Origin of the sequence: Ferrovibrio sp., from assembly GCF_035304305.1 — a bacterium.
In the GTDB taxonomy this organism is placed as follows: Bacteria; Pseudomonadota; Alphaproteobacteria; order Ferrovibrionales; family Ferrovibrionaceae; genus Ferrovibrio.
Map to the genome: position 1 here is coordinate 1 of NZ_DATGQG010000024.1, position 44,327 is coordinate 44,327.

Genomic DNA, 44,327 nt, shown 5'->3' on the forward strand with positions numbered 1-44,327 from the left:
TTGGTGGAGCCGAGGGGAATCGAACCCCTGACCTCCTCATTGCGAACGAGGCGCTCTCCCATCTGAGCTACGGCCCCAAGCCGGCGCGCCGGCCTGATCGTCAGGGAGCTTCGCAAGGGCTCCGGCCGGGCGGGCAAGCAAGTAGCAAAGCGGCGGGGCTTTGTCCACTGCCGGCAGGGCCTCATCCGGCGCTTTCCGGGCCGGTCCGGCCGGGCTAAACCGCCCGCCCGGTTGCCTTTCCGGGCCGCAGCCAGTATCAAGGCCGGCGGGCTAGGCACGGTGCCTTTTGCGCCGCGGGGCCGCGATTTTCCGGAGGGCGGATGCAATCGCTGATCATCCTGATCGACACGGCCATCAGCATCTATATCTGGATCCTGATCGCGTCCGCGATCCTGAGCTGGCTGGTCGCCTTCAACATCATCAATACCCGCAACCGCTTCGTCTACGCGGTCGGGGACTTCCTCTACCGGATCACCGAGCCGGCCCTGCGGCCGATCCGCCGTATTCTGCCCAATCTGGGCGGCATCGACCTCTCGCCGGTGGTGCTGATCCTGCTGCTGGTCTTCATCCGCAACCTGCTCTGGGAATACGGCGTCTGAGCTTCTGGAAGGCAGTTCCCGGCGGCCTGCGGCTCAGCATCCGGCTCACGCCCAAGGCCGGACGCGACGCCATCCTCGGCGTGAAGCCGACGGCGGATGGCGGGGCCGAGCTCTGCATCGGCGTCACCGCCGTGCCCGAGAAGGGCAAGGCCAACGACGCCCTGCTGCGCCTGCTGGCCAGGCAATTGCGGCTGCCGGCGCGGGATCTGAGCCTGGTTTCGGGCGAGACCGACCGGCACAAGCAGGTGCTGGTCGCCGGCGAGCCGGCCGCCCTGGAAACCCTGATCGCCGCCCGGCTGCCCGCCGGGACGGCCAGCAAGACGTGAGGATGACGAGATGACAGCCACCCTGATCGACGGCAAGGCGATTGCGGCCGGCCTGCGGGCCGAGGTCGCCGCCCGGGTGAAATCCTTTCATGCGAAGGCCGGCCGGCTGCCGGGCCTGACCGTGGTGCTGGTGGGCGACGATCCGGCCTCCGAGGTCTATGTCCGCAACAAGGGCATCCAGACCCGCGAGGCGGGCATGATCTCCGACGAGATCCGCCTGCCGGGCAGCATAAGCCAGGCCGAGCTGCTCGCTGTGGTGCGGAAGCTGAACGAGGACGATGCGGTGGACGGCATCCTGGTGCAGATGCCGTTGCCGAAGCAGATCGACGCCAACGCGGTGATCGCCGCCATCGACCCGGCCAAGGATGTCGACGGCCTGCATCCGGTGAATGCCGGAAAACTGGCGCAGGGCATGAAGGCGCTGACGCCCTGCACGCCGCTCGGCTGCATGATCCTGCTGGAGAAAAGCGGCGTGAAGGTCGCGGGCAGCAACGCCCTGGTGATCGGCCGCTCGATCCTCGTCGGCCGCCCGGTCGCGGCGCTGCTGCTGGCCGCCAATGCCACGGTGACGATCGCGCATTCGCAGAGCCGTGATCTCGCCGCGCTCTGCAGGCAGGCCGATATCGTGGTCGCCGCGGTCGGCCGTCCGGAACTGGTGCGCGGCGAATGGATCAGGCCGGGTGCCTGCGTGCTCGATGTCGGCATCAACCGCATGCCCGGCGAGGGCGGCAAGTCGAAGCTGATCGGCGACGTGCATTTCGCGTCCGCCCGCGAGGTTGCCGGGCAGATCACGCCGGTTCCCGGCGGCGTCGGCCCGATGACCATCGCCTGCCTGCTGCAGAACACGCTGACGGCGGCCTGCTGGCGCAGCGGCATCGATCCGGAGACGGTTTAACCCGCGAGGTAATTGACCTCGCGGCATGCCGCCACGTCACGCTTTTCAAACGGATTTTCGCGCCTAATCTGGCGGCATGGCCAAACGACTGCCGCCCCTGCTGGCCCTCGAGGCCTTCGACTCGGCTGCCCGTCACATGAGCTTCAAGGCGGCTGCCGCCGAACTGCATCTGACACCCTCCGCGATCAGCCATCGCGTCCGCCAGCTCGAGCAGCATCTCGGCCTGCCGCTGTTCCGCCGCCTCAACCGCGAGATCCGTCTCACCGAAGCCGGGCAGGATTACGCCAACACGGTGCGCAAAGCCTTCGACCAGGTCGCGCAGGCATCGACGCGGCTGGTGCTGCCGCGCCGGACGGAAGAGCTGCGGCTCTCCGCCGTGCCGCATTTCGCCGCCTCATGGATCATCCCGCAACTGGAGAGCTTCCTCGACACGCAGCCCGGCCTGCGGCTCTTCGTGGAATCGTCGCCGCGCAACGCCGATTTCGCCCGCGACGTTGTGGATGCCGCGGTCCGCTACGGCAGCGGCCGCTGGCCCGGGCTGGCGGCGACGAAGCTCACCGATCTCAGCGTGGCGCCGGTTTGCGCCGCGAAGTTCCGTCCGGAGATGCGCCGGCCCGAGGATCTCGGGCGGCATACGCTGATCCATCTCACCAGCTTTCCCGATGCCTGGCCGCGCTGGCTGGCCGCGGCGAGGATCGGCATGCTGAAGCCGAAGCGCGAAATCTGGGTCGACAATATCACCCAGGCGCTGGATGCGGCCGAGCGGGGCCTGGGCGTCGCGCTCGGCGTGGCGCCGCTGATCGCGCCCAAGCTGCATGAGGGCCGCCTGATCATGCCCTTCCGGCCGCTGGTCCCGGTCGAGCACGGCTACTGGTTCGTCTGCCGCCGGGCCGATGCCGCGCGGCCGCGCATCGTCAGCCTGCGCGACTGGCTGCTCGGCCTGATGCGGCAGGCGCGCGACGGCATGAAGCCTTTCGAAGCGCCGCCGCGGCGGAAAGCCGGATGAGCCTGTTTCACCTGAACGCCCTCCCTTTGCGTTTGCGCGGGATGATCGCCCGCGGCAGTCTCGCGCCATGACCGATACGCTGTTTCATGCTTCCCCGCTGACTCTCACCGCCGGAGACGGCCAGGCGCTCGGCGCCACGCTGTTCGAGCCTGCCGGACCGTCCAACGGCCTCGCCGTGCAGATCGACGGCGCCACCGGCGTGCCGTCGCGCTACTACGCGGCATTCGCGGGCCATCTGGCCGCGCGCGGCTTCACGGTGCTGACCTACGATTTCCGCGGCATCGCGTCGTCGCCGCGTTCGCCCGGCGCGCCCGAGCCGCGCATGCTCGACTGGGGCATGAAGGACATGCCGACGGCGACCGACTGGCTGCGCAAGCACCGGCCCGGCCTGAAGCGGACCCATGTATGCCATTCCTTCGGCGGCCAGGTGCTCGGCCTGTCGCCCCATGCCGGCGAGATCGCCGCCGTGGTGACGGTCGGCTCGCAGCAGGGCTACTGGCGCAACTGGCCCTATCCGTACCGCCTGTATCTGCCGGTCTGGTGGTATGCGATCGTCCCGGCGCTGGCCGCGTTTACCGGCCGCCTGCCGGGAGCGGTGCTGGGCGGCGCCGAGGATCTGCCGCGCCGCGTGGCGATCGACTGGGCACGCTTCTGCCGCTCGCCGCATTATCTGATCGACGATGCCGGGCGGCCGCTGCGGCCCCATAACGACCGCATCCGCGCCAGGATGCGGATGATCAGCTTCAGCGACGACAACACCTTCGGTCCGCGCCGCGGCGTCGACGTGCTGGCGACCTATTACCCCAACGCCCGGATCGAGCGGCTGCATGTCGCGCCGGCCGACTGGGGTCTGAAGCAGATCGGCCATTTCGGCTTCTTCAAGCGCAGCATGCCAGCCGAGCGCTGGGACGCGCTGGCGGACTGGCTGCTGGATGCGGCAGGACAGGCGGAAGCGGAGCGCGCGGCGTGACACGCATCCAGCCGGATTTGTGACCGCCGACAAATTTCTGTCGATCGGGCGCTGTTCTCACCGGTTTGTTATGGCGCGCAGGGCGGCATGACCTTTATCTGGATGCGCTCTGCATCCGGGATGAGATCATGCTGCGCTGGATCAGTTCGCGGCGAGGGTTCAACGCCCGCTTTCGCCGCGCCATTGCCGAGGAAGAACAGGCCGGCCTGACATTCGCCTTCCGGGCGAGGATCGCCGCCGTCGCGGCGGTGATCGTCTGGCTGCTGCTTCTGATCGAGCCGCCGCGGCAGCTCTATTACGTATCCGTCGCCGCCGTCTTCCTGCTGTTCGGCTTCGTGCCCTATTTCATGCGGCGGCACAGATATGCCCTTGCCATCCGGCTGGCTTTCGCGCTGCTCGACGTCATCCTCGTCACCGCAGTGGTGGTGCTGCCGCCGCCCGGCGGTCTCGATGTCGGCTGGCCGGTCCAGACCCGTGTGCGCGGACCGGAATTTCTCTATCTCGTGCTGCTGATCGCCGGCGCGGCGCTGACCTACTCGCCCCTGCAGGTGCTGTGGACCGGGTTCTGCGTAACGGCGGTGTGGTCCGCGGCCGTGGTGGCCCTTTACATGCGCCCGGATACCGTGACCTTCGGCGACGCGCTGCCGGGCCAGCCCGGCATGCCGTTCGACCACGCGCTGCAGATCCTGCTGCATCCCCAGCATGTCAGCATCTTCTACCTGCTGAACCAGGTGGTGCTGACTCTGATCATCACGGCCGTGCTGGCGGCGGCGGTCTGGCGTTCGCGCGCCATGCTGCTGCGGCAGACGCGGGCGGAGATCGCGCGCGCGGATCTCTCGCGCTATGTCTCGCCCGACGTGGCGGATGCCATCATGCGGGCCGACCGGCCCTTCGGCGCGCCGAATACCCGTCAGGTCGGCATCCTGTTCGCCGACATCGTCGGCTTCACCGGCCTGTCGGAGCAGATGACGCCGGACCGCATCGTGCGGCTGCTGAAAAGCTTCCAGGAACGCTGCTGCGCCATCGTCTTCCGCCATGGCGGCTCGATCGACAAGTATATGGGCGACGGCTTCCTCGCCACCTTCGGTGCGATCACGGAACTGCCCGACGCCGCCGCCCGTGCCCTGCGCTGCGCCGCCGAGCTGCAGCGGGAAATGGACCGCTGGAACGCCAAGCGCGCGGAGCGCGGCGCCGCGCAGGTGACGCTTTCCGTCGGCGTGCATTGCGGCCCGGTGGTGGTCGGCAATGTCGGCAGCGAGTCGCGACTCGAATTCACCGTGGTCGGCGATACGGTCAACATCGCCAGCCGGCTGGAGACGGTCACCCGTCAGCTGCGCTGCCGCATCGCCACGTCGCGGCAATGCCTGCAGGCGGCGGCCGCGCACAGCAACGACCTTCCGGCATTCGATCCCATCGGTCCCGTCCAGCTCGATGGCCGGACGCAGAGCGTCGAGATCTGCATCTGGCCGCCGAGGGAGGCGGCACAGGCGGCGTCCTGATGCTTCCGCCCGTTTTCAGTCGTCCAGGGGCATCACGGTGGAGCCGTCCCAGCCGCCGCCCAGCGCCTCGTAGAGATCGATGATCGCGGTGAAGCGGCTCAGCAGCGCCTGCACCAGCGTGTCGTTGGCGGCAAAGACCGAGCGCTGCGCATCCAGCAGGTTGATGAAATCCACCGTGCCGGCGCGGAAGCGCGACTCCACGATACGGTAGGCTTCGCGGGCCTGCTCGAAGGCTTCCTGCGCATAGGCATATTGCTGCGCGGTGATGGCCGTGGCGCTCAGCGCATCCTCGGTGTCGCGGAAGGCGGTGAGGATGGCGCCGCGGTAGCTCTCGATCAGCTCCTCGTTGCGGGCGCGCGAAAGGTCTTCCTGGCCTTCCAGCCGGCCGCCCTCGAAGATCGGCGCAGTGAGCGAGGAAGCGATCGAATAGACCATCGTGGCCGGGTCGAGCAGCATGCCTGTCGTGCTGCTCTGTGTGCCGGCACGGGCAGTCAGCGCAAGGCTGGGGAAGCGGGCGGCCCGGGCGGCGCCGATATCGAAATTCGCCGCGATCAGGTTGGCTTCGGCGCGGCGCAGATCGGGACGGCGCAGCAGCAGGTCCGAGGGCAGGCCGGCCACCACCGGCGGCAGCCTGAGCGCATTCAGGCTGTCAGCCTCGACGCGGAAACCCTGCGGCGGACGGCCGAGCAGAACCGCCAGTGCATCCAGCGCCACGCGCTCCTGCTGCTGCAGGCCGGCCAGGGTGGCGCGCTGGGAAGCAACCGCCGAGCGCTGCTGCGCCACTTCGAAATCGGTCGAGGCGCCGGCGGCGCGCTGGCGTTCCAGCACCTCCAGCACATCCTCGGCGATGCGCAGGGTTTCGTTGGCCAGGCGGATGCGGTCGCGCAGGGCCAGCAGGGTGAAGTAGTTCGCCGCGATATCGGCCTGCAGGGTGATGGCGACGGCCTCGCGGTCGAAGCGGCTGCCCTCCAGGCGCGCCAGCGCCGCGTCGGCAGAGGCCGCGTTGGCGCCGAACAGGTCGACCTGGTAGCCCATGGTGAGATTGCCGGAATAGCTGCTGCGGATCACCTGATCCGAACGGCCGGACAGGCTGGTCGACGATGTGCCGCTGCCGGTGGTCAGCGAGCCGCGGCCCTGACGGGTGCGGCCGGCGCCCGCATCCAGGCCGAGCGTGGGATAGAGCGCGGCGCCGGCGATGCGCGCCTGCGCCTCGGCCTGGCGGATGCGGGCCAGCGCGGCGCGCAGGTCGGTGTTGCTGCTCTGGCCGGCCTCGATCAGGCGGTCGAGCTCCGACGAATTGAAGCCACGCCACCAGGCGGCATCGGGCCAGAGCGGCGCGGCATCCTGGCGGCTGTCCCAGGCCGCCGGGGTGTCCACGGCGGGACGGACGAAGTCGGGCACCATCGAGCAGGCGGTCAGCGCGGCGGCCATCGCGGCGGCCGCCAGGATGCGGGACATCATGATCGTGTCATTCCGATTGCAGCGCGACCACCGGGTCGAGATTGGCAGCCTTGCGGGCCGGCAGATAGCCGAAGAGAAGCCCGGTGGCAAAGGCACAGAAGAAGGCGAGCAGCACCGGCTCGGGGCTGTAGACGACCGGGCGACCGAAGGCGGCGAAGATCCATGTCGCGCCCAGCCCCAGGCCGACGCCGATCAGGCCGCCCAGGGTGCAGATCGCCAGCGCCTCGGCATTGAACTGGGTCAGGATGTTGAGCCGGCGCGCGCCGGTCGCCATGCGCACGCCGATCTCGCGGGTGCGCTCGGTGACGCTGACCAGCATGATGTTCATCACGCCGATGCCGCCGACCAGCAGCGAGATCGCCGCGATCGAGCCGAGCAGCAGGGTCAGCGTGTTCTGGGTTTCCGTCGCCGTCTCGATGATGGACGCCATGTTGCGGATCTGGAAATCCTCCGCTCGGTGGCGCGCGATCAGCAGCTGGCGCACCGCCTCCTGGGTCTCGTCGATCTTCGAGACATCCTCCACCTGAACGGTGACGCTGCGCACATAGCGCTGGCCGAACAGCCGTAGCGCGCCGGTGGTCAGCGGCGTGTAGATCACGTCATCCTGGTCGGCGCCCCAGGGTGTGGCGCCCTTCGGCGTCATCACGCCGATCACCTGGAAGGGAATGTTGTTGAGCAGCACGAACTGCCCGATCGGGTTGCCGCCCTCGAAGAGATTCTTCACCACCGTCTGGCCCAGAACCGCGACCGGGGCATAGGCCTTCACGTCCTCGGCGGTGAAGAAGACGCCTTCGGCCACCGGCCAGTTGCGTGCCTGCGGGAACGGCGCCGTGGTGGCGTTGACCTGCGTGACATAATCGCGCGCGCCGACGCGCACGGTGACATTGCCCGGATATTCCGGCACGGCGGCCGCCACGTTGGGCAGTCCGGCGATCGCCTCGGCATCGGCCGCCACCAGCGTCGCCGTGATGCCGTCGGCGCGGCGGATATTGGGCGCGCCGGGCCGTACCAGCAGCAGGTTGGTTCCCATGGCGCCGATGCGGTCCAGCACCGATTGCCGCGCGCCGTCGCCGATCGCCAGCATGGCGACGACCGAGGCGACGCCAATGATGATGCCGAGCAGCGTCAGCAGCGTGCGCAGCAGGTTGCTGCGCAGGGAGTTCAGGGCCATGCGGGCGGATTCGGCGGCGTCGAATGCCGTGAAGCCGGCCTTGCGGCTTCTCACCGGGCGCTTGGGTGCCGCCTGCGTCTCCGCCGCGCCGTTCGGCGTATCCGACAGGATGGTGCCGTCGCGGATCTCGATGATCCGGTGCGCCTGGCGGGCCACGTCTGGATCATGGGTGATCAGCAGGATGGTATGGCCCTGGGCGTTCAGCTCGTGCAGCAGGCGCATGACCTCCTCGCCGCTGCGGCTGTCCAGCGCGCCGGTCGGCTCGTCGGCGAGGATCACCGCGCCGCCGTTCATCAGCGCGCGGGCGATCGAGACGCGCTGCTGCTGGCCGCCGGACAGCTGGCTGGGCCGGTGGTCGAGGCGGTCGGCCAGCCCCAGCGTGGTCAGCAGGGCCTCGGCGCGTTTCCGCCGTTCGGCCCGGGGCAGCCCGGCATAGATCGCCGGCATCTCGACATTGCCGGTCGCGGATTCATGGGGCAGCAGGTTGTACTGCTGGAAGATGAAGCCGAAGACCTCGCGGCGCAGCAGCGCGCGGGCATCGGCATCGAGGCTGGAGACCTCGGTACCGTCCAGCCGGTAGCTGCCCGATGTCGGCCGGTCCAGCAGGCCGATCAGGTTCATCAGCGTCGACTTGCCCGAACCCGAGGCGCCCATGAGCGCGACGAATTCGCCGGCATGGATGTCGAGCGAGATGCCGTGCAGCACCTCCACGGCCAGCTCGCCGCGATGGAAGGTCTTGCGGATGTCCCGCAGCGAAATGATCGGCGGCTGTGCCCGGCTTTCGCCGGCCGCCACAGCTTCGGGCCGCGCTATCACATTCACGGTGCGCTCCTACAGCCGCGGCATGCGCGGCGCGGCGCCGGCGCTGGCGGCGCGGTTGCCCTGCGGCGGCAGGTCGAGCAGGACTTCCTCGCCTTCCTTCAGGCCGGAGGCGACGGCGGCAGTGACGCGATTGCTGGCCGCGACCTCGACCACCCGGCGGACCGGCTGGCCATTCTCCATCACGCGGAGGGCATAGCGGTTGCGACCCTCGGGGAGCGGGCGCAGCGCCGACATAGGCACGACGGGCAGGTTGTCGGCCCTGGCGATGATGAAGAAGACCTGCGCGCTCATCTGCGGCAGCAGGTCGCCGCTTTCATTGGCCACGTCGAACAGGGCGGGATAGAGCACCACGTTGTTGACCACTTCCGGCGTCGGCAGGATCTGCCGCAGCTGCCCCGACCATTTGCGGTCGGGCCGGCCCAGCGTGGTGAAATAGGCCTCCATGCCGAGCTTCAGCTTCGGCACGTCGGCTTCCGAAACCTGGGTGCGCACCGTCATGGTGGCCAGATTGGCGATGCGCAGGATGATCGGCGCCTGCTGGTTGGCATTCAGCGTCTGGCCCTGGCGCGCGGTGATGTCGACCACCGTGCCGGTCATCGGCGCATAGATCTTGGTGTAGCTCAGGTTCGCCTGGTCGGATTTCAGCGTCGCCTCGCCCTGCTGGATCTGCGCGTCCAGCACGGCGATCTGCGCCTGCAGCGAGCGGCGGGCGGCTTCCGCCGAGTCATAGGCATCCTGGCTGGTGGCGCGGTCGGCCAGCAGGCGGCGCTGCCGCTCGAACTGCTTCTCGGCCAGGCCGAGCTGGACCAGCTTGTCGCTGCGCTGCGCCCGCAGCGCCAGCAGGTTGGCCTGGTCGGCTGCCACCCGGGCCTCGTAGACGGTGGGGTCGATCTGGGCCAGCAGCTGGCCCTGTTCCACCTTCTCGCCGAAGTCGACGAAGATCTGCCGCAGCTGCCCCGACACCTGGGTGCCGACATCGACATAGTTGAGCGGCTGCAGGGTGCCGACCGCCGTCACCGTGTCCTCGACGCTGCCGAGCGACACGATCTGGGTGCGGAGGGCCGGCTGCGTATCGGCGCGGACCGACCACAGCCACCAGGCGCCGCCGGCCAGGGCCAGAACCGCCGCGACGGACAGGGAAATCAGAATCGGGGAACGTTTCATAGACTGCCTCTGACCATACTAAACGGCGCTGCCCGCCAAGTCCTGCGGCGGAAATCACGATATCCGCATGACTTAGCGGACGTGGCATGTGTGCCACAGACTGCGGAAAATATCGCTAATCGTTCTGAGAATTAGTTGCAATTGGCCCTCAACGCCGTATAGTCCGCGCTCGGAGCTTACTGGCTTCGCTCTGGCGATTGTCGCGGCAGCCCTGCCCCACCTCCCGACAGGCTTCGCCCGGGCCCCTGTCATCGCTGCTGCAACAGAGGTCAATTATGGACAACTCCGCTTCGACGCAACCGCTCGTCGGTCGCCTCTCTCTCCATCGCCCTGTCCTGAAACGTGTTTCCCCCGGTCTGCTGGCCTCGGCCGTGGCGCTGGGCGCCGGGACCCTGCCGGCGGCGGCCCAGCAGGCGGGAGAGCCTGCTGCGACGCTGCCCCCGATCTCGGTGGAAGGGCGCCAGCCGGTCGACCCGGCGACGGATTACAAGATCGACCAGTCGGCCTCGCCGAAATTCACCGCGCCGCTGCTCAACACGCCGAAATCCGTCACGATCATCCCGCAGGCCCTGATCCAGGAGCAGGGCGCCACCTCGCTGAAGGACGTGCTGCGCACCACGCCGGGCATCAGCCTCGGCTCGGGCGAGGGCGGCACCGCCATCGGCGACCGGCCCTTCATCCGTGGTTACGAGGCGCGTACCGACCTCATGATCGACGGCATGCGCGATCTCGGCACGACCTCGCATGAGCCCTTCAATCTCGAGCAGGTCGAGATCACCAAGGGGCCGGGTTCGGCCTATACCGGCCGCGGCTCCACCGGCGGCAGCATCAACATGGTCAGCAAAACGCCTAAGGCGGAAGACTTCACCGCCGCCAGCGTCACCCTCGGCACGGACATGACCAAGCGCCTTACCGCCGATGTCAACCATGTCCAGGGCAATGCAGCCCTGCGTCTGAACGTGCTCGGCCATGACGGCGAGGTTGCCGGCCGCGACGAGGTGGAAGTGCAGCGCTGGGGTTTCGCGCCCTCGCTGACGCTCGGTCTCGATCAGCCGACCCGCGTCACCTTCAGCTTCTACCACCTGCAGACCGAGGAAACGCCGGATCTGGGCGTTCCGTTCTCCCTGATCACCGGCAAGCCGGCCAAGGTGGATCGTGACAACTTCTATGGTCTGGTCAATCGCGACTTCCGCGAAACCCAGGTCGACATGGGCACGGTGACCATCGAGCATGATCTGACCGACAGCCTCACCCTGCGGAATGCGACCCGCTACAGTTGGAGCGAACAGGACTACATCCTGACACGCCCGAGCTTTGCCAACGTTGCCGCCGAACTGGTTGGCACCGTCACGCGCGGCAGCCGCAGCCGCAATTCGGACACCACGACGCTGATCAACCAGACGGATCTGACCGGCGAGTTCGATACCGGTTCGATTTCGCACCGCTTCGTCGCCGGGCTGGAGTTCAGCCGGGAGGATATCCGCAGCCGCGGCTATGCCTTCCCGAGCGGTGCGGCGGGCAACGACACGCCGGCCGATGCGAACAATCCCAATCCGCATGACCCCTCGATCCACGGCATACCGGGGCCGTCCGGCAGCTATACCGCCGTCCGGACCGACAACAAGGCGCTCTATGTCTTCGACACGGCGAAGCTGAGCGAGCAGTGGGAGGTCAATCTCGGCCTGCGCTTCGACAATTATGAAGCTTCGCAGACGGGGGGTGTCAGGAACACGACCGATGCCGTCACCTATCAGACCGGCCTCGTCTACAAGCCGCTGCCGAACGGCAGCATCTATGTCGCTCATGGCACCTCGGTGAATCCCGCGGGCGAGGGTGCGGGCCAGTCGGGCGGTAACAGCGATCATGTCGGTCTGGACAACCTGGATCCGGAAGAGGCCCGCAGCTACGAGCTCGGCACGAAGTGGGATCTGCTAAATCAGCGGCTTTCCGCCACGGCCGCCATCTTCCGGACCGAAAAAACCAATGTCCGTGCCACCGATCCCATTACCAACGATACCGCGCTGATCGGCGAAAGCCGTGTCGACGGTATCGAGTTCGGCCTTTCCGGCAAGATTACCCCTGCGTGGAAGGTTTTCGGCGGTTACACTTATTTGCGCAGCAAGCTGGTGGATGACGGTGCGGGCATGAACGATGGCAAGGAGTTCCCCAACATCGCGCCGCACAGCTTTAGCCTCTGGACGACCTACGACCTGACGCCGGACTGGACCATCGGCGGCGGCGCCTTCTACATGGGGCGGCGCTACGTGAATGCCGACAATACGCGCAAGCTCGATCCCTACTGGCGGCTGGACGCCATGGTGGCGTACCAGATCACCGAGAACGTCAACATGCAGCTCAATGTCCTCAACCTGACGGACGAGACGATCTATGACGCTTCGCATGTAGGCGCTTTCGCCAACGTGGCGCCCGGACGCTCAGCGCTTCTGACGACGAACTTCAAATTCTGAGGAAGTGCAGAGATATCTCGCCGGAGGCCAGCGCCCCGCCCGTGCAGAACGGGCGGGGCCATTTCCGTCCCGGCCGGCGCAAAGCATGGAGATGACGTCATGATGCTGCATATCCCCCAGGTCCTGACCAAGCAGCAGGTCGCGCAGTGCCGGCAGATCATGGACCGCGCCGAGTGGGTCGACGGCAACGTGACCTCCGGCCACCAGTCGGCGCTGGCGAAGAACAACCTGCAGCTGCCTGAGGACTCCGACGCGGCGCGCCGGCTCGGCGACCTGGTGCTCACGGCCCTGGAGCGCTCGCCGCTCTTCATCTCGGCGGCCCTGCCGCTGAAGGTCTTCCCGCCGCTGTTCAACCGCTACGGCGAAGGCCAGACCTTCGGCACCCATGTCGACAATGCGATCCGCGCCATGCGGGGCAGCGATTTCCGCATCCGCACCGACCTGTCCTGCACCCTGTTCCTCGCCGAGCCGGAGGAATATGACGGCGGCGAGCTGATCGTCGAGGATACCTACGGCGAGCACAGCGCCAAGCTGCCGGCCGGCGATCTCATCCTCTACCCCTCCACCAGCCTGCATCGCGTCACCCCGGTGACGCGTGGCGCGCGCGTTGCGTCCTTCTTCTGGCTGCAGAGCATGGTGCGCGACGACGGCGAACGCACGCTGCTCTTCCAGCTCGACACCACCATCCAGCAGCTTGCCGCGGAGCGCAGCCACAAGGATCCGCAGGTGGTGCAGCTGACCGGCATCTATCACAACCTGCTGCGGCGCTGGGCCGACAGCTGACGGGGGAGACATGGCAAAGAGGCGTACCGCACGCTACTGGCTGCAGCAGATCCATCTCTGGACCGGCCTGGTCCTGTGTCTGCCGCTGGTGCTGATGGGGATTACCGGCAGCATCCTGGTCTATGCCCATGACATCGAGCATCTGTTCGGCCAGGGCGAGCCGAGGGTCACCACGGTCGGCGAGTGGCGCTCGCCCGACGAGCTGGTTGCCGCCGCCGTTGCCGCCAGCAGCGAACCCGGCCGCGTGCCGATCGCGGTGCGCTGGCCGGCCGAGATTGGCGATCCGGCCGCCGTCCGCCTATCGCGCCCCGGCATGGCCAGTGAACGGCCCGCTGCCCGCACTGGCGGTTCCCAGCAGGGCGCCGGCACCGTCCCGGCCGTCAGCCCCTTCGCCGGCAGCCTGCAGATCCTGCTCGATCCGGTGTCGCTGCAGGTGCTGGAGACCCAGCAGGCGATGACCGGCTGGGTGCGGTTCTTCCACGACCTGCATGGCCGGTTGCTGATCCCGGGCGGCACCGGCCGCGAGATCGTCGGCTGGCTCGGCATCGCCATGCTGGTGCTGGGCTGTTCGGGCCTGGTGATCTGGTGGCCCCGGCAGGGCCAGTGGAAATCCGCCTTCACCATCCGCAGGGGCGCGAAGGGCCTGCGGCTGCACCGTGACCTGCATGGCGCCGTCGGCATCTGGACCCTGCTGATCTTCATGCTGGTGAACTTCACCGGCGTCTATCTTGCCTTCCCGCAGCAGACGGGTGCGGCGATCAACGCGATCTTCCCGGGCCGCGACATGCGCGCGGCCATGTTCCAGGCGCGCGTCGAGCCGGTGCCCGGTGCCACGCCGGTCGGCCTGCGCGAGGCCGTCGACCTGGCGCGGCAGAGCGTGCCGGATGCCCGCTTCCTCAACGCCTTCCTGCCGACCCGGCCGAACCAGGCGATCCGGATCGGCATGGTCCGCGGCGATCATGAGGATGGCGCGCCGGTGGTGACCGTGCTGATCGATCCCTGGCGCGGCCGCGTCATGGATGTATTCGACCCGAAGACGATGTCTGCCGGCGAGGCGATCATCGCCTGGCAGCGGGCGCTGCATTACGGCACCGGGCTCGGCGGACTCTACAAGTTCCTCGTCTTCGTTTCGGGCGTCATCATTCCGCTGTTTGCGGTGACCGGCGTCTTCATGTGGTGGATCAAGCGCCGCAACCGGCGCAATACCGAACTGGCCAAAGAGGCGGCGCTCCGGCAGGCCGCCGGCGCCGGGTAAACCGGAAAGCGGGCGGCCTGTCACAAACCGGCCGCCCGCATCGTCTGAGGGAGTATCTGAAGGAAAGGATAATCCCATGACGACAACCCATTCCCCTGCTGTGACCGATGCCATGGCCCGCGTGCTCGAGACCGAGAAGGCGCTCGGCGTCCGGCTGGACTACATGCGCGAGATGGCCGAGCGCGGTTCGCCGGTGCTGGAGAAAATCCAGGCGATCTCCGCCATGAACAGGCCGGAGGCGCAGAGCACGCTCAACCCGGAAATCCGCTGCTTCGCCACGCTCGGCGCCGTGCAGGCCGACGATTGCGGCGAATGCGTGCAGATCCATGTCAATATCGATCGGGCCGCGGGCATGGATCCGAAGCTGCTGCAGGCGGCGCTGGATGGCCGGCCCGATCTGCTGCCCGGCCCGCTGGCGACGGCGTGGCGCTTCGGCCAGGCGGTTGCGACGAATGCCCCGGAGATGGAAGATCTGCGCCAGGACATGGAACGGATCTGCGGCCGCGATGCGATGATCGAGCTGAGCTTCCATCTCGCCGTGTCCCGCTTCTATCCGACGGTGAAGCGGGCCATGGGCTATGCGCAGAGCTGCAGCCTGGTGCAGGTCAGGGCGGCATGACCGCGGCCATGGCGGCGGAAGGCGACAAGGCAGCGGTCTTCGAGCGGCATCGCCGCCGGCTGTTCAGCCTCGCCTACCGCATGCTCGGCCTTGTCGGCGATGCCGAGGATGCGGTGCAGGATGCCTATCTGCGCTGGCACCGGACGGATGTCGCGAGCATCCAGAATCCGGAGGCCTGGCTGGTGACCGCCTGCACCCGCATCTGCATCGACCGACTGCGCCAGGCCAGGATCGAGCGCCAGAACTACACCGGTCCCTGGCTGCCGGAGCCGCTGATCGAGCTGGAGGTGCAGCCCGAGGATCCGGCCGGAACCGCCGACGATCTGTCGATGGCGCTGCTCGTCGTGCTGGAGCGCCTGACGCCGGCCGAGCGCGCGGCCTGGCTGTTGCGCGAGGCTTTCGACTACGACTATCCGCAGATCGCCGCGGTGCTGCAGAAATCGGAAGCCGCCTGCCGCCAGCTGGTCAGCCGTGCCGCGAAGCATATCCGGGACGAGAAGCCGCGCTTCGCCGCCGATGACGCGGCCGTCCGCCGGCTCACCGAGACCTTCGCCGCCGCGACGAGGGCAGGCGATGCGGCGGCTTTCGCCGGGCTGCTCGCCGAGGATGCGATGCTGTGGTCCGATGGCGGCGGCAAGGCGGCGGCGGCGCTGAACGTGATCCACGGCGCCGATCGCATCGCGCGGTTCTTCGCCGGCGTGGCGCCGAAACAGCCGAAGACGCTGCGCCGGATCACGGCGCGCATCAATGGCCAGCCGGGCTGGCTGCTGCTCGACGGGCAGAAGCCCTATCTCGCGCTGGCGCTGGATATTGCCGACGGACTCGTGCGCAACGTCTTCATCATGCGCAATCCCGACAAGCTGGCGCGCCTGCCGGCGATGTAGGGCGCGACCTCCTTATTGTCATGGCCGGGCCTGTCCCGGCCATCCACGATTTTCTGCGCCGATTACGTGGATGCCCGGGACGAGCCCGGGCATGACGGTTTCGGAGGGTGGCCGGGAGCCTTAAACGCTGATGTCGATCCAGCGGCCGAGATGCGGCTCGAGCTTGCGGCGCTTCGGACGCGGGCCGGCCTTCTTCCTTGCCACGATCGGGATCGGCTCGATGCGCGTGATTCCGCGATGCCAGAAAAGCTCGTCGACGAACCGCTGGGCGGAATCGGCGAGACGGCGATAGGCAGGTACGGGTGCGACGCGGCGCAGGATCATGGCGGGCTCCAATCTGGGGACAGATTAGAGGGCCGGGTCCGGACAGGGTTGCGACCAAGCCGGGATTTGCTGTGACAACTCTTGGGCCGGAAACAAAAAAGCGGGCCAAAAAGCCCGCTTTTTCATGACTCCTGTGACCGAACTGTGTCAGAGGGCGAATTAACCCTTCTGCCGGTTCAGCAGCCGCAGCCGCAGCGCGTTCAGCTTGATGAAGCCGGCGGCATCCTTCTGGTCGTAGACGGAATCGGCCTCGAAGGTGACGTGGCTCAGCGAGTAGAGCGATTTCGGCGACTTGCGGCCGACCACGTTGACCGAGCCCTTATAGAGTTTCAGCCGCACGGTGCCTTCCACGTTCTCCTGGCTCTTGTCGATCAGGGCCTGCAGCATCTCGCGCTCGGGCGAGAACCAGAAGCCGTTGTAGATCAGCTCGGCATAGCGCGGCATCAGCTCGTCCTTGAGATGCGCCGCGCCGCGATCCAGCGTCGCCTGCTCGATGCCGCGATGGGCCATGTGCAGGATGGTGCCGCCCGGCGTCTCGTAGATGCCGCGGCTCTTCATGCCGACGAAGCGGTTCTCCAGCAGGTCGAGCCGGCCAATGCCATGCTTGCCGCCGAGCTCGTTGAGCCTGGTCAGCAGGGCGGCTGGCGACAGCGCCTGGCCGTTGATGGCGACCGCGTCGCCCTTCCTGAACTCGACCTCGATATATTCCGGCCTGTCCGGCGCCTTCTCGGGATCGACCGTGCGGGAATAGACGAAATCCGGCGCCTCCTCCCAGGGATCCTCCAGCACTTTGCCTTCGGCCGAGATGTGCAGCAGGTTGGCGTCCACCGAGAAGGGAGCCTCGCCGCGCTTGTCCTTGGCGATCGGGATCTGGTGCTTCTCGGCGAAGTCGATCAGCGCCGTGCGGGAGTTCAGCTCCCATTCGCGCCAGGGCGCGATCACCTTGATGTCGGGGTTGAGTGCGTAGTAGCCGAGCTCGAAGCGCACCTGGTCGTTGCCCTTGCCGGTGGCGCCGTGGCAGACCGCGTCGGCGCCGACCTCGCGGGCGATCTCGATCTGGCGCTTGGCGATCAGCGGCCGGGCGATCGAGGTGCCGAGCAGGTAGAGGCCCTCGTACATGGCATTGGCGCGGAACATCGGGAAGACGAAGTCGCGCACGAATTCCTCGCGCAGGTCCTCGATGTAGATCTGCTTCACGCCGAACATCTCGGCCTTGCGCCGCGCCGGCTCCAGCTCCTCACCCTGGCCGAGATCGGCGGTGAAGGTAACGACCTCGCAGCCATAGGTTTCCTGCAGCCATTTCAGGATGACGGAGGTGTCGAGGCCGCCGGAATAGGCCAGAACGACCTTCTTCACGCTGCCATGCTTGCTGCTGCCGCTCATCGGCGCACTCCTTGGAACTGGTGGAAAGAACCGGGAAAATCCGCGCGGAGTATAGGCAGGCGCGGGGCCAGTGCAAGCTGCCGGGGGCAGCCGGGCCGCCCCAATTGCGGCTCAATCGGGCCTGAATTCGGCCTCAGAAATCCGAGACGATGCCCTTGCGCTCCCAGTCCCCGTAGCGGGTGGGTTCGGGTCCCTTCGGGCCGTTCTCCTCGCCCGGCGCCTGGGTCAGCTTGACGGCCGGCCGGGCCGGCGCCATCGGCTTGCCGGTGACGGGATCGACGGGGCGCTGATCGACGGGCTGGGAATCGGCCGGTGCGGTTTCAGGAAGTTTGGCGTCTGTACTCACGGCGGCATTCATCTTGGCAAAGGACTGGTCGACTTCTTACATATAGCTCCGTGGGTGCCTTGCATAGGCAGGCGTAGAGGTTTGAGGCAATGAATTATTTCAAAACCGGTCTGTTGCTGGCGGCGATGACCGCCCTGTTCGGCGCCGTCGGATTCCTGATCGGTGGCGAGAGCGGCATGCTGATCGCGCTGGTTGTCGCGGCGGCGATGAACCTCTTCGCCTACTGGAACAGCGACCGAATGGTGCTGCGCATGTACAACGCGCGCGAGGTGGATGCGCGCACGGCGCCGGAATTCTACGGCCTGGTGGCCGATCTCGCCCGCAACGCGCAGCTGCCGATGCCACGTGTCTATGTCATCGACAACGACCAGCCCAATGCCTTCGCCACCGGCCGCAACCCGCAGAATGCCGCCGTGGCCGCCACGACCGGCCTGCTGCACAGCCTGACGCGCGAGGAAATTGAAGGCGTGATGGCGCATGAGCTAGCGCATGTGAAAAACCGCGACACGCTGATCATGACGATCACCGCGACGCTGGCCGGCGCCATCGGCATGCTGGCCAATTTCGCCCTGTTCTTCGGCGGCAGCCGCGACAACCGCGGCCTCGGCCTGATCGGCAGCCTGGCGATCATGATCCTGGCGCCGCTGGCCGCCGCGCTGGTGCAGATGGCGATCAGCCGCAGCCGCGAATATGCCGCCGACCGCATGGGCGCCGAGATCAGCGGCAACCCGCGCGGGCTCGCCTCGGCGCTGCAGCGCATTTCGGGCCAGGCGAAGCGCATCCCGAACGAGCAGGCGGAAGGCAATCCCGCCACGGCGCATATGTTCATCATCAACCCGCTGCACGGCCGCGGCGCCGACAACCTGTTCTCGACGCATCCGAGCACTGAGAACCGCGTCGCTGCCCTGCTGGAACTGGAAGCCGGCATGCGCGGCGGCCGAAACTATCCGTCCACCCGGTTCAACGAACCGGTCGCGGCGGTGAAATCCGGCACGGCCGGCACCGGCCCGGGCGTGGGCTCCGTGCCGCCCAGCGGCCGGCGCCGCCAGAACAGCCTTCCGGGCGGCCGCGGACCCTGGGGCCGGTAACTCAGGCTTCCTTCGGGAAGTCCGGCATATAGGTGCCGAAACTCCACAGATGGCCTTCGGGATCGCGGACCGAGAAGTCGCGGCTGCCGTAATCGGTGTCGCGGATCGACATCACGACCTCGGCTCCGGCCGCCTGCGCCCTCGCATAGACGGCATCGGCATCCTTCACCACGACATAGACGCCCTGGGTATTGCCACCGGCTTCGCCGGGCATGGTCATCGGCAGGCCGTTGTCGCGGCGCGTGCCGAGCATGATCATGCCGTTGCCGTAGCCGAGTTCGGCATGGGCGATGCCGCCATTGCCGTCGGGATGCGCCGCCACGGTGCGGAAGCCGAAGGCCTTTTCCAGCCAGGCGATGGCGGCCGGCGCGTCGCGATACTGCATGTAGGGATAGAGGGTCGGTCGTGTGCTCATGGATGCCTCCCGTTGTCGGCGCCTACTCTGGCGGGGCGATGCGGCGGCGTCTTGTAGGAATGTAACCTAGCCGACCGGCAGGCCGTTCTGGCCGGGCAGGCGTCGGCGCAGATATTCGCCGGGCGTCAGTCCGGCCAGCGCGCGGAAGTCGCGGCTGAAATGCGCCTGGTCGTAATAGCCGGCTGCAACGGCGAGTTCGGCGAGATCGGGCGCTGTCATGCCGTCGATCAGCCTGATCACTTCCTGGAAGCGCAGGATGCGCGCGACCGTCTTCGGTGCCAGCCCGACATGATCGCGGAACTGTGCCGCCAGATGTTTCCGGCTGCAGCCGATCTCGTCTGCCAGGGCGGCGATCGGCAGCCGGCCGCCGCTCTGCTGCAGCTGGCGCAGCGCCCAGGCGGTGGATGCGGCAGCAGAGGAAGGTTCCGCCAGCCGTGCGGCAATGACGGATTCCATGATGTCGAACCGCCGCGCCCAGTCCGGCGCTTCCTGCAGCCGGGCGATCAGATCCATGGCCTCGCGGCCGAGAATCTCGTCGAGCAGGAAGACCCGGTTGGCCAGCCGGTGCATCGGCAGGCGGAAGAAGCGGAAGGCGCCGGGCGGGGTGAACATCACCTGCAGGCCGCGCTGGCTGCCATCGCTCTCCGAGACGGCATAGGCCTCGCTCAGCCCGCCCGCGAATCCCTGTCCGCTGCCGATCCGCAGCACATGGCCCGCGGTGTCGATGATGGTGATCGGCGCGCCGAGATTGACGATCAGCACGGCCTGGATGCCCGGCAGTTCGTGCCGGCGGGTGAAGCGGGTGTCGCTTTCGTCATAGCCGACGAGGAAATCGACCAGCGGGCGCAGCTGCGGCTGCGGCGTGCAGAAGGCCATCTCCCAGCGCCCCTGGTCCGAGCTGGTGCGGATCGTGCGGATGCGGTCCGGCGGCGTCATGCCGGTACTATCGGCCCGCATGCCGTGCAGCGGCAATCCTAATCTTCCAGTGTAAAGCCCACCGGCACGACGAACACGGCCTGCCTCTGCTGCGGCTCCAGCGGCGGCGGCGGGAAGGGCGCGGCCCGGCGCGCCATGGCCAGCGCCGCATCGTCCAGCACGGCGACCGAGCTGCTGCCGTGAAGCCGCAGGTCGGTGAGCCGGCCCGTGCGGTCGATGGTGAGCGCGATCCGCACGACGCCTTCCTGGTGCCGCTGCCGCGCGGCGCGGGGATATTCCTGGTGCTGCGCCAGCAGATTGCGCAGGCGGGCCGCATAAACCTGCATGGGCGGGATCGCCGGCGCGGCGGGCTGCGGCGCCGGGATGGTGGCGGGCGCAGTAGCCGCTTGGGTTGCAGTCGTATCGACGGGCGGTGCCGGCAGGGCGGCGAGCATCTGCTCGATGGACGGCTGCGGCGGGGCCGGCGCGGGAGCGGCGGCGGGTTCCGGGCGATGCGGTTTTGCGGCGGGCCGCGGCGGCGGTGCCGCTATGGCGGCCGGCGCGTCCGGAACCGGTTCCGGTTCGGGTTCGGATTGCGCCGGCGGCAATGGCTCCGGCGGCGGCTCCGGTTCCGCCGCCGCGGGCGGGGGTGGTGCGGCGGCTGTCCGCTCGGCCGGTTCGGGGGCCTGCGGCACGGGCGCCGGCTCGAGCAGCACGTAGGCAATCTCGAAAACCGGCACCTCCGGCTCCGCGGGGTAGTCCAGGAGGACCGCGGCGCCGGCGACGCCGGCATGCAGCAGCGCGGCCAGCGCCAGCCCCCGGAGCGGTATCGACCGCTCCGGGGTTGCCGGCAGGATGGCTTCGACGGCTACCACCGGACCTCGATGCCGGCATAGACGGCGCGGCCGTCGCCGGGGTTGAACAACGCCGCGCCGGCCTGCGCCGCCGTCGTGGTGCTGACATTGGAGATGAAGGTCCGGTTCAGCAGGTTGCGGCCGTCGACGAACAGCTTCACCCCCGTGCCGAAATCGTAGCCCGCCTTGGCGCCCAGCAGGGCATAGGGTTCGGTCTTCATCGTGTTGGCATTGTCGACGAAATAGGCCCGCGGCACCCATTCCAGATTCGGTCCGGCATACCAGCCGTCGGGATGAGCATAGCGCAGTTCCGCGCGCAGGTAATGCGGCGGCGCGCCGGGAATGTCGTTGCCGCCCCAGACCGGATCGTCGTCGAACCGGAAATCGCTGTAGGTATAGGCAAAACGCAGCGTGGTCCTGTCCTCCCTGACGGCCAGGCCGCGCAGCGCCACCCATTCACCGCCCAGTTCGATGCCCTGGTGGATGGTGGAATCGACATTCTGGTTGGTCGGCATGCCGTTCACGGTCAGGAACTGCAGTTCATCCTTCAGCCATGAGCGATAGACCGCAACATCCCAGGCAAAGTCGGGACTGCGGCCCCGTGCCCCCAGCTCCAGTGTCTTCGATTTCTGCGATTCAAGCGAGGTAGTGGCGGCTGTCGTGCCGAGTTCGGAGAAGGGCGGCGGCTCGTCGGCCCAGTTGAGATTCACGAAAGCCTGGGCCTCGGGCGCGTAATCCCACCGCACGCCGAATTTGGGATTGAGGCTGTCATAGCCGCGTCTGAAGGACTGGTCGCCATTGCCGGGGAACCGGTCGTCCAGCTCGCGCGTCGCCGTGGTTCCCTGCAGGCCGGCGATCAGCGCCAGGTCGGGCAGGAGGTAGAAGGCATTCTCGCCATAGGCCTCCAGCGTCCGCGATTTCTGGTCGGCATGGGAGGTGAGGGCGCCGCGTCCGCCGCCGACATTCTGCCAGGTGCGGGCCTCGTTCACGCCGGCGAAGTAGTTGATGCCGAGCGTGAAGTCGTTGCGGTATCCGCCGGCATCAAAGCTGCCGCTCCAGCGCGCGAAGCCGCCGCCATTCACCTCCTCGTTGTCGATCAGCGTGGCGAAGCCGGGCGAGGACAGCGGATGGAACAGCGTCCGGTGCGCCGCGAAGAGGCCGAACGTGACCTCGCCGGTATCGGTGAGGATGGTCGTCCTGGCGGCGCCGCGCAGGCTGTCGATGTCGCGTTTGGTATTGCCGGTGAAGCTCTGCGGCGTCGTCGATCCAGGATCGCTGAGTGCCTGCGCCCGCGTCAGGCTGTTCGGGATCTTCTGGTTGATGTTGGCCGCCGACAGGAAGACCCGCGTCTCGGCGCCGTCGCCGGAACGGTAGCCGATATTGCCGTTCAGGCGGGCATAATCCTGGTCGGTATGGTCGCGATAGCCGTCGGAATGGCTGTAGCTCGGCGTGACGAAATAATCGTAGTTGCCGATCGCCCCGCCGGCGCCGAACTGCGTGCGCAGGCTGCCGAAGCTGCCCAGTTCCTGGCGGAACAGGTAGCCGGGCTGGCTGCGTCCGGTCGGGCTGACGAAATTCACCGCGCCGCCGAGCAGCGAGGCGCCGTACTGCAGCGCATTCGCTCCCTTGTAGATCTCGGTGTAATCGACGGCCAGCGGATCGATCTCCATCGTGTCGCCGGCGCCGTCGGCATCGGTGACCGGGATGCCGTCGCGCAGCAGCCGGGTGCCGCGCAGATGGAAGCTGCGCGACAGCCCGGAGCCGCGGATCGAGATCCGCGAATCCTCCTGGCCGTATTTCGGCTGGGCGAAGACGCCCGGCACGAAGTCGAGCACATCCTTCACCGTCTGGGCGCGGCCGTCGCGGATCTCTTCGGCCGGCACCAGGTCGACGCCGCCGGGCGTTTTCTCGATGCGGCGGCGCGCCTCATCGGCCGGTGGCGTGACGAGGCTTTCGCTGATCGGTGTCGCGGTGACGCTGATCGGCGCCGTCACCGTCTGGGCGGATGCAAGGGTGGAGAGCAGGCACAGGGAGAGCGTCCCCGCCTGCGGCAGGGTCATGCGGTGCATGGATCATCTCCGCCGTCTAGTGCTTGTGATGATGCCCGCCGGACGCGCCGGCCTTGTGCACGGGAATCTCCAGGCTGATCCTGCCGGCCTTCTCGAAGGTGAGCGTCATCGGCACATGCTCGCCTTCCTTCAGCGGCTGCTTCAGGCCGATCAGCATGATGTGATAGCCGCCGGGCTCCAGCTTCGTGGTCCCGCCGGCCGGCACCGGGATGTCGTCGACCGGACGCATGCGCATCGCGTCGCCGTCCTTCACATGGGTGTGCAGCTCGACGCTGTCGGCCACCGGCGATTCCGCCTTCAGCAGGCGGTCGGCATGGCCACCGGCATTCTGCAGGGTCATGAAGACGCCGCCGACCTTCGCCGGGGTCGCGCGGGCGAAAGGCTGCTCGACGCGGATGCTGCCGGCCGTCGCCGCAGGCTCGCCGGCCACCCGGATCAGCACGGCGGGACGTTCCAGCGCATGCGGGTTCTGTCCGGCCTGCGCCACCTGGTCCCAGCGGATTTCCTGGCTGCCGCAGACCTGCGTGACGGCCAGCGCCAGCTGCGCGCCCGGCCGGTCGGGCAGTTTCAGCATCAGGCCGAATTCATCGAAGAGGCCGTCTGGCAGGGCGCCGCCGCTCCAGCTGACGGTGGCGGGCACGCGGTCGCTCATGCGGCCATGGCCGGTATCGACCGCGCGGCCGAGTTTGCGCATCTCGACCTGCGCCTGCCAGCCCGGCTTGGCCTGCGCCCTGGCGCTGACGATTCCGTCGGGAATGGCAACATGCAGCGCGGTGGTCGGCTGGCCGCTGCAGCCATGGGGCACGCGCAGACTGGTGCGGAGATAGCTGCCCGGCGCGGCCTCGGCCGGATCGGCGGTGACATGGGCGAGGACAGGCAGGGACAGGGCAATACCGAGCGCCGCAGCGCCGGCGATGAGAAACTTCGACATGGGGAAACTCCCGTTATTCCTGGATCGAGAAAGGGTGAAGGATCAGGAACGGAAGACGGGCGGTGCGCGGGCCTGGTGCGGCTGACGGATCGATTGCGCCGGCGTGCTGTCGCTGGCGGCGCCGTAAAGCGCGGTGAGGCTGAGCGTGGGAACGGCGAGGCGAATGCCGACCGGCAGGATGGCCTGATCGAGCTGCGCGTGGTTCAGGCAGGCGGGGCAGTTCTCTGCCGCCCTGGACGGCTTCTCGGGATCGGCATCCGCCGGCAGGCCGTCCTTCAGCGCGATGGTCCTGAAGCCGAGAGCCGAGCAGAGCACGACCTGTTCGATGCCGTTCGCCGCCTGCGCTGCGCGGATGCCGTTCTGCGTGACCGGCAGCAGCACCTGGAACAGCAGCCCGAACAGGCCCAGCGCGACGGCGAGGCGGCGCAGGCTGTATGGCAGGGAGGCTCGCAGGATCGTGGCCATGACAGAAGGCTTACCCCCGGAAGCCGCCGCGGGCAATAGCGCATCTGCTGCCGGTTTGACGCAGGACAAACGCCCGCCTAGTCTCGCGGCAATGGTTCCGTCGGTGGTTTCCGGATCGTCCGGCGGAGGAAGGGGAACGCGGTGCGGCAGCCCGCCACTGTAGGCGGCGAGCCCCGCATTGCACGGGAGGTGCATCATGGTTCGTCCTGTTCTTGCCGCGGTCGCGGCGCTGGCGTTCTCCGGCCCGGCCCTTGCCCATCATGCGATGGATGGCGCGACGCCCTCCAGCCTGCTGGAAGGCGTGCTGTCCGGTATCGGTCATCCGGTGATCGGGCTCGACCACCTCGCCTTCATCATCGCCGCCGGCCTGCTCGCCGCGCCGCGCGCCCGGGCATGGCTGCTGCCGCTGGCCTTCGTCGTGGCGTCTTTCGCCGGGTCGCTGCTGCATCTCGCCAGGGTCGATCTGCTGGGCGGCGAAACCCTGATCGCCGGGTCGGTCGTCATCATGGGCCTGCTGCTGGTCTCGTTGCGCCGCATCGGCGACCACCCGTTCGCCGCGCTGCTCGGCCTCGCCGGACTGCTGCACGGCCATGCGCTGGCGGAAACGATCATCGGCGCCGAGCCGACGCCGCTGGTAGCCTATCTCGGCGGCCTGGCGGTGACCGAATACGCCATCGCTGCCGCCGCGGTGTTCGGCTGGCGCCTGCTGTCGCGGGCCTGGCAGGATACGATGCCGCGCCTCGACCGCATCGCCGGCGCGGCGGTCACGGCGGTGGGGGCGGTGACCCTGGTGCTGAACCTGGCCGGCTGACGGCGGCGGTACCCGATCCCAAATTTGTAACATGCCGATGCGTTGCGCCGTGCGGCATGCCCTTGACTAAGCCCGGGCCGGTTGCTATTTCGCTTGCAACCGGCCCGTCTTCTTAGGTCCGGTGCCGCATCGGCGCCCTTCCGCTTTCTTGAATAGTTGATGGTACGCGGAACCTGCGCGGGCGGTCGCAAATTACCCTCCTATCCGGCTGCCATGTCCCGTCCAAGGGGGCGTGGAGGGCCCAAATCCCGCCGAAATACCGCCAAACGATCCCCACCACGAGTCCATCGATGAATCTTCACGAACTGAAATCGAAGTCCCCGACCGAGCTGCTGGGCTTTGCCGAGGAGCTGCAGATCGAGAACGCGAACACCCTGCGCAAGCAGGACATGATGTTCGCGATCCTCAAGCAGCTTGCCGAGCGTGAAGTGGAGATCACGGGCGAGGGCGTGCTGGAAGTCCTGCAGGACGGCTTCGGCTTCCTGCGTTCCGCCGAGGCGAACTACCTGCCCGGCCCGGACGACATCTATGTCAGCCCCAACCAGATCCGCCGCTTCGGCCTGCGCACCGGCGACACCATCGAGGGCAGCATCCGCGCCCCGAAAGACGGCGAGCGCTACTTCGCGCTGCTCAAGGTCAACACGATCAATTACGAGGACCCGGAGAACAGCCGGCACAAGGTGCATTTCGACAACCTGACGCCGCTCTATCCGACCGAGCGCCTGCGCATGGAAATGCCGCAGACCGAGGAGGAGGCGCCGGCCGCGGCCGCCCCTGTGGTCAAGGGCTCGACCCTGAAGAGCCGCAGCAAGACCGAGAAGATCATTTCGCAGCCGAAGCGCGACGTGTCGGCCCGCGTGATCGACCTGATCGCGCCGCAGGGCAAGGGCCAGCGCGCGCTGATCGTGGCGCCGCCGCGCACCGGCAAGACCGTGCTGCTGCAGAACATCGCCCATGCGATCAGCCACAACCATCCGGAAGTCTATCTGATCGTCCTGCTGATCGACGAACGGCCGGAAGAAGTCACCGACATGCAGCGCACCGTGAAGGGCGAGGTGATCTCCTCCACCTTCGACGAGCCGGCCTCGCGCCACGTGCAGGTGACCGAGATGGTGCTGGAGAAGGCCAAGCGCCTGGTCGAGCACAAGCGTGACGTCGTCATCCTGCTCGACTCGATCACGCGCCTGGCACGCGCCTACAACACCGTGGTGCCATCCTCGGGCAAGGTGCTGACCGGCGGCGTCGACGCCAATGCGCTGCAGCGGCCGAAGCGCTTCTTCGGCGCTGCCCGCAACATCGAGGAGGGCGGCTCGCTGACCATCATCGCCACCGCGCTGATCGATACCGGTTCGCGCATGGACGAGGTGATCTTCGAAGAGTTCAAGGGCACCGGCAACTCGGAAATCGTGCTCGACCGCAAGCTGGCCGACAAGCGCACCTTCCCGGCCATCGACATCACCAAGTCGGGCACTCGCAAGGAGGAGCTGCTGGTCGACAAGGGCACGCTGGCCAAGATGTGGGTTCTGCGCCGCATCCTCATGCCGATGGGCGGCCAGGACGCGATGGAATTCCTGCTCGACAAGATCAAGCACAGCAAGACCAATGCCGATTTCTTCGACTCGATGAATACCTGAGGGTCGGACCCTTCGGGGCTTCAGCGGGCGGGAGGCGACTCCCGCCCGTTTTGTTTCGGGGTGTCTTGGCGCCGCGCAAAACCCGCCTAGTTTTTCCGCCGCGGCCATGACGGCCGCCTATGGAGGTGAAGACATGCGGAAGGCGCTTCTCACCCTTGCCGGCCTGGCGCTGGCCGCGGCTCCGGCCGCCGCAGCCGAGAAGACCATCACGATGAACGCGATCTCGGCTTCCGGCATCGGGCCGTCGATCGGCACGATCACCGCAAGGGACACGGCGCAGGGGCTGATGCTGATCCCGCAGCTGTCCGGCCTTTCGCCGCCCGGGCCGCACGGCTTCCATGTCCATGAGAAGCCCGATTGCGGACCGGGTCCGGGCGCGAACGGCCAGCCCGCGCCGGGCATGGCGGCCGGCGGCCATTACGATCCGCACAAGACGGGCAGGCATCACGGGCCGCACAGGGATGCGGCCGGCCACAAGGGCGACCTGCCGCCGCTGGTGGTCAATGCCGATGGCAGCGCGACCCTGCCGGTGCTTGCGCCGCGCCTGAAGGTCCGCGATCTCAGCGGCCGCGCGCTGATGATCCATGCCGGCGGCGACAATTATGCCGACGAGCCGCAGCCGCTCGGCGGCGGCGGCGGGCGCATCGCCTGCGGCGTGGTCCGATAGGCGTCTTTGCGGTTCGACGCCGCGGCGCGCTGCGCTAGACTGCGGCCATCATCATGATGGCCGACCGGAAAGACTGGCTGGATTTCGCCCGCGATGCGCAGAGCGGCACCGAGGCGGTGCAGGCGCGGTTCCATGCCCATGCCTATGACCCGCATTTCCATGACCAGGTACTGGTCGGCGTGACGCTGCAGGGCGTGCAGCAGTTCCGCTGCCGCCGCGCCATCCACCGCAGCACGCCCGGCCGCGTCATCCTGATGGAGCCGGGCGAAACCCATGACGGCGAGGCGGTGATCGAGGACGGCTTCACCTATGCCATGCTGTATTTCGCGCCGGACTGGCTGCGGCAGGCCGGGGCGGACTATCTGGGCCGCAGCGACGCGCCGCAGATCCTCGCCTTCCGCGAGACGCTGAACGACGATGCGGCGCTGGGCCAGGCGATCGTGACGGCCTGCAGCCGGATGCTGCGGCGCGAGGGCCGCATGGCGCGGGAGGCGGCGCTGGATGCGGTGCTGCCGCATCTGCTGCGCCGCGCGGGAGAGACGGATGCCAGCCAGGCCGCCCATGCGGCGCCGCGAATTGCCAGCCGCGCCCGCGACATCATCGAGGCGCGCTACGACAGCGATCTCGGCCTGGAAGAACTCGCTTCGCAGACGGGCACCGACCGCTTCCGCCTGACCCGCGCCTTCAAGGCGGCCTACGGCATCGCGCCGCATGCCTATCTGGTGCAGCGGCGGCTCAACCGGGCGCGGCAGCTGCTGGCAAGGGGGGAGGCGCCGGCCGAGGTCGCCGCCGCGACAGGCTTCGCCGACCAGAGCCATCTCGGCCGCTGGTTCCGCCGCGCCTTCGGCATGACGCCGGCCGATTACCGGCGGCGCTGCACGGATCTTCCAGACGCTGTCATCGCCTGACGGCATCCTCGCCGCGGATTTGCCGCAGGGAGTTGCCGTGTTCACCACCAGGATCGCCATCGTCGTGCGCGACGATCTCGCCGTCTGGCAGAAGCTCAACGTCACCGCCTTTCTCTCCAGCGGCATCGCCGCCGCCGTCCCGGAATGCATCGGTGCGCCGTATCGCGATTCGGCTGGCCGCAGCTACACCGCCATGATCGGCCAGCCGATCCTGGTCTTCGCCGCCGCGCAGGCGGATCTGCAGCGCGTGCATCGCCGCGCCTGCGAAGCCGGGCTGACCGTCGCGCCCTATGTGGAGGCGATGTTTGCCACCGGCCACGATGCCGCGAACCGCGCGGTGTTTGCCGAAACCGGCATTGAAAGCCAGCTCTGGGCCGGCCTCGCGCTGCATGGCGAGCGCAAGGCAGTCGACAGGACGGTGAAGGGGCTGAAGCTGCATCCCTGAGGCCGGCCGGCAAAAAAAAGGTCATGGCGCGGAGGAGCGGCCATGACGTTTACCGGAGTCCGCTGGAGTCCATTACGGTTCACTGGAGCCCGCTATGGCCCGCGGGAGTCCGCCAGAGCCCGCTGCGGTCCACTGCAGCCCACTGGAGTCCGCTGGAGCCCATTCGAGCCCGCTGGAGTCCGTGACGGTTCGCGGTGCTTCAACGAGTCTCACTGGACCACGCCGGTTGCGCTTCGCGGCTCCCGCCCGACCGGCAGGTATAAAGGGGTATATCGGCCCCGCCGCAGGGGCAGGGGCTTCTATGGCCTATGCACGATGCACAACAGCAACAGAGTAAGTATAGAACATATTGCGAACAAAGACAAGGGCAATCCGGCCCCCGCTGCTTCGGATCTGTAAAAAATCGCTTCGGGAATGATTTTCCTCTTGTGACTGAAAATCATTCGCATATACTGAGGGCATCGCCGTTGGCTTCCACCCGCCGGCGCGATTTCAGGGTCGCCCCGTCAAATGCTGGTCTGACGGGGTCAGCGGCTGGCCCGGTAGCATGGGGCGTACCGGGCCAGCCCGACCTTACAATTTGGTAATGTGAAATAAAATTAAATACACATTATCCTGCAAATCCCTGTTGACCTCAGAGAACATTGCTGTAAATATCCGCTCGTCCGGTTCGTCCGGGCCGCGGATTTGAAGGGCAGCTTGCGCCGCGCACCAATGCTAAAGCGCCACGACGGCAGTCGTGGGCCCATTATCGGAGTTGACCCATGACGATGTTTTCCTGCCGTCCCACCCCGCTCTGTTGTTGTCGCTGACCGCCTGATTTCCACCAGCGTGTTCTGACCGACATCCGCCGGCTTCTGGCCGGCCAACGGAGTATTCCCATGAGTGAAGCCTATGTGATCGAGGCGGCCGGCGAGGCCGCCGGCCTTGTCGTCCGCCAGAGCCGTCAGTCCGGCGGCGGGTTCCGCTTCTTCGCCTCACTGCCGCGTTACGCGGCCCTGGACCAGCAGGTCTTCCGCCGCGCCGACGATGCGGCACGGGCCGCGCGGGCGCTCGGCAGCGCCAACGACAACCGTCCCCTGAAAGTCCGGAGGCCGTCATGACCGCCGCGTCGCTCGCACGCCCGGCCCTGGCCACCCGCCTGCAGGCCGCGATCGGGGCGTTCCTCGCACCGGAACGTTTGCTTCCGGCGGGCAATGATAACCATCCGGACCTGCATGCCGGTTCGCTGACCGATCCGCTGGCCCTGCCGCCGGAATGGAACCATGCGGGCGACCTGATCGCCCTGAGCTTCCTGCCTTTTGAGCGCTGATGACATGATTGAGCTTGAGAAACTGACCAAGCGCTATGCCGGTCCGTCCGGCAGCGTGGAAGCCCTGCGCGATGTTTCGCTTTCGGTGGCGCCGGGCGAGATATTCGGCGTGATCGGCCGCAGCGGCGCCGGCAAGTCGACCCTGATCCGCTGCATCAACCTGCTGGAACGGCCGACGGCCGGCCGCGTCCGCGTCGCCGGCCGCGACCTCACGGCCCTGTCCGCCGCCGAACTGCGCGCCGCGCGGCGCGAGATCGGCATGATCTTCCAGCATTTCAACCTGCTGTCCTCGCGCGACGTGTTCGGCAATGTCGCGCTGCCGCTGGAACTGCGCGGCGAAAGCCGGGCGGCCATCCGCGACAAGGTCATGCCGCTGCTCGACCTGGTCGGGCTGAGCGACCGCGCGGACCGCTATCCGTCCCAGCTCTCGGGCGGGCAGAAGCAGCGCGTCGGCATTGCGCGCGCGCTGGCCACCGATCCGAAGGTTCTGCTCTGCGACGAGGCGACCTCGGCACTGGATCCGGAAACCACCGACCAGATTCTCGAGCTGATCCGCGACATCCGCGACCGGCTGAATCTCACCGTCGTGCTGATCACTCACGAGATGGCGGTGGTGAAGGAAATCGCCGACCGCGTCGCCGTCATGGAGCGCGGCAGCGTCATCGAGCATGGCGCGACCTACGATGTCTTCACCCGGCCGCAGCATGCCACGACGCGCAGCTTCGTCGCCGACCTGATCGGCTTCAACCTGCCGCCGGCGCTGGAGAAGCGGCTGGCCGCGGCGCGGCTGGAGGGCAACAGCCGGCTCTGGCGCCTGCTGTTCACCGGACCGCATGCCGACGATCCGGTGATCGCCGAACTGTCGCGCAATCTCGGCCTTGATCTCGCCATCCTGCATGGCCGGATCGACGAAATCCAGGGCCGCCCCTTCGGCGTGATGGTGGTGCAGGCCCGCGGCGACGATGCCCGGCTGGCCGCCGCCAAATCCTATCTCGCCAGCCGCAAGATCCAGGTAGAGGAACTGAACGATGTCGTCACAATTGATCGCGCTGCTGTTTGACGGTCTGATCGAGACGCTGATCATGGTCGCCGTTTCCGGCGGCATCGCGGCCCTGCTGGGGATTCCGCTCGGCGTCATCCTGATCCTCACCGATACGGGCGGCATCCTGCAGAACGCGCCGGTGAACCGCGTGCTCGGCCTCATCGTCAATGCGGCCCGCTCCACGCCCTTCATCATCCTGATGGTCGCGGTGATCCCGTTCACGCGCCTGGTGGTCGGCACCTCGATCGGCACGGCGGCTGCCATCGTGCCGCTCACCATCGCCGCGATTCCCTTCATCGCGCGTCTGGTGGAAACCGCCCTGCGGGAAGTGCCGGCCGGCCTGATCGAGGCGGCGCAGGCGATGGGCGCCACGCCGTACCAGATCGTCACCAAGGTGCTGCTGCCCGAGGCTCTGCCCGGCATCGTCGCCGGCCTCACGATCACGCTGGTCAGCCTGATCGGCTACTCCGCCATGGCCGGGGCGGTCGGCGGCGGCGGCCTCGGCGATATCGGCATCCGCTACGGCTACCAGCGCTTCCTGCCCGAAGTGATGCTCGCCGTCGTCGTGGTTCTGATCGTCTTCGTGCAGGGCGTGCAGTCGCTCGGCGACCGCCTCGTCCGCCGCCTCAGCCATCGTTGATTTGTGTAACGCGTAAACAAGCCTCCCCGAAGAAAAGGAAGAAGAAGATGTCTCTCTCGCTTACCCGTCGCTCGCTCGCAGCCCTGGCTGTCGCCGCCCTGCTGCCGCTTTCGGCCCAGGCGCAGGACAAGCCGATCAAGGTCGGCGTCACCGCGGGCCCGCATGCCGAGATCATGGAAGTGGTCAAGAAGGTCGCTGAAAAGGACGGCCTGAAGATCGAAATCGTCGAGTTCAGCGATTACGTGCAGCCGAACGCGGCACTGAATGCCGGCGACCTCGATGCCAATTCCTACCAGCACCTGCCCTACCTGGAGAACCAGATCAAGGACCGCGGCTACAAGCTGACCAACATCGCCTGGACGGTGAACTTCCCGATGGGCGCCTATTCCAAGAAGGTGAAGGCCATCGGCGAGGTGAAGGAAGGCTCGCGCGTCGCGATCCCGAACGACCCGACCAATGGCGGCCGCGCGCTGCTGGTGCTGGAATCGGCCGGCCTGATCAAGCTGAAGAAGGATGCCGGCCTGAAGGCCACGCCGCTCGACATCGCGGAGAACCCGAAGAAGCTGCGCATCGTGGAGCTGGACGCCGCACAATTGCCGCGTGCCCTGGATGAAGTCGAAATCGCGGTGATCAACACCAATTACGCGATTCCGGCCGGTCTGAAGCCCACGCAGGATGCGATTGCCATCGAAACCCCGAAGTCGCCCTACGTCAATCTGATCGCGGTGCGCACGCAGGAGAAGGATCGGCCGGAATTCGCCAAGCTGGTGAAGGCCTATCAGTCGCCGGAAGTGAAGGCATTTGTGGAACAGAAGTACCAGAAGGCGGTTGTTGCCGCCTGGTAACTGCTTCGACCGTCCGTCTCGTTTCCTCCCCGACGACGGATGCAAACTGGCCCGCCGGCAGCGAATCGCCGGCGGGTCTTTTTATGTCGCGGTGCTTCGGGCCCGCTTCACCAGGCGCACCAGTTCCGCCCGCGCGGCCTCGGCATCGGTGACGATGCGGTCGAAGCCGAGCCGTGCCACATCGTTGCCGCGGACCAGGTCGGCGCCTTCCGGATCGATGCCGCTCAGCCGCCAGCCATCGCCGCTGCGGCCCAGCAGCCGGGTCGCGTAAAGCTGCACGGCATCGGTATGCTCGCCGTTCATGTGCGCCAGAATATCCGCCTCCGCCTCGCGCAGGGCCGGCGCGGCGTCCAGCAGGTAATCCTTGATCCAGTGGATGCGGCCGAAGCCGGCCACGATATGCGCGCGTTCCACGGTGATGCGGTAGAAGGCGAAATCGGCGAAGCCGGCATACATGCCCGCCGATGGATGCCGGGCGAGGAAACGCGCCCGGTCCTGCGGATCGGCGCTGCGCAGGGCGTGGCCCTGCAGCGTCACGCGCGGCCCGGTCAGCGGCTCGTCGAATCCCGCCGTGCCGTCGCACAGCAGCGACACGCGCGGATCGGCCTCGAGATTGCGGGTATGCTCCGCCAGTCGCGAGATCAGCAGCAGCGGCGTGGCATCATGATCGAAGGCAACCAGCACCAGCGAGGCGTAGGGGCCGCTGCCATCGGCCATCGCGGTTGCCAGCGTTGCCGTGCGGCAGGCGCGCGCAACCGCACGCGCCTGCTCTGCCGGTGTCCTGGTGCCTGCTTCGCCCATCAGGGCAGCAGCAGGGTCGAGCCGGTGGTCTTGCGCGATTCGAGATCGGCATGGGCCCTGGCGGCATCCTTCAGGGCATAGGTCTGCTTGATCTCGATCTTCACCTTGCCCGATTTGACCACGTCGAACAGCGCATTGGCCGAGCCGACGAGGTCCTCGCGCCTGGCGGTATAGGTCACCAGCGTCGGCCGTGTCACGAACAGCGAGCCCTTCGGCGCCAGGATGCCGATATCCACCGGTCCGACCGGACCCGAGGCATTGCCGAAGCTGACCATCAGGCCCAGAGGCCGCAGGCAGTCGAGCGAGCCGGCCCAGGTATCCTTGCCGACGCCGTCATAGACGACGGGCACGCCTTCGCCCTTGGTGATCTCCTTCACGCGCTCGACGAAATTCTCGCTCTTGTAGTTGATCACATGGTCGTAGCCATGCTCGCGGGCTAGTTTCGCCTTCTCGTCGGAGCCGACGGTGCCGATCACGGTGGCGCCGAGCGCCTTGGCCCACTGGCCGAAGATCAGGCCGACGCCGCCGGCTGCGGCGTGGAACAGCACCGTGTCGCCCGCCTTCACCTTGTAGGTGCGGCGCAGCAGGTACTCCACCGTCATGCCCTTCAGCATCATGCCGGCGGCCTGCTGGTCGCTGATGCCGTCGGGCAGGACGACCACGCGATCCGCCTGCATGAGCCGCTCTTCCGAATAGGAGCCGAGCGGCTGCGAGGCATAGGCGACCCGGTCGCCGACCTTGATGTCGGTCACGCCGGGGCCGACCGCCGTCACGGTGCCGGCGCCTTCCATGCCGAGGTTCAGCGGCAGCGGCAGCTTGTAAAGTCCGGAGCGGTGATAGGTGTCGATGTAGTTGAGGCCTGCTGCCGCATTCTTCAGCCGGATCTGGCCGGGGCCGGGATCGCCGACCTCGACCTCCTCCCATTTCATGACTTCGGGGCCGCCGGTCTGATGAATCCGGATTGCATGCACCATTGTTGCTGTCCTTTTCTGCGGGAGGTCTGTTTTCGTTACGCGAGATGCTTCTTGAAGAACTCGGCGGTGCGCTGGTTCGCGGTATCCGCGGCCGCCTTGTCGTAATGTTCGCCGCCGACGCGGGCGAAGGCATGATCCTTGCCCTGATATTCATGCAGCGTGACGTTCGGATTGGCCGAGACCGCGGTCTTGACCTTCTGCTGCTGGTCCTTCGGCACGAACTTGTCCTCGGTGGCGACATGCATCATCAGCGGCTTGCGGATGTTGGCCACCTCGCCCAGATGCTCGGCCAGCATGACGCCGTAATAGGAAACGGCGGCATCCACGTCGCTGCGGCAGGCCATCAGGAAGGCCAGCCGGCCGCCGAGGCAGTAACCGACGGTGCCGACCTTGCCGGTCACGGCGGGCAGCTGGCGCAGCGCGGCCAGCGACGCCTTGAGGTCGTCGACGCCCTTGTCGAGATCGAAGCCGCCGAACAGCTTGAAGGCCTTGTCCCATTCCTCCTTGGTCTTGTCGGTGATGTCGACGCCGGGCTCCTGGCGCCAGAACAGGTCGGGACAGAGGGCGACGTAGCCCTGGCGCGCCAGGTCGTCGCAGATGTCGCGCATCACCTTGTTGACGCCGAAAACCTCCTGGATGACCAGGATGCCGGGGCCCTTGCCGGATGCCGGTTCTGCCAGATAACCGGAGAAACTGCCGCTGCCGTCGCTCGCCTGGATGGTGATCGTCTTGCCCATCGCGTCCTCCTGTTTTTATGACCGCAGGACTTTAGCGAAAGGTTGCCGCCGCAAGCAAGCCGAGGCGCGGTTGCGGATCAGCCGCCGACCGGCGGTATCGCGGCGGCCAGCGCCATGTTGACCGTCTCGCCGTCATCGGAAAGCGGCAGGATCAGCCCCTCGAAGCGGTAATGCCGCAGCCGCGTTGTGAAATCGCGCAGCACGCGTTGCGGCCGCCGGTTCTCGACCACCCATGTGAGGTCGCGGTGGGCAACCTCATGGAATTCCGGGTCGCGGACGTCCGTCGGCGTGCGGAATTCCGCCCCCAGATCCAGCATGCGTTCCATCTGGCCGCCCAGCACGCGGATGACGAACCGGTCGGCACCGTCACGCAGGTCGAACAGGTTGACCCAGCCGATGGCGTAGCGGAAATCGACCGGGTCGATCTCGGCGCGCGAGGGCGCCATCCGGCCCGCGCGTTTCGTCTCCCAGTACTGGTACAGCCGCTGCAGGACCGGATGCTGCAGCTGCGCGGCGATATCGTCGGGCAGGGCGCCCGACACGGGCAAGCCGCTATTCTCGTCCCGTCCTGCGGTCATGGCCGTCTTGCCGTTGCGCTGTCAGTGCTGCAGGAGAGTAGGGCGGATCAGGCGGCTTTCGTCAACGCCGGCGATCATCTGTGCCCGCGGCGTCAGAACAGGCTGACCTGCTGCGGCGGCACATAGGCGCCTTCATGGCGCAGCAGCCACTGCTTGGTGTTCACGCCGCCCTTGCCGGAATAGCCGCCCGCCTCGCCGCCCGCCGCCAGGATGCGGTGGCAGGGGATGATGACCGGGATCGGATTGGCGCCGCAGGCCTGGCCGACCGCGCGCGCATCGCTGCCCGCCAAGCCGCCGATGGCCCTGGCGCATTCGCCGTAGGTCCGGGTGGAACCGGCCGGGATCGCGCACATGAAATCCCAGACGGCGCGCTGGAAGCGGCTGCCGCCGGGCTGCAGCGGCAGGTCGAACCGGAAATGCCCGTCGGCGAAATAGGCCTGCAGCTGCCGCGCGGCCTCGGCCAGCAGGGGCGAAGTTCCCGACGCAGTGCCCGGCCGGCCGCGCCAGTCGATATCGGTGATCGCCTCCGCCGTGGCCGTGACGGTCAGCGGCCCGAGCGGGCTGTCGATGCAGATCCAGTCGAATTCGGGCTTATCCGCCATGGGGTTGGTCGCTCCGGCTCTGGACTTGGAGCCCTCTGCCACTATGGTTACGCATCCCCTTATTGATATCACGGCCGACCCTTCCGGAGTATCCGCTTATGACGCAGTCATCCGCCGCCCAGGCGCCTGTCCCGGCGCCCGCCCAGACACCCGTGACGGTGCTGACCGGCTATCTCGGCGCCGGCAAGACCACGCTTCTGAACCGCATCCTGACCGAGCCGCACGGCAAGAAATACGCCGTGATCATCAACGAGTTCGGCGAGATCGGCATCGACAACGACCTGGTGGTCGACGCCGACGAGGAAGTCTTCGAGATGAACAACGGCTGCATCTGCTGCACCGTGCGCGGCGACCTGATCCGCATCATCGAAGGCCTGATGAAGCGCAAGGACCGCTTCGACGCCATCATCGTCGAGACCACCGGCCTGGCCGATCCGGGTCCGGTGGCGCAGACCTTCTTCGTCGATGACGAGGTCGCGCGCCGCACCAAGCTGGATTCCATCGTTACCGTGGTGGATGCGCGCCACCTTCCGGCGCGGCTGAAGGACAGCCGCGAGGCCGAGGAGCAGATCGCCTTCGCCGATGTCATCATCCTGAACAAGACCGATCTGGTCAGCGCGGAAGAGCTTGCCGAGGTCGAGCGCCGCATCCGCGCGGTCAATGCCTATGCGCCGATCCACCGCGCCGCCCGCTGCGACGTGCCGCTGGACAAGGTGCTGGACCGGGGCGCCTTCGACCTGAACCGGATCGTCAGCCTGGAACCGGATTTCCTCAAGGCCAACCCGGCCCATGGCGAGCCGGGCCATGTGCATGACGAGCATTGCGGCCACGAGCATGATCACGGGCACGGCCATCACCACAATCCGCCCCATGGCGAACCCGGCCATGTTCACGACGAGCATTGCGGCCACGACCACGGCGACAGCCTGCACGACACGACGGTGCGCAGCGTATCGCTGACCGTGGATGCGCCGGTCGATCCGCGCAGGTTCGACGCCTGGATCGGCGAGCTGCTGGCGACCCAGGGCCAGAATATCCTGCGTGCCAAGGGCATTCTCGATCTCAAGGGCAGCGACAAGCGCTTCGTGTTCCAGGCCGTGCACATGATCAAGGACGGCGACTTCCAGCGGCCCTGGCGCACGGACGAGAAGCGCTTCTCGCGTCTGGTGCTGATCGGCCGCGACCTTGACGGCAAGCAGCTGCAGCAGGGTTTCGATGCCTGCCGCGCCTGATCCCAGGGTCGCGCCGGGACAGATCGGTTTCCGCGCCTATCTCTGGCAGTTCAAGTCCGCGATCGTCGCCGCCGGCGTCGCGGAGGCGGCGGGCATCGCCGGTTTCGGGCTGGGCGACGGTTCGATCGCGCTGCGCGTTCTGGCCGAGCCGGAAGCACCGACCACGCGCCGGCTGATCGCCCATGAGGATGCGGCGCTGCTCTGCATGGCGGTTGCGCCCGACGGGCAGGGATTCGTCTCGGGCGGCGATGACGGCCGGCTGATGCTGACCACCGCCGCCGGCGAAGGCCGCCTGCTGGCAGAAGTCCCGCGCAAGTGGATCGAGCATGTCGCGGTCGCCGATAATGGCAGCGCCATCGCCTATTCCGCCGGCAAGCGCGTCGGGCTGCTGGACGGCAGGGGCGGCGTTATCGCCGTTCTGGAAGACCATCCGAGCACCGTCGCCGGCCTCGCCTTCAACCCGAAGGGCAAGCGGCTGGCGGCGGCGCATTACGGTGGTGTCAGTCTCTGGTGGGTGAAGAGCGAGGCCCAGACGCCCAAGCGGCTCAGCTGGAAAAGCTCCCATGTCGCCGTGACCTGGTCGCCCGATGGCAGGTTCGTCATGACCGGCACGCAGGAGAACGAGATGCATGGCTGGCGGCTGGCCGACTCCGCCGACATGCGGATGAGCGGGTATCCGTCCAAGCCGAAAAGCTTCTCCTGGTCGCGCGACGGCCGCTGGCTGGCCACCGGCGGTGCCGATGTCGTGGTGGTCTGGGATTGCAAGGGCAAGGGCCCGATGGGCAGCAGGCCGGAAGAGGTCAACCAGGGCGCCCTGGTGACGGCGGTGGCTTTCCATCCGCGCCACAGCCTCGTGGCTTCGGGCCATGCCGATGGCCTGATCCGGCTTGGCCGCCTCGCCGACAACTCCGGCACGGTTCTGGAGCAGGTCGGCAACGGACCGATCACGGCGCTGAGCTGGACCAGCGACGGCCGGTATCTGCTGGCCGGCGGCGAGGACGGCGCCGCGGGGATTCTGGATTTCGGGACGGGCTAGGCGTCAGCGCGCGACGCGCGCGGCCCTGGCGATCCGCAGCAGCGCATCGCCGCAGGCCGCCGCCGCCGGCATGCCGGTGCTCTTCGCCGTCAGCTCGGCCTCGGTGAGGATTTCCAGCGCGCGCATCAGGCGGTCGCTCGACCATTGCCGCAGCTGGCGCTCGAAACCGTCCTTGCGGGTCCAGTGCACGCCCAGCCGCTGCGGATCGATCCTGTTGCCGGCCTCGCGGCCGGCGGCAGCAAGGTGCAGCTTCTGGCCATGCTTCTGGGCCACGCGCAGGATCGCCACCGGCGATTCACCGGCGCCCTCGCAGCGGGTCAGCGCATCGGTCAGTCCGGCAAAGTCGCCGCCGAAGGCCGCAAAGGCAGCGTCATCCAGGAACAGCGTCGCATTGTCGCCGACCACGGCCTCGCAATCGGCGAGGCTGATCGGCGACGGATCGTCGCCCTTGTAGAGCAGCAGCTTGGCGATCTCGCTGCGGCTGATCATGCGGTCGGCGCCGAGATTGTCGGCCAGATAGGCGACGGCATCGGGAGCGATGCGCTTGCCGGCTTCCTCGGCCATCTGCTCGATCAGCCCGTGCAGGCTGCGCTGGTCATCGGCATAGCAGCCGATTGCCACGGCATTCTCGGCGGCCTCGAAGGCGGCGCGCAGGGACGAGCGGCCGGCCAGCTCGCCGGCTTCCACCACCAGGAACGACTCGCCCGGCATCGCGTCGAGAAGGCCTTCGAAAAGTTTGGCGTTGCGATCGCCGGCGCCGGAAACCATCACCACGCGGCGGCCGCCGGTCAGCGCCATGGCGCCGACCTCGTCGGCCAGGCGCGCCGGATCGTCCTGCAGCTGCGCGCCGGTCAGCGTGGAGACGCGGAAGGGGTCGCTCAGATCGTCGACGACGGTTTTCGCCAGTGCCTTGGCGCGTTCGCGGATCAGGCCGGCATCGCTGCCGAACAGCAGCGCGGCGCGAATACCCGGCCGCGGCTTGCGGACGAAGGCTTCGACCTCGCGCGGCTGCAGCTTCATTGGGCTGTCGGCATGCCCGCTCGTGGCAGCGGCTGCAGCTCCTGCGCCTGTCTTGGCGCCTCGTGCCGCCAGCGGTCGAAGTAATTTGCCAGCCGGATCCGGATCTGCTCGGCGGCATCCCGCATCGCGCGATTACGGGCATCGCGCTCGGTAATCAGGTTGGCGTAGTCGTTGGTGGTCTGGTTGAACGAGGCACGGCTGGTGGCTGAGGTGGAGAGGATGGTCGCGCCGCTTTCGTAATCGTGCAGGGTCGCCGATACGGAGAAAACGAGATTGCTGCGGGTAATTTCCTCTCTGCGGGTTACGAAAACCGAGCCGACCGATTCCGTAATGCGGTAATTCAGCAGATAGCGCGGCCGGTCGGGGCTGCCTTTCGGGGTCAGGATATCGAGCAGCCTGTTGCGCAGCAGCTGTTCGCCGCGGTCATCAGGCTGGGCAATGGCGATCTGGGCGAACTCGGGGACGACTTCGGTTCCATCACCGCTGCCGTAAAGCGGCCGGAACCCGCAGCCGGCCAGCGCCGGAAGCGTGAGCAGCAGACAGAACGCGCCGGCCCTAGACCACGACATTGACGATCCGGTTCGGCACGACGATCACCTTGCGCACCGGCTTGCCCTCCATGGCCCGCTGCACGTTGTCGTTGGCGAGCGCCAGCTGCTCGAGTGCCGTCTTGTCCATGTCGCGCGCCACCTCGATGGTTGCGCGCAGCTTGCCCGAAACCTGCACTGCGATGGTCACGGTATCGTCGCGGGCGAGCTCGGCGTCGGCGACCGGCCAGGGCTGTTCCAGCAGCAGGCCATCGCCGTCCAGCGCCTGCCAGATCTCCTCGGCCAGATGCGGCACCATCGGGCCGATCAGGATGGCGAGGGTCTGCAGCGCCTCGCGACGCGCCCAGGCGGTGGCGGCATCATCGCCTTTTGTCGCCTCGAGCAGGTTGGCGAATTCGTGGATGCGGGCAACGGCCTTGTTGTAGTGGAACTGCTCCAGATCCTGGGTCAGCGCGGCGATGGTCTTGTGCAGCGCGCGCCGCAGATCCAGCGCCGCCGCGGGCCATTCGCCGGGCATGGGCGCCGATTTCGCGGCAATCGGTCCCTTCGGCTCGGAGACGAGGCGCCAGAGCCGCTGGGTGAAGCGCCAGGCGCCTTCGATGCCGGCTTCCGTCCATTCCATGTCGCGTTCGGGCGGAGAATCCGAAAGCATGAACCAGCGCGCGGTATCGGCGCCGTAGGTGTCGATGATCAGGCCGGGGTCGATGACGTTCTTCTTCGACTTCGACATCTTCTCCGTGCGGCCGACGGTGACCGGCTCGCCGGTGCGCGCATGCACGACCCGGTCGCCGTCCCGCCTGACTTCGGCCGGCTGCAGCCAGCTTCCGTCTGCCGCCCGGTAGGTCTCGTGGCAGACCATGCCCTGGGTGAACAGGCCGGCAAAGGGTTCGCCACTCTTCAGCGACAGATGCCCGGTATCGCGCATCGCGCGGGTGAAGAAGCGCGAATAGAGCAGGTGCAGGATGGCATGCTCGATGCCGCCGATATACTGATCCACCGGCAGCCAGTAATCGACATCGGCCTTTTCCATCGGCAGATCGGCCCGCGGGCTGCAGAAGCGCGCGAAATACCACGACGAGTCGACGAAGGTGTCGCAGGTATCGGTTTCGCGCCGCGCCGCCTTGCCGCATTGCGGGCAGTCGACATGCTTCCAGGTCGGATGATGGTCGAGCGGATTGCCCGGCTTGTCGAAGGTGACGTCATCCGGCAGCAGCACCGGCAGATCCTTCTCCGGTACCGGCACGATGCCGCAGGCATCGCAGTGGATCACCGGGATCGGGCAGCCCCAGTACCGCTGGCGCGAGACGCCCCAGTCCCGCAGGCGGAAGGTCACGGTGCCCTGGCCGGCGCCGAGTTCCTCCAGCTTCCGGATCGCGGCGCGCTTCGCGCCGGCGACATCCATGCCGTCGAGGAAACCGGAGTTGATCGCCTGGGTGTTCTCGGTTTCGAGAAAGGCCTCATCGCCGATCTCCAGCGCGGTCTGGCCTTTCGGCGCCACGACGGCCTTCACCGGCAGACCGTATTTGCGGGCGAAATCCAGATCGCGCTGATCATGCGCCGGGCAACCGAAGATCGCGCCGGTGCCGTATTCCATGAGCACGAAGTTGGCCACGTAGACCGGCAGCGTCCAGTTCGCGTCGAAGGGATGGATCGCCTCCACCGGAATGCGGTAGCCCTTCTTCTCGGCCTTTTCCAGTTCGGCCTCGGCCGTGCCGGTCTTGCGGCATTCCTCGATGAAGGCGGCGAGTTTCGCATCGCCCTTGGCGATTTCGGCGGCCAGCGGGTGGTCGGCGGCAATGGCGACGAAGCTGGCGCCATACAGCGTATCCGGGCGGGTCGAGTAGACTTCGAGCCTGTCCTGGCGGTCCTTCAGCGCAAAAGAGAAGCGCGCGCCTTCCGACTTGCCGATCCAGTTCTGCTGCATCAGGCGCACGCGTTCCGGCCAGCGCGACAATTCCTCCAGGCCGGCCAGCAGATCGTCGGCATAGGCGGTGATCCGGAAGAACCACTGCGACAGCTTGCGCCGCTCCACCGGCGCGCCGGACCGCCAGCCGCGTCCGTCGATCACCTGCTCGTTGGCGAGCACGGTATTGTCGACCGGATCCCAGTTGACGAAGCTTTCCTTGCGGTAGGCCAGACCCTTTTTCAGCAGGTCGAGAAAGAGTTTCTGCTGATACTTGTAGTAACCGGGATGGCAGGTGGCGAATTCGCGGCTCCAGTCCAGCGACAGGCCCATGCGCTGCAGCTCGCCGCGCATGGTGGCGATGTTGTCATAGGTCCAGGCGGCGGGATGAACCTTCTTTTCCTGGGCTGCGTTTTCCGCCGGCAGGCCGAAAGCATCCCAGCCCATCGGATGCAGCACGTTGAAGCCGCGCGCACGCTTGTAGCGCGCCACCACGTCGCCCAGCGTGTAGTTGCGCACATGGCCCATATGGATGCGTCCCGAGGGATAGGGAAACATCTCGAGGACGTAGTATTTCGGTTTGCCGGGATCGGTCTCGGCGCGGAAAGCCTGCCGTTCTTCCCAGATTTTCTGCCACTTGGCTTCGACCGCCTTCGCGTTGTAGCGGGACATTACGCTTCCGGTTTTTCGAGTTCGTGAAAAGCTTGCGGCGCAGCCTGCGCCGTCAGCGGCGTGCCTCCGCCTCCATGCGGAATTCGCGGGCGCGCTGCAGGATCGCGTTTTCCATGCTGGTGGCGGTCTGCGGTGTGGTGGCCTGATCGACCCAGCCATCGCCCTGGCGGACCTGGCGGAACACGCTGACCCGCAGGCCGTCGGCGCGCAGCGCCCGGTCGAGGATGTAAACCGTCACCTTGAACCGCTCGTCCGGCGTCTGCGGCGGCGTATACCAGTCGGTGATGATGACGCCGCCGAAGGGATCCGCCGAGGCCAGCGGCATGAAGGAGATGGTATCGAGCGTCGCGCGCCACAGGAAGCTGTTGACGCCGATGCCGCCGCTGCCGCCTTCCTCGCTCTTCTTCTTCTGGCCGCCGCCGAAGATGGCCAGGCCGTCGCCACCGAACACACCCTGGCGCGCCGTTGTCGGGGCCGGGTTATAGCTTCCCGTCTGGTCCTTTTCCGGAAAATAGGTCTGGGTTTCGCCGTCATTCGGCGAGGCGCAGCCGGCCAGGGCCAGAAGGGCGGCAATGGCAACCATCGATCCGCGATTCGCGGCGTGGCGGAAGCGGGAAAACGGCGATGCCATCACGGTCATCCTTTGGAAACGCGCAAACATCCCGGACGGATAGCATAGATTCAAGCTGTCCGCCAATTGGCGGCCGGCCTGAATGGTGGGGCCCGGGCTTGCGAAATTCTCCCCCGCCAGTCGCCTGGTATCCGCAGGCGGAGAAAGTCCAATCCTATATTTTGCAAGTAAAATCAAAACATTACATTGAATCGGTCGTGATCGACGGTGACCGGAAGGTTCGCGGCGTTCTCAGCTGCTGCAAAGAGGGAGTGCGACAGCGGGTACCCGGAGCCTGCTCGCCGGCGGCGGCGTTAACCGGACGTTTATACCTGTGGCAACGAGGCTAGAAGAGCATGGCCTCAGGGTCATATAGGCCATTGATTCTACGCAATAATTTAAGCTCGCTCACGCCTTTGTGTGGCGCAGAGGCAACACCAGTGGCAAAAGTACCGCGGAAAGTGCTGCTTTTATTGACACTTGCGGGGTGCGGATGGCTTGATCCCTGCGATCACTCGGCCCGTCTGGGCTGATTGCTCAATCGCTAGCGACTAGCATTGCAACCCAAATCCCGGTGGGAGAGGAAAGAAGAAATGAA

45 protein-coding genes and 1 tRNA gene are annotated in these 44,327 nt (G+C 67.2%); 24 read left to right on the forward strand and 22 right to left on the reverse strand.

From position 1 onward, the window contains the following. Position 1: 1 nt before the first annotated feature. Positions 2 to 77 (reverse strand) — tRNA-Ala (locus tag VKZ87_RS02790). Positions 78 to 320: 243 nt separating this feature from the next. Here VKZ87_RS02790 and VKZ87_RS02795 point away from each other — a divergent pair. The 6 genes from VKZ87_RS02795 to VKZ87_RS02820 all read left to right on the forward strand — a co-directional run bounded on the left by VKZ87_RS02795 (position 321) and on the right by VKZ87_RS02820 (position 5,295). After that, positions 321 to 599, forward strand: a complete 279-nt coding sequence (locus VKZ87_RS02795; RefSeq protein ID WP_324219724.1) for a YggT family protein — start codon at positions 321 to 323, stop codon at positions 597 to 599. 26 nt (positions 600 to 625) lie between these two features. Then, positions 626 to 925 carry a DUF167 family protein gene (locus VKZ87_RS02800; protein ID WP_324219767.1) on the forward strand — a complete coding sequence of 100 codons (300 nt, stop codon included), beginning with the start codon at positions 626 to 628 and terminating at the stop codon, positions 923 to 925. Between the two features lie 10 nt (positions 926 to 935). Then, on the forward strand, positions 936 to 1,820 hold the full coding sequence (gene folD, locus VKZ87_RS02805; RefSeq protein ID WP_324219725.1) for a bifunctional methylenetetrahydrofolate dehydrogenase/methenyltetrahydrofolate cyclohydrolase FolD: 885 nt from the start codon (positions 936 to 938) through the stop codon (positions 1,818 to 1,820). A gap of 76 nt (positions 1,821 to 1,896) precedes the next feature. Beyond that, positions 1,897 to 2,826, forward strand: coding sequence for a transcriptional regulator GcvA (gene gcvA, locus VKZ87_RS02810; protein ID WP_324219726.1), 930 nt, complete (start codon positions 1,897 to 1,899; stop codon positions 2,824 to 2,826). A 67-nt stretch (positions 2,827 to 2,893) separates the two neighbouring features. Beyond that, positions 2,894 to 3,796 carry a serine aminopeptidase domain-containing protein gene (locus tag VKZ87_RS02815; RefSeq protein ID WP_324219727.1) on the forward strand — a complete coding sequence of 301 codons (903 nt, stop codon included), beginning with the start codon at positions 2,894 to 2,896 and terminating at the stop codon, positions 3,794 to 3,796. Between the two features lie 128 nt (positions 3,797 to 3,924). Next, entirely contained in the window at positions 3,925 to 5,295 is a 1,371-nt protein-coding gene (locus tag VKZ87_RS02820; protein ID WP_324219728.1) for an adenylate/guanylate cyclase domain-containing protein, read from the forward strand. A 15-nt stretch (positions 5,296 to 5,310) separates the two neighbouring features. Here the strand turns inward: VKZ87_RS02820 and VKZ87_RS02825 are convergent, their stop codons facing one another. The 3 genes from VKZ87_RS02825 to VKZ87_RS02835 are packed head-to-tail and all read right to left on the reverse strand — an operon-like array spanning position 5,311 to position 9,913. Continuing rightward, on the reverse strand, positions 5,311 to 6,756 hold the full coding sequence (locus VKZ87_RS02825; protein ID WP_324219729.1) for an efflux transporter outer membrane subunit: 1,446 nt from the start codon (positions 6,754 to 6,756) through the stop codon (positions 5,311 to 5,313). A gap of 7 nt (positions 6,757 to 6,763) precedes the next feature. Continuing rightward, a complete protein-coding gene (locus VKZ87_RS02830) occupies positions 6,764 to 8,743 on the reverse strand; it encodes a MacB family efflux pump subunit (RefSeq protein ID WP_324219768.1) in 1,980 nt (659 codons plus the stop codon). 15 nt (positions 8,744 to 8,758) lie between these two features. Beyond that, positions 8,759 to 9,913, reverse strand: coding sequence for an efflux RND transporter periplasmic adaptor subunit (locus tag VKZ87_RS02835; RefSeq protein WP_324219730.1), 1,155 nt, complete (start codon positions 9,911 to 9,913; stop codon positions 8,759 to 8,761). A gap of 275 nt (positions 9,914 to 10,188) precedes the next feature. On the opposite strand from VKZ87_RS02835, the gene VKZ87_RS02840 reads away from it, so the two are divergent. From VKZ87_RS02840 to sigJ, 5 genes are all read left to right on the forward strand, one after another. Next, positions 10,189 to 12,381 (forward strand): TonB-dependent siderophore receptor, encoded by a 2,193-nt coding sequence (locus VKZ87_RS02840; RefSeq protein WP_324219731.1) that lies wholly within the window; start codon positions 10,189 to 10,191, stop codon positions 12,379 to 12,381. A 99-nt stretch (positions 12,382 to 12,480) separates the two neighbouring features. Then, on the forward strand, positions 12,481 to 13,164 hold the full coding sequence (locus tag VKZ87_RS02845) for a Fe2+-dependent dioxygenase (RefSeq protein WP_324219732.1): 684 nt from the start codon (positions 12,481 to 12,483) through the stop codon (positions 13,162 to 13,164). Between the two features lie 10 nt (positions 13,165 to 13,174). Further along, positions 13,175 to 14,419, forward strand: a complete 1,245-nt coding sequence (locus VKZ87_RS02850) for a PepSY-associated TM helix domain-containing protein (protein WP_324219733.1) — start codon at positions 13,175 to 13,177, stop codon at positions 14,417 to 14,419. A 76-nt stretch (positions 14,420 to 14,495) separates the two neighbouring features. Further along, positions 14,496 to 15,038: a hypothetical protein gene (locus tag VKZ87_RS02855; RefSeq protein ID WP_324219734.1), complete on the forward strand. Its 543-nt coding sequence runs from the start codon at positions 14,496 to 14,498 to the stop codon at positions 15,036 to 15,038. Beyond that, positions 15,035 to 15,922 (forward strand): RNA polymerase sigma factor SigJ, encoded by an 888-nt coding sequence (sigJ, locus tag VKZ87_RS02860; RefSeq protein ID WP_324219735.1) that lies wholly within the window; start codon positions 15,035 to 15,037, stop codon positions 15,920 to 15,922. The genes VKZ87_RS02855 and sigJ overlap by 4 nt, the downstream gene beginning before the upstream one ends. A gap of 120 nt (positions 15,923 to 16,042) precedes the next feature. On the opposite strand, the gene VKZ87_RS02865 is transcribed toward sigJ, so the two are convergent. From VKZ87_RS02865 to VKZ87_RS02875, 3 genes are all read right to left on the reverse strand, one after another. Then, positions 16,043 to 16,246, reverse strand: a complete 204-nt coding sequence (locus tag VKZ87_RS02865) for a hypothetical protein (RefSeq protein WP_324219736.1) — start codon at positions 16,244 to 16,246, stop codon at positions 16,043 to 16,045. A gap of 159 nt (positions 16,247 to 16,405) precedes the next feature. Further along, on the reverse strand, positions 16,406 to 17,629 hold the full coding sequence (locus VKZ87_RS02870; RefSeq protein ID WP_324219737.1) for an argininosuccinate synthase: 1,224 nt from the start codon (positions 17,627 to 17,629) through the stop codon (positions 16,406 to 16,408). Positions 17,630 to 17,762: 133 nt separating this feature from the next. Further along, entirely contained in the window at positions 17,763 to 17,975 is a 213-nt protein-coding gene (locus VKZ87_RS02875; protein ID WP_324219738.1) for a succinate dehydrogenase assembly factor 4, read from the reverse strand. An 89-nt stretch (positions 17,976 to 18,064) separates the two neighbouring features. Between VKZ87_RS02875 and htpX the strand changes: the two genes are divergently transcribed. Further along, entirely contained in the window at positions 18,065 to 19,063 is a 999-nt protein-coding gene (gene htpX / locus VKZ87_RS02880) for a zinc metalloprotease HtpX (protein WP_324219739.1), read from the forward strand. A 1-nt stretch (position 19,064) separates the two neighbouring features. Here htpX and VKZ87_RS02885 read toward each other — a convergent pair whose 3' ends face one another. The 6 genes from VKZ87_RS02885 to VKZ87_RS02910 form a co-directional block, all read right to left on the reverse strand. Beyond that, positions 19,065 to 19,478 (reverse strand): VOC family protein, encoded by a 414-nt coding sequence (locus VKZ87_RS02885; protein ID WP_324219740.1) that lies wholly within the window; start codon positions 19,476 to 19,478, stop codon positions 19,065 to 19,067. A 66-nt stretch (positions 19,479 to 19,544) separates the two neighbouring features. Further along, positions 19,545 to 20,435 carry a helix-turn-helix domain-containing protein gene (locus tag VKZ87_RS02890; protein WP_324219741.1) on the reverse strand — a complete coding sequence of 297 codons (891 nt, stop codon included), beginning with the start codon at positions 20,433 to 20,435 and terminating at the stop codon, positions 19,545 to 19,547. A gap of 17 nt (positions 20,436 to 20,452) precedes the next feature. Further along, positions 20,453 to 21,268 carry a TonB family protein gene (locus VKZ87_RS02895; protein ID WP_324219742.1) on the reverse strand — a complete coding sequence of 272 codons (816 nt, stop codon included), beginning with the start codon at positions 21,266 to 21,268 and terminating at the stop codon, positions 20,453 to 20,455. Next, positions 21,262 to 23,316, reverse strand: coding sequence for a TonB-dependent receptor (locus VKZ87_RS02900; protein WP_324219743.1), 2,055 nt, complete (start codon positions 23,314 to 23,316; stop codon positions 21,262 to 21,264). Before VKZ87_RS02900 ends, VKZ87_RS02895 begins: the two co-directional genes overlap by 7 nt. 16 nt (positions 23,317 to 23,332) lie before the next feature. Continuing rightward, positions 23,333 to 24,247 carry a copper chaperone PCu(A)C gene (locus tag VKZ87_RS02905; protein ID WP_324219744.1) on the reverse strand — a complete coding sequence of 305 codons (915 nt, stop codon included), beginning with the start codon at positions 24,245 to 24,247 and terminating at the stop codon, positions 23,333 to 23,335. Positions 24,248 to 24,289: 42 nt separating this feature from the next. Beyond that, the gene (locus VKZ87_RS02910) at positions 24,290 to 24,712 is read right to left on the reverse strand and encodes a DUF2946 family protein (protein WP_324219745.1); all 423 of its coding nucleotides are present in this window, start codon (positions 24,710 to 24,712) and stop codon (positions 24,290 to 24,292) included. A gap of 196 nt (positions 24,713 to 24,908) precedes the next feature. On the opposite strand from VKZ87_RS02910, the gene VKZ87_RS02915 reads away from it, so the two are divergent. The 10 genes from VKZ87_RS02915 (at position 24,909) to VKZ87_RS02960 (ending at position 33,016) form a co-directional block, all read left to right on the forward strand. Beyond that, positions 24,909 to 25,523, forward strand: coding sequence for a HupE/UreJ family protein (locus tag VKZ87_RS02915; RefSeq protein ID WP_324219746.1), 615 nt, complete (start codon positions 24,909 to 24,911; stop codon positions 25,521 to 25,523). A gap of 290 nt (positions 25,524 to 25,813) precedes the next feature. After that, positions 25,814 to 27,157 carry a transcription termination factor Rho gene (rho, locus tag VKZ87_RS02920; protein WP_324219747.1) on the forward strand — a complete coding sequence of 448 codons (1,344 nt, stop codon included), beginning with the start codon at positions 25,814 to 25,816 and terminating at the stop codon, positions 27,155 to 27,157. Between the two features lie 133 nt (positions 27,158 to 27,290). Beyond that, positions 27,291 to 27,824 (forward strand): superoxide dismutase [Cu-Zn] SodC, encoded by a 534-nt coding sequence (sodC, locus tag VKZ87_RS02925; RefSeq protein ID WP_324219748.1) that lies wholly within the window; start codon positions 27,291 to 27,293, stop codon positions 27,822 to 27,824. A gap of 53 nt (positions 27,825 to 27,877) precedes the next feature. Continuing rightward, positions 27,878 to 28,732 (forward strand): AraC family transcriptional regulator, encoded by an 855-nt coding sequence (locus tag VKZ87_RS02930; protein WP_324219749.1) that lies wholly within the window; start codon positions 27,878 to 27,880, stop codon positions 28,730 to 28,732. A 37-nt stretch (positions 28,733 to 28,769) separates the two neighbouring features. Next, the gene (locus VKZ87_RS02935) at positions 28,770 to 29,177 is read left to right on the forward strand and encodes a DUF2000 family protein (protein WP_324219750.1); all 408 of its coding nucleotides are present in this window, start codon (positions 28,770 to 28,772) and stop codon (positions 29,175 to 29,177) included. An 881-nt stretch (positions 29,178 to 30,058) separates the two neighbouring features. Then, a complete protein-coding gene (locus VKZ87_RS02940; protein ID WP_324219751.1) occupies positions 30,059 to 30,280 on the forward strand; it encodes a hypothetical protein in 222 nt (73 codons plus the stop codon). Beyond that, a complete protein-coding gene (locus tag VKZ87_RS02945; RefSeq protein ID WP_324219752.1) occupies positions 30,277 to 30,489 on the forward strand; it encodes a hypothetical protein in 213 nt (70 codons plus the stop codon). Before VKZ87_RS02940 ends, VKZ87_RS02945 begins: the two co-directional genes overlap by 4 nt. Positions 30,490 to 30,493: 4 nt before the next feature. Further along, the gene (locus VKZ87_RS02950) at positions 30,494 to 31,549 is read left to right on the forward strand and encodes a methionine ABC transporter ATP-binding protein (protein ID WP_324219753.1); all 1,056 of its coding nucleotides are present in this window, start codon (positions 30,494 to 30,496) and stop codon (positions 31,547 to 31,549) included. Beyond that, a complete protein-coding gene (locus VKZ87_RS02955; protein WP_324219754.1) occupies positions 31,518 to 32,171 on the forward strand; it encodes a methionine ABC transporter permease in 654 nt (217 codons plus the stop codon). The genes VKZ87_RS02950 and VKZ87_RS02955 overlap by 32 nt, the downstream gene beginning before the upstream one ends. A 47-nt stretch (positions 32,172 to 32,218) precedes the next feature. Continuing rightward, complete coding sequence (locus tag VKZ87_RS02960) at positions 32,219 to 33,016, forward strand: MetQ/NlpA family ABC transporter substrate-binding protein (RefSeq protein ID WP_324219755.1); 798 nt, start codon at positions 32,219 to 32,221, stop codon at positions 33,014 to 33,016. Between the two features lie 81 nt (positions 33,017 to 33,097). Here the strand turns inward: VKZ87_RS02960 and VKZ87_RS02965 are convergent, their stop codons facing one another. The 5 genes from VKZ87_RS02965 to VKZ87_RS02985 form a co-directional block, all read right to left on the reverse strand. Beyond that, complete coding sequence (locus VKZ87_RS02965) at positions 33,098 to 33,817, reverse strand: HugZ family protein (RefSeq protein ID WP_324219756.1); 720 nt, start codon at positions 33,815 to 33,817, stop codon at positions 33,098 to 33,100. Next, positions 33,817 to 34,791: a quinone oxidoreductase gene (locus VKZ87_RS02970; RefSeq protein WP_324219757.1), complete on the reverse strand. Its 975-nt coding sequence runs from the start codon at positions 34,789 to 34,791 to the stop codon at positions 33,817 to 33,819. The genes VKZ87_RS02965 and VKZ87_RS02970 overlap by 1 nt, the downstream gene beginning before the upstream one ends. Positions 34,792 to 34,826: 35 nt before the next feature. Then, positions 34,827 to 35,528 (reverse strand): dienelactone hydrolase family protein, encoded by a 702-nt coding sequence (locus VKZ87_RS02975; RefSeq protein ID WP_324219758.1) that lies wholly within the window; start codon positions 35,526 to 35,528, stop codon positions 34,827 to 34,829. Between the two features lie 77 nt (positions 35,529 to 35,605). Continuing rightward, positions 35,606 to 36,106 (reverse strand): PAS domain-containing protein, encoded by a 501-nt coding sequence (locus tag VKZ87_RS02980; protein WP_324219759.1) that lies wholly within the window; start codon positions 36,104 to 36,106, stop codon positions 35,606 to 35,608. A 92-nt stretch (positions 36,107 to 36,198) separates the two neighbouring features. Beyond that, positions 36,199 to 36,708 (reverse strand): methylated-DNA--[protein]-cysteine S-methyltransferase, encoded by a 510-nt coding sequence (locus VKZ87_RS02985; protein ID WP_324219760.1) that lies wholly within the window; start codon positions 36,706 to 36,708, stop codon positions 36,199 to 36,201. Between the two features lie 98 nt (positions 36,709 to 36,806). Between VKZ87_RS02985 and VKZ87_RS02990 the strand changes: the two genes are divergently transcribed. Next, positions 36,807 to 37,940: a GTP-binding protein gene (locus tag VKZ87_RS02990; protein WP_324219761.1), complete on the forward strand. Its 1,134-nt coding sequence runs from the start codon at positions 36,807 to 36,809 to the stop codon at positions 37,938 to 37,940. Beyond that, a complete protein-coding gene (locus tag VKZ87_RS02995; protein ID WP_324219762.1) occupies positions 37,924 to 38,976 on the forward strand; it encodes a WD40 repeat domain-containing protein in 1,053 nt (350 codons plus the stop codon). Before VKZ87_RS02990 ends, VKZ87_RS02995 begins: the two co-directional genes overlap by 17 nt. 3 nt (positions 38,977 to 38,979) lie before the next feature. On the opposite strand, the gene holA is transcribed toward VKZ87_RS02995, so the two are convergent. From holA to VKZ87_RS03015, 4 genes are read right to left on the reverse strand one after another with little or no spacing between them, the layout of a single operon-like run. After that, complete coding sequence (gene holA / locus VKZ87_RS03000; RefSeq protein ID WP_324219763.1) at positions 38,980 to 39,996, reverse strand: DNA polymerase III subunit delta; 1,017 nt, start codon at positions 39,994 to 39,996, stop codon at positions 38,980 to 38,982. Further along, a complete protein-coding gene (gene lptE / locus VKZ87_RS03005) occupies positions 39,993 to 40,565 on the reverse strand; it encodes an LPS assembly lipoprotein LptE (RefSeq protein WP_324219764.1) in 573 nt (190 codons plus the stop codon). The genes holA and lptE overlap by 4 nt, the downstream gene beginning before the upstream one ends. Continuing rightward, positions 40,552 to 43,119 carry a leucine--tRNA ligase gene (gene leuS, locus VKZ87_RS03010; RefSeq protein WP_324219765.1) on the reverse strand — a complete coding sequence of 856 codons (2,568 nt, stop codon included), beginning with the start codon at positions 43,117 to 43,119 and terminating at the stop codon, positions 40,552 to 40,554. The genes lptE and leuS overlap by 14 nt, the downstream gene beginning before the upstream one ends. Before the next feature lie 52 nt (positions 43,120 to 43,171). Beyond that, on the reverse strand, positions 43,172 to 43,750 hold the full coding sequence (locus VKZ87_RS03015) for a DUF3576 domain-containing protein (protein WP_324219766.1): 579 nt from the start codon (positions 43,748 to 43,750) through the stop codon (positions 43,172 to 43,174). Positions 43,751 to 44,327: the final 577 nt, after the last annotated feature.

What these genes read in the sequence shown, in the direction of transcription:
- VKZ87_RS02945 (WP_324219752.1), top strand. Translation starts at nt 30,277, where the DNA reads ATGACCGCCGCGTCGCTCGCACGCCCGGCCCTGGCCACCCGCCTGCAG.
- VKZ87_RS03015 (WP_324219766.1), bottom strand. Translation starts at nt 43,750, where the DNA reads ATGGCATCGCCGTTTTCCCGCTTCCGCCACGCCGCGAATCGCGGATCG.
- VKZ87_RS02960 (WP_324219755.1), top strand. Translation starts at nt 32,219, where the DNA reads ATGTCTCTCTCGCTTACCCGTCGCTCGCTCGCAGCCCTGGCTGTCGCC.
- VKZ87_RS02900 (WP_324219743.1), bottom strand. Translation starts at nt 23,316, where the DNA reads ATGCACCGCATGACCCTGCCGCAGGCGGGGACGCTCTCCCTGTGCCTG.
- VKZ87_RS02865 (WP_324219736.1), bottom strand. Translation starts at nt 16,246, where the DNA reads ATGATCCTGCGCCGCGTCGCACCCGTACCTGCCTATCGCCGTCTCGCC.
- VKZ87_RS02835 (WP_324219730.1), bottom strand. Translation starts at nt 9,913, where the DNA reads ATGAAACGTTCCCCGATTCTGATTTCCCTGTCCGTCGCGGCGGTTCTG.
- VKZ87_RS02845 (WP_324219732.1), top strand. Translation starts at nt 12,481, where the DNA reads ATGATGCTGCATATCCCCCAGGTCCTGACCAAGCAGCAGGTCGCGCAG.
- VKZ87_RS02940 (WP_324219751.1), top strand. Translation starts at nt 30,059, where the DNA reads ATGAGTGAAGCCTATGTGATCGAGGCGGCCGGCGAGGCCGCCGGCCTT.
- VKZ87_RS02905 (WP_324219744.1), bottom strand. Translation starts at nt 24,247, where the DNA reads ATGTCGAAGTTTCTCATCGCCGGCGCTGCGGCGCTCGGTATTGCCCTG.
- VKZ87_RS02850 (WP_324219733.1), top strand. Translation starts at nt 13,175, where the DNA reads ATGGCAAAGAGGCGTACCGCACGCTACTGGCTGCAGCAGATCCATCTC.
- VKZ87_RS02890 (WP_324219741.1), bottom strand. Translation starts at nt 20,435, where the DNA reads ATGCGGGCCGATAGTACCGGCATGACGCCGCCGGACCGCATCCGCACG.
- sodC (WP_324219748.1), top strand. Translation starts at nt 27,291, where the DNA reads ATGCGGAAGGCGCTTCTCACCCTTGCCGGCCTGGCGCTGGCCGCGGCT.
- holA (WP_324219763.1), bottom strand. Translation starts at nt 39,996, where the DNA reads ATGAAGCTGCAGCCGCGCGAGGTCGAAGCCTTCGTCCGCAAGCCGCGG.
- VKZ87_RS02910 (WP_324219745.1), bottom strand. Translation starts at nt 24,712, where the DNA reads ATGGCCACGATCCTGCGAGCCTCCCTGCCATACAGCCTGCGCCGCCTC.
- VKZ87_RS02870 (WP_324219737.1), bottom strand. Translation starts at nt 17,629, where the DNA reads ATGAGCGGCAGCAGCAAGCATGGCAGCGTGAAGAAGGTCGTTCTGGCC.
- VKZ87_RS02820 (WP_324219728.1), top strand. Translation starts at nt 3,925, where the DNA reads ATGCTGCGCTGGATCAGTTCGCGGCGAGGGTTCAACGCCCGCTTTCGC.
- VKZ87_RS02885 (WP_324219740.1), bottom strand. Translation starts at nt 19,478, where the DNA reads ATGAGCACACGACCGACCCTCTATCCCTACATGCAGTATCGCGACGCG.
- VKZ87_RS02840 (WP_324219731.1), top strand. Translation starts at nt 10,189, where the DNA reads ATGGACAACTCCGCTTCGACGCAACCGCTCGTCGGTCGCCTCTCTCTC.
- lptE (WP_324219764.1), bottom strand. Translation starts at nt 40,565, where the DNA reads ATGTCGTGGTCTAGGGCCGGCGCGTTCTGTCTGCTGCTCACGCTTCCG.
- VKZ87_RS02855 (WP_324219734.1), top strand. Translation starts at nt 14,496, where the DNA reads ATGACGACAACCCATTCCCCTGCTGTGACCGATGCCATGGCCCGCGTG.
- htpX (WP_324219739.1), top strand. Translation starts at nt 18,065, where the DNA reads ATGAATTATTTCAAAACCGGTCTGTTGCTGGCGGCGATGACCGCCCTG.
- VKZ87_RS02990 (WP_324219761.1), top strand. Translation starts at nt 36,807, where the DNA reads ATGACGCAGTCATCCGCCGCCCAGGCGCCTGTCCCGGCGCCCGCCCAG.
- sigJ (WP_324219735.1), top strand. Translation starts at nt 15,035, where the DNA reads ATGACCGCGGCCATGGCGGCGGAAGGCGACAAGGCAGCGGTCTTCGAG.
- VKZ87_RS02950 (WP_324219753.1), top strand. Translation starts at nt 30,494, where the DNA reads ATGATTGAGCTTGAGAAACTGACCAAGCGCTATGCCGGTCCGTCCGGC.
- VKZ87_RS02930 (WP_324219749.1), top strand. Translation starts at nt 27,878, where the DNA reads ATGATGGCCGACCGGAAAGACTGGCTGGATTTCGCCCGCGATGCGCAG.
- VKZ87_RS02975 (WP_324219758.1), bottom strand. Translation starts at nt 35,528, where the DNA reads ATGGGCAAGACGATCACCATCCAGGCGAGCGACGGCAGCGGCAGTTTC.
- leuS (WP_324219765.1), bottom strand. Translation starts at nt 43,119, where the DNA reads ATGTCCCGCTACAACGCGAAGGCGGTCGAAGCCAAGTGGCAGAAAATC.
- VKZ87_RS02985 (WP_324219760.1), bottom strand. Translation starts at nt 36,708, where the DNA reads ATGGCGGATAAGCCCGAATTCGACTGGATCTGCATCGACAGCCCGCTC.
- gcvA (WP_324219726.1), top strand. Translation starts at nt 1,897, where the DNA reads ATGGCCAAACGACTGCCGCCCCTGCTGGCCCTCGAGGCCTTCGACTCG.
- VKZ87_RS02955 (WP_324219754.1), top strand. Translation starts at nt 31,518, where the DNA reads ATGTCGTCACAATTGATCGCGCTGCTGTTTGACGGTCTGATCGAGACG.
- VKZ87_RS02980 (WP_324219759.1), bottom strand. Translation starts at nt 36,106, where the DNA reads ATGACCGCAGGACGGGACGAGAATAGCGGCTTGCCCGTGTCGGGCGCC.
- VKZ87_RS02795 (WP_324219724.1), top strand. Translation starts at nt 321, where the DNA reads ATGCAATCGCTGATCATCCTGATCGACACGGCCATCAGCATCTATATC.
- VKZ87_RS02965 (WP_324219756.1), bottom strand. Translation starts at nt 33,817, where the DNA reads ATGGGCGAAGCAGGCACCAGGACACCGGCAGAGCAGGCGCGTGCGGTT.
- VKZ87_RS02915 (WP_324219746.1), top strand. Translation starts at nt 24,909, where the DNA reads ATGGTTCGTCCTGTTCTTGCCGCGGTCGCGGCGCTGGCGTTCTCCGGC.
- VKZ87_RS02970 (WP_324219757.1), bottom strand. Translation starts at nt 34,791, where the DNA reads ATGGTGCATGCAATCCGGATTCATCAGACCGGCGGCCCCGAAGTCATG.
- VKZ87_RS02995 (WP_324219762.1), top strand. Translation starts at nt 37,924, where the DNA reads ATGCCTGCCGCGCCTGATCCCAGGGTCGCGCCGGGACAGATCGGTTTC.
- folD (WP_324219725.1), top strand. Translation starts at nt 936, where the DNA reads ATGACAGCCACCCTGATCGACGGCAAGGCGATTGCGGCCGGCCTGCGG.
- VKZ87_RS02825 (WP_324219729.1), bottom strand. Translation starts at nt 6,756, where the DNA reads ATGATGTCCCGCATCCTGGCGGCCGCCGCGATGGCCGCCGCGCTGACC.
- rho (WP_324219747.1), top strand. Translation starts at nt 25,814, where the DNA reads ATGAATCTTCACGAACTGAAATCGAAGTCCCCGACCGAGCTGCTGGGC.
- VKZ87_RS02815 (WP_324219727.1), top strand. Translation starts at nt 2,894, where the DNA reads ATGACCGATACGCTGTTTCATGCTTCCCCGCTGACTCTCACCGCCGGA.